Annotated in this window: 53 protein-coding genes and 1 pseudogene; 36 read left to right on the top strand and 18 right to left on the bottom strand. The window is 70.0% G+C overall.

Features of this window, described 5'->3' with window-relative positions; translation table 11 throughout:
- Positions 1–12 precede the first annotated feature (12 nt).
- The 5 genes from ACFXOM_RS03650 (at position 13) to ACFXOM_RS03630 (ending at position 4,469) form a co-directional block, all read left to right on the top strand.
- Positions 13–468, top strand: a complete 456-nt coding sequence (locus ACFXOM_RS03650; RefSeq protein WP_384940850.1) for an Lrp/AsnC family transcriptional regulator — start codon at positions 13–15, stop codon at positions 466–468.
- Positions 469–557: 89 nt separating this feature from the next.
- Entirely contained in the window at positions 558–1,721 is a 1,164-nt protein-coding gene (mqnE, locus tag ACFXOM_RS03645; protein WP_384940848.1) for an aminofutalosine synthase MqnE, read from the top strand.
- Between the two features lie 106 nt (positions 1,722–1,827).
- Complete coding sequence (locus ACFXOM_RS03640; RefSeq protein ID WP_384940846.1) at positions 1,828–2,352, top strand: GNAT family N-acetyltransferase; 525 nt, start codon at positions 1,828–1,830, stop codon at positions 2,350–2,352.
- A 57-nt stretch (positions 2,353–2,409) separates the two neighbouring features.
- A complete protein-coding gene (locus ACFXOM_RS03635) occupies positions 2,410–2,700 on the top strand; it encodes a DUF4229 domain-containing protein (protein WP_384940845.1) in 291 nt (96 codons plus the stop codon).
- A 431-nt stretch (positions 2,701–3,131) separates the two neighbouring features.
- Positions 3,132–4,469 carry a dicarboxylate/amino acid:cation symporter gene (locus ACFXOM_RS03630; RefSeq protein WP_385036853.1) on the top strand — a complete coding sequence of 446 codons (1,338 nt, stop codon included), beginning with the start codon at positions 3,132–3,134 and terminating at the stop codon, positions 4,467–4,469.
- 60 nt (positions 4,470–4,529) lie between these two features.
- Here ACFXOM_RS03630 and ACFXOM_RS03625 read toward each other — a convergent pair whose 3' ends face one another.
- The 4 genes from ACFXOM_RS03625 to ACFXOM_RS03610 all read right to left on the bottom strand — a co-directional run bounded on the left by ACFXOM_RS03625 (position 4,530) and on the right by ACFXOM_RS03610 (position 6,914).
- Positions 4,530–5,093 carry a transposase gene (locus tag ACFXOM_RS03625; protein WP_385036851.1) on the bottom strand — a complete coding sequence of 188 codons (564 nt, stop codon included), beginning with the start codon at positions 5,091–5,093 and terminating at the stop codon, positions 4,530–4,532.
- 91 nt (positions 5,094–5,184) lie between these two features.
- The gene (locus ACFXOM_RS03620) at positions 5,185–5,619 is read right to left on the bottom strand and encodes a hypothetical protein (protein ID WP_385036850.1); all 435 of its coding nucleotides are present in this window, start codon (positions 5,617–5,619) and stop codon (positions 5,185–5,187) included.
- Between the two features lie 206 nt (positions 5,620–5,825).
- Complete coding sequence (locus ACFXOM_RS03615; RefSeq protein ID WP_384940838.1) at positions 5,826–6,068, bottom strand: hypothetical protein; 243 nt, start codon at positions 6,066–6,068, stop codon at positions 5,826–5,828.
- A 108-nt stretch (positions 6,069–6,176) separates the two neighbouring features.
- Positions 6,177–6,914: a VOC family protein gene (locus ACFXOM_RS03610; protein ID WP_385036848.1), complete on the bottom strand. Its 738-nt coding sequence runs from the start codon at positions 6,912–6,914 to the stop codon at positions 6,177–6,179.
- A gap of 367 nt (positions 6,915–7,281) precedes the next feature.
- On the opposite strand from ACFXOM_RS03610, the gene ACFXOM_RS03605 reads away from it, so the two are divergent.
- Positions 7,282–7,722, top strand: a complete 441-nt coding sequence (locus ACFXOM_RS03605; protein WP_385036846.1) for a hypothetical protein — start codon at positions 7,282–7,284, stop codon at positions 7,720–7,722.
- On the opposite strand, the gene ACFXOM_RS03600 is transcribed toward ACFXOM_RS03605, so the two are convergent.
- A complete protein-coding gene (locus ACFXOM_RS03600) occupies positions 7,706–8,083 on the bottom strand; it encodes a 6-pyruvoyl tetrahydropterin synthase family protein (RefSeq protein ID WP_385036844.1) in 378 nt (125 codons plus the stop codon). The genes ACFXOM_RS03605 and ACFXOM_RS03600 overlap by 17 nt on opposite strands.
- 235 nt (positions 8,084–8,318) lie before the next feature.
- Positions 8,319–9,029: a GTP cyclohydrolase I FolE2 gene (locus tag ACFXOM_RS03595; RefSeq protein WP_385036883.1), complete on the bottom strand. Its 711-nt coding sequence runs from the start codon at positions 9,027–9,029 to the stop codon at positions 8,319–8,321.
- Between ACFXOM_RS03595 and ACFXOM_RS03590 the strand changes: the two genes are divergently transcribed.
- Positions 8,937–9,761: an isocitrate lyase/phosphoenolpyruvate mutase family protein gene (locus tag ACFXOM_RS03590; protein ID WP_385036842.1), complete on the top strand. Its 825-nt coding sequence runs from the start codon at positions 8,937–8,939 to the stop codon at positions 9,759–9,761. The genes ACFXOM_RS03595 and ACFXOM_RS03590 overlap by 93 nt on opposite strands.
- Here ACFXOM_RS03590 and ACFXOM_RS03585 read toward each other — a convergent pair.
- Together ACFXOM_RS03585 and ACFXOM_RS03580 are read right to left on the bottom strand one after the other, a co-directional pair.
- Complete coding sequence (locus ACFXOM_RS03585; protein WP_385036840.1) at positions 9,674–11,158, bottom strand: MFS transporter; 1,485 nt, start codon at positions 11,156–11,158, stop codon at positions 9,674–9,676. The two genes, ACFXOM_RS03590 and ACFXOM_RS03585, sit on opposite strands and share 88 nt — an antisense overlap.
- Complete coding sequence (locus tag ACFXOM_RS03580) at positions 11,155–11,760, bottom strand: TetR/AcrR family transcriptional regulator (RefSeq protein WP_384940829.1); 606 nt, start codon at positions 11,758–11,760, stop codon at positions 11,155–11,157. Before ACFXOM_RS03580 ends, ACFXOM_RS03585 begins: the two co-directional genes overlap by 4 nt.
- A gap of 107 nt (positions 11,761–11,867) precedes the next feature.
- Here ACFXOM_RS03580 and ACFXOM_RS03575 point away from each other — a divergent pair, with 107 nt between their 5' ends.
- Together ACFXOM_RS03575 and ACFXOM_RS03570 are read left to right on the top strand one after the other, a co-directional pair.
- A complete protein-coding gene (locus ACFXOM_RS03575) occupies positions 11,868–11,942 on the top strand; it encodes a 50S ribosomal protein bL37 (RefSeq protein ID WP_099048249.1) in 75 nt (24 codons plus the stop codon).
- 148 nt (positions 11,943–12,090) lie between these two features.
- Positions 12,091–12,717, top strand: coding sequence for a TetR/AcrR family transcriptional regulator (locus tag ACFXOM_RS03570; RefSeq protein WP_384940974.1), 627 nt, complete (start codon positions 12,091–12,093; stop codon positions 12,715–12,717).
- 12 nt (positions 12,718–12,729) lie between these two features.
- On the opposite strand, the gene ACFXOM_RS03565 is transcribed toward ACFXOM_RS03570, so the two are convergent.
- Together ACFXOM_RS03565 and ACFXOM_RS03560 are read right to left on the bottom strand one after the other, a co-directional pair.
- Positions 12,730–13,128, bottom strand: a complete 399-nt coding sequence (locus ACFXOM_RS03565) for a DUF1992 domain-containing protein (RefSeq protein ID WP_384940827.1) — start codon at positions 13,126–13,128, stop codon at positions 12,730–12,732.
- Positions 13,129–13,303: 175 nt separating this feature from the next.
- Complete coding sequence (locus ACFXOM_RS03560) at positions 13,304–13,507, bottom strand: cold-shock protein (protein WP_017948713.1); 204 nt, start codon at positions 13,505–13,507, stop codon at positions 13,304–13,306.
- 270 nt (positions 13,508–13,777) lie between these two features.
- Between ACFXOM_RS03560 and ACFXOM_RS03555 the strand changes: the two genes are divergently transcribed.
- Positions 13,778–14,671: a menaquinone biosynthetic enzyme MqnA/MqnD family protein gene (locus ACFXOM_RS03555; RefSeq protein ID WP_384948203.1), complete on the top strand. Its 894-nt coding sequence runs from the start codon at positions 13,778–13,780 to the stop codon at positions 14,669–14,671.
- 16 nt (positions 14,672–14,687) lie between these two features.
- Here the strand turns inward: ACFXOM_RS03555 and ACFXOM_RS03550 are convergent, their stop codons facing one another.
- Positions 14,688–15,722: an alpha/beta hydrolase gene (locus ACFXOM_RS03550; protein ID WP_385036838.1), complete on the bottom strand. Its 1,035-nt coding sequence runs from the start codon at positions 15,720–15,722 to the stop codon at positions 14,688–14,690.
- A gap of 178 nt (positions 15,723–15,900) precedes the next feature.
- Here ACFXOM_RS03550 and ACFXOM_RS03545 point away from each other — a divergent pair, with 178 nt between their 5' ends.
- The 6 genes from ACFXOM_RS03545 to ACFXOM_RS03520 all read left to right on the top strand — a co-directional run bounded on the left by ACFXOM_RS03545 (position 15,901) and on the right by ACFXOM_RS03520 (position 22,399).
- On the top strand, positions 15,901–17,562 hold the full coding sequence (locus tag ACFXOM_RS03545; protein WP_385036836.1) for a serine/threonine-protein kinase: 1,662 nt from the start codon (positions 15,901–15,903) through the stop codon (positions 17,560–17,562).
- A gap of 132 nt (positions 17,563–17,694) precedes the next feature.
- Positions 17,695–18,894: a cyclic dehypoxanthinyl futalosine synthase gene (gene mqnC, locus ACFXOM_RS03540; RefSeq protein ID WP_385036834.1), complete on the top strand. Its 1,200-nt coding sequence runs from the start codon at positions 17,695–17,697 to the stop codon at positions 18,892–18,894.
- Positions 18,895–18,901: 7 nt separating this feature from the next.
- Positions 18,902–19,555, top strand: a complete 654-nt coding sequence (locus ACFXOM_RS03535; protein WP_384935002.1) for a hypothetical protein — start codon at positions 18,902–18,904, stop codon at positions 19,553–19,555.
- Between the two features lie 157 nt (positions 19,556–19,712).
- Positions 19,713–20,414, top strand: coding sequence for a demethylmenaquinone methyltransferase (locus ACFXOM_RS03530; RefSeq protein ID WP_384935005.1), 702 nt, complete (start codon positions 19,713–19,715; stop codon positions 20,412–20,414).
- A gap of 13 nt (positions 20,415–20,427) precedes the next feature.
- Positions 20,428–21,339, top strand: coding sequence for a glutaminase (locus ACFXOM_RS03525; protein ID WP_384935008.1), 912 nt, complete (start codon positions 20,428–20,430; stop codon positions 21,337–21,339).
- Positions 21,340–21,613: 274 nt separating this feature from the next.
- Complete coding sequence (locus ACFXOM_RS03520) at positions 21,614–22,399, top strand: hypothetical protein (protein WP_384935010.1); 786 nt, start codon at positions 21,614–21,616, stop codon at positions 22,397–22,399.
- Here ACFXOM_RS03520 and ACFXOM_RS03515 read toward each other — a convergent pair.
- Positions 22,389–22,901 (bottom strand): GNAT family N-acetyltransferase, encoded by a 513-nt coding sequence (locus ACFXOM_RS03515; protein WP_384935013.1) that lies wholly within the window; start codon positions 22,899–22,901, stop codon positions 22,389–22,391. The two genes, ACFXOM_RS03520 and ACFXOM_RS03515, sit on opposite strands and share 11 nt — an antisense overlap.
- A 99-nt stretch (positions 22,902–23,000) precedes the next feature.
- Here ACFXOM_RS03515 and ACFXOM_RS03510 point away from each other — a divergent pair, with 99 nt between their 5' ends.
- A complete protein-coding gene (locus ACFXOM_RS03510) occupies positions 23,001–24,290 on the top strand; it encodes a geranylgeranyl reductase family protein (protein ID WP_384935016.1) in 1,290 nt (429 codons plus the stop codon).
- 396 nt (positions 24,291–24,686) lie between these two features.
- Here ACFXOM_RS03510 and ACFXOM_RS03505 read toward each other — a convergent pair whose 3' ends face one another.
- Positions 24,687–25,478, bottom strand: coding sequence for a C40 family peptidase (locus ACFXOM_RS03505; RefSeq protein ID WP_384935018.1), 792 nt, complete (start codon positions 25,476–25,478; stop codon positions 24,687–24,689).
- 691 nt (positions 25,479–26,169) lie between these two features.
- Between ACFXOM_RS03505 and ACFXOM_RS03500 the strand changes: the two genes are divergently transcribed.
- The 15 genes from ACFXOM_RS03500 to ACFXOM_RS03430 all read left to right on the top strand — a co-directional run bounded on the left by ACFXOM_RS03500 (position 26,170) and on the right by ACFXOM_RS03430 (position 43,255).
- Positions 26,170–26,529, top strand: coding sequence for an NADH-quinone oxidoreductase subunit A (locus tag ACFXOM_RS03500; RefSeq protein ID WP_384935021.1), 360 nt, complete (start codon positions 26,170–26,172; stop codon positions 26,527–26,529).
- Between the two features lie 19 nt (positions 26,530–26,548).
- Positions 26,549–27,103: an NADH-quinone oxidoreductase subunit B family protein gene (locus tag ACFXOM_RS03495; RefSeq protein WP_003998928.1), complete on the top strand. Its 555-nt coding sequence runs from the start codon at positions 26,549–26,551 to the stop codon at positions 27,101–27,103.
- 157 nt (positions 27,104–27,260) lie between these two features.
- A complete protein-coding gene (locus tag ACFXOM_RS03490; protein ID WP_384935023.1) occupies positions 27,261–27,989 on the top strand; it encodes an NADH-quinone oxidoreductase subunit C in 729 nt (242 codons plus the stop codon).
- A gap of 155 nt (positions 27,990–28,144) precedes the next feature.
- Positions 28,145–29,413 carry an NADH-quinone oxidoreductase subunit D gene (locus ACFXOM_RS03485; protein ID WP_384935026.1) on the top strand — a complete coding sequence of 423 codons (1,269 nt, stop codon included), beginning with the start codon at positions 28,145–28,147 and terminating at the stop codon, positions 29,411–29,413.
- A 17-nt stretch (positions 29,414–29,430) separates the two neighbouring features.
- Complete coding sequence (nuoE, locus tag ACFXOM_RS03480; RefSeq protein ID WP_385036881.1) at positions 29,431–30,237, top strand: NADH-quinone oxidoreductase subunit NuoE; 807 nt, start codon at positions 29,431–29,433, stop codon at positions 30,235–30,237.
- Positions 30,237–31,613 (top strand): NADH-quinone oxidoreductase subunit NuoF, encoded by a 1,377-nt coding sequence (nuoF, locus tag ACFXOM_RS03475; protein ID WP_384935028.1) that lies wholly within the window; start codon positions 30,237–30,239, stop codon positions 31,611–31,613. Before nuoE ends, nuoF begins: the two co-directional genes overlap by 1 nt.
- Positions 31,614–31,689: 76 nt before the next feature.
- Positions 31,690–34,239, top strand: coding sequence for an NADH-quinone oxidoreductase subunit G (locus tag ACFXOM_RS03470; RefSeq protein WP_385036832.1), 2,550 nt, complete (start codon positions 31,690–31,692; stop codon positions 34,237–34,239).
- Entirely contained in the window at positions 34,236–35,606 is a 1,371-nt protein-coding gene (gene nuoH, locus ACFXOM_RS03465) for an NADH-quinone oxidoreductase subunit NuoH (RefSeq protein ID WP_384935034.1), read from the top strand. Before ACFXOM_RS03470 ends, nuoH begins: the two co-directional genes overlap by 4 nt.
- On the top strand, positions 35,599–36,219 hold the full coding sequence (nuoI, locus tag ACFXOM_RS03460) for an NADH-quinone oxidoreductase subunit NuoI (protein ID WP_384935036.1): 621 nt from the start codon (positions 35,599–35,601) through the stop codon (positions 36,217–36,219). Before nuoH ends, nuoI begins: the two co-directional genes overlap by 8 nt.
- Complete coding sequence (locus ACFXOM_RS03455; RefSeq protein WP_384935039.1) at positions 36,216–37,067, top strand: NADH-quinone oxidoreductase subunit J; 852 nt, start codon at positions 36,216–36,218, stop codon at positions 37,065–37,067. The genes nuoI and ACFXOM_RS03455 overlap by 4 nt, the downstream gene beginning before the upstream one ends.
- Positions 37,064–37,363 carry an NADH-quinone oxidoreductase subunit NuoK gene (nuoK, locus tag ACFXOM_RS03450; protein ID WP_384935042.1) on the top strand — a complete coding sequence of 100 codons (300 nt, stop codon included), beginning with the start codon at positions 37,064–37,066 and terminating at the stop codon, positions 37,361–37,363. Before ACFXOM_RS03455 ends, nuoK begins: the two co-directional genes overlap by 4 nt.
- 14 nt (positions 37,364–37,377) lie before the next feature.
- Positions 37,378–39,327, top strand: a complete 1,950-nt coding sequence (nuoL, locus tag ACFXOM_RS03445) for an NADH-quinone oxidoreductase subunit L (RefSeq protein ID WP_384935045.1) — start codon at positions 37,378–37,380, stop codon at positions 39,325–39,327.
- A 4-nt stretch (positions 39,328–39,331) separates the two neighbouring features.
- Positions 39,332–40,930 carry an NADH-quinone oxidoreductase subunit M gene (locus tag ACFXOM_RS03440; protein ID WP_384935048.1) on the top strand — a complete coding sequence of 533 codons (1,599 nt, stop codon included), beginning with the start codon at positions 39,332–39,334 and terminating at the stop codon, positions 40,928–40,930.
- Entirely contained in the window at positions 40,927–42,576 is a 1,650-nt protein-coding gene (gene nuoN, locus ACFXOM_RS03435; RefSeq protein WP_384935051.1) for an NADH-quinone oxidoreductase subunit NuoN, read from the top strand. Before ACFXOM_RS03440 ends, nuoN begins: the two co-directional genes overlap by 4 nt.
- A gap of 382 nt (positions 42,577–42,958) precedes the next feature.
- Entirely contained in the window at positions 42,959–43,255 is a 297-nt protein-coding gene (locus ACFXOM_RS03430; protein ID WP_384935054.1) for a hypothetical protein, read from the top strand.
- A gap of 251 nt (positions 43,256–43,506) precedes the next feature.
- Here ACFXOM_RS03430 and fahA read toward each other — a convergent pair whose 3' ends face one another.
- Together fahA and ACFXOM_RS03420 are read right to left on the bottom strand one after the other, a co-directional pair.
- A complete protein-coding gene (fahA, locus tag ACFXOM_RS03425; protein WP_385036830.1) occupies positions 43,507–44,736 on the bottom strand; it encodes a fumarylacetoacetase in 1,230 nt (409 codons plus the stop codon).
- 318 nt (positions 44,737–45,054) lie between these two features.
- Entirely contained in the window at positions 45,055–47,094 is a 2,040-nt protein-coding gene (locus ACFXOM_RS03420; protein WP_384945890.1) for a CocE/NonD family hydrolase, read from the bottom strand.
- A gap of 341 nt (positions 47,095–47,435) precedes the next feature.
- Here ACFXOM_RS03420 and ACFXOM_RS03415 point away from each other — a divergent pair, with 341 nt between their 5' ends.
- From ACFXOM_RS03415 to ACFXOM_RS03400, 4 genes are all read left to right on the top strand, one after another.
- Positions 47,436–48,446, top strand: a complete 1,011-nt coding sequence (locus ACFXOM_RS03415) for a polyprenyl synthetase family protein (protein WP_384935063.1) — start codon at positions 47,436–47,438, stop codon at positions 48,444–48,446.
- A gap of 462 nt (positions 48,447–48,908) precedes the next feature.
- Positions 48,909–50,171, top strand: a complete 1,263-nt coding sequence (locus tag ACFXOM_RS03410) for an outer membrane lipoprotein carrier protein LolA (protein WP_384935065.1) — start codon at positions 48,909–48,911, stop codon at positions 50,169–50,171.
- A gap of 102 nt (positions 50,172–50,273) precedes the next feature.
- Entirely contained in the window at positions 50,274–51,209 is a 936-nt protein-coding gene (locus ACFXOM_RS03405; RefSeq protein ID WP_384935067.1) for an ABC transporter ATP-binding protein, read from the top strand.
- Entirely contained in the window at positions 51,196–52,125 is a 930-nt protein-coding gene (locus ACFXOM_RS03400; protein WP_385036828.1) for an ABC transporter permease, read from the top strand. Before ACFXOM_RS03405 ends, ACFXOM_RS03400 begins: the two co-directional genes overlap by 14 nt.
- A 350-nt stretch (positions 52,126–52,475) precedes the next feature.
- On the opposite strand, the gene ACFXOM_RS03395 is transcribed toward ACFXOM_RS03400, so the two are convergent.
- The 3 genes and pseudogenes from ACFXOM_RS03395 to ACFXOM_RS03385 all read right to left on the bottom strand — a co-directional run bounded on the left by ACFXOM_RS03395 (position 52,476) and on the right by ACFXOM_RS03385 (position 56,966).
- Positions 52,476–53,807, bottom strand: coding sequence for a M28 family metallopeptidase (locus ACFXOM_RS03395; protein WP_384935072.1), 1,332 nt, complete (start codon positions 53,805–53,807; stop codon positions 52,476–52,478).
- A 1,271-nt stretch (positions 53,808–55,078) separates the two neighbouring features.
- Entirely contained in the window at positions 55,079–56,053 is a 975-nt protein-coding gene (gene rarD / locus ACFXOM_RS03390) for an EamA family transporter RarD (RefSeq protein WP_384935401.1), read from the bottom strand.
- 96 nt (positions 56,054–56,149) lie between these two features.
- Positions 56,150–56,966: pseudogene (locus ACFXOM_RS03385) on the bottom strand (NAD(P)H-binding protein).
- Positions 56,967–57,135: the final 169 nt, after the last annotated feature.

Genomic DNA, 57,135 nt, shown 5'->3' with positions numbered 1-57,135 from the left:
AGGCTCAGGCATATGGACGCCGTGGATAGGCAGCTCATCCAGGCTCTGCGCGAGAACGGCAGGGCTTCGTACGCCGAACTCGGCCGGCTCGTGGGACTCTCCGGTCCCTCCGTCACGGACCGCATCAACCGCCTGGAGGCCGCCGGCGTCATCACCGGCTACCGGGCGACCGTGGACGCCCCTTCGCTCGGCCTCGGCGTCACCGCGCTGATCGGCATCTCGCTCTCCGACGCGGCCGACCACGAGGACGTGGCGCGCCGGCTGCGCGACCTCGCGGAGATCGAGGACTGCTGGTTCATCGCGGGCGACGACTCGTACATGCTCAAGGTGCGGGGGACCGACGTCGACGGCTTGGAGAAGACGATCCGCCGGCTCTCCGGGACGAAGGGCGTGTCGCGCACGCGGACCACCATCGTTCTCTCCACCAAGTGGGAGAACCGTGTGGGGGAGCTACCCGAGGAGGAGTAGGCGCACGGCGCCATGGGGGCTCGGTCCCGCCGGAGGGCGGGGGAGTACGGTGGGGGAGCTTGTTCACATGGAGATATGGAGGCGGCCGGATGGACGCGGGGCTCAAGCGCGAGCTGGAGGAGAAGGTCCGGGCCGGCGAGCGGCTGACCCGCGAGGACGGCATCGCGCTCTACGAGTCGGACGATCTGGCATGGCTCGGCGGGCTCGCCCACGAGGTGCGGACCCGCAAGAACGGTGACGTCGTCCACTTCAACGTCAACCGCCACCTCAACATGACGAACGTCTGCACGGCTTCGTGCGCGTACTGCTCGTTCCAGCGCAAGCCGGGCGAGAAGGACGCGTACACGATGCGCATCGAGGAAGCCGTCCGCCTCGCCAAGACGATGGAGAGCGAGAACCTCACCGAGCTGCACATCGTCAACGGGCTACACCCCAACCTTCCTTGGCGCTACTACCCGCGCTCGCTCAGCGAACTCAAGAAGGCCCTGCCGAACGTCTCGCTGAAGGCCTTCACGGCCACGGAGATCCACCACTTCGAGACGATCTCGGGGCTCAGTGCGAGCGAGATCCTCGACGAACTGATCGAGGCCGGCCTGGAGTCCCTCACCGGTGGCGGTGCGGAGATCTTCGACTGGGAGGTCCGGCAGCACATCGTCGACCACCGCACGCACTGGGAGGACTGGTCGCGCATCCACCGGCTCGCGCACGAGAAGGGCCTCAAGACCCCGTCCACGATGCTGTACGGGCACATCGAGGAGCCTCGTCACCGGGTGGACCACGTGCTCAGGCTGCGCGAACTCCAGGACGAGACCGGCGGATTCCAGGTCTTCATCCCGCTGCGCTACCAGCACGACTTCGTAGACATGCAGGACGGCAAGATCCGCAACCGCCTGCAGGCGCGCACGACGATGGCCACGGGCGCGGAGGCGCTGAAGACCTTCGCGGTGTCGCGGCTGCTGTTCGACAACGTCCCGCACGTCAAGGTCTTCTGGGTGATGCACGGGGTGCAGACCGCGCAGTTGGCGCTCCAGCACGGCGCGGACGACATGGACGGTTCGGTCGTCGAGTACAAGATCACCCACGACGCGGACAACTACGGAACCCCGAACAAGCTGACGCGCGATGATCTGCTGGAGCTGATCCGCGACGCCGGGTTCCGCCCCGTCGAGCGGAACACGCGGTACGAGGTGATCAGGGAGTACCCGGGGCCGGACGCCGACCGCCGCGAGTCTCCCCAGCCGATGCGCGTCTGACCCGTTCCGGACCGGTCGCGGTGCCCCGGAGGTGTGCCGGCGCGCGTGCGCCGGCACCGGAAGGCGCCTTTTCGGCGTCGCGCCGGCACGTTGTTAGTGTCGATCCATGGCGCTCGTCTTCACCCTGGACCCCGCTGTCGACCGCGATCTGCGCGACGGCGTGCTCGGGCTGTGGACGGACGTGTCCAACGCCGACGGAGCCGTCGGCTTCGTCCCACCCGTGAGCGCCGAGGAGATACGGCCCGAGCTGGTCCGGCATCTCGTGGCGATGGCCGAGGGGCGGACCCGGCTGCTCGTCGGCAGGGACACGGGCGGTGAGGTCGCCGCGGCCGCGTTCCTCACGCACAACACCCACCGGCTGATGCGGCACTGGATCTGGCTGTACACGGTGATGGTGCACCCGCGTCACCAGGGCGGAGGCCACGGCCGCGCCCTGCTCGCCGCAGCGGCCGAGGCCGCACGGGGCCTGGACGGCATCGACGCGATCCGCCTCACCTGCCGCGGTGGCACCGGACTCGAGCGGTTCTACGCGTCGTGCGGCTACCAGGAGGTCGGCCGGGTGCCCGGCGCGATACGGGTCGCCGACGGGGACGACCGCGACGACATCACGATGCTGCTCCCCCTGAACTGATCGTCTGGCCGCGTGCTTCACTGGACGGGCAACCCATTGAAGCGGAAAGGGGCCGTCGTGTCCGAGAGCAAGACGAGCGCCACGCTCCGGTACACCCTCATGCGTTTCGGCATTTTCGCCGGATGCTTCCTGGTCCTGTGGGGACTGGTGTACCTGCGTGTGCTGCCGAGGGGCCTCGGCGAATCCAACCTCCTGTGGGTCCTGGTCCTCTCGGTCCTCCTCTCGGCGCCGCTCAGCCTCGTGCTGCTGCGCAAGCAGCGCGACGCGATGTCGGAGCAGATCGTCGCCAAGGTCGACCGGGCGAAGTCCCGCCTGGACGCGAACCGCGCCAGCGAGGACGCCCGGTAGCACGACGGCGCCGACGGGGGCGCGGCTCCGCCCGGCGACCGGGCGGGGGCGCCGTTCCGAGGACGCGGGCGTCCGGTGCGCAACGCGTAACGTTCCTCACACGTCCGACGGCACCCCGGCACGGGAACACACTTTCCCGTGCCGGGGTGCCGCCGTTCCAGGCCCCGTTGGGGTCGCCACCCGGACCAAAGGTCTACTTTGAGGACCTCAAAGTCCAAGTGTTAACGTGTCCGGCATGACGACAGCAGCGTTCCACCGAACAGTCATGAGCGCCCCGCTCGTGGCGCGTCTGCACGTCGACCTGTGCCGCTGTATGTCCGCGGTCTGTTGCCGCTCCGTCTGACCCGGCATCATGCAGTGGCGCCCCCCGAGCGCACGGGCGCCGCACCCCCCTTCCCGTACCTCTCCCGACGCCTTACCGGAGCGTGCCCGTGTCCGCGAACTCCGCGACGCCCACCCCAGCCCGCCGCATACCCTCGATACCGTTCTGGGCGCAGATCGTCACCGGCCTCGCGCTCGGTGTCCTGCTCGGCTGGCTCGCCCGCAGCCAGGACATCGGCTGGCTCCACACGACCCTCGAACAGGTCGGCGACATCTTCGTCCAGCTGCTCAAGCTCGCCGTCGCCCCGCTCGTCTTCTTCGCGATCCTGGTGTCGATCACCAACCTCCGCAAGGTCAACAACGCAGCCCGGCTCGCCACCCGCACCTTGCTGTGGTTCATGATCACCTCGCTGATCGCGGTCGCCATCGGCCTGCTGATCGGCCTCCTGACCGACCCGGGCGCCGGTACCGGCCTCACGCCCAGGGACGGCCAGAAGCCGGACCACGCCGGTTCGTGGATCGACTTCCTCACCGGCATCGTGCCGACGGACGTCGTCACACCGTTCACCGAGTTGAACGTCCTCCAGATCGTCTTCATGGCCGCCGTCGCCGGTATCGCGGCCCTGCAACTGGGAGACCGCGCCAAGCCGGTCCTCGCTCTCAGCGAGTCCGTCCTCGAACTGCTCCAGAAGGCCCTGTGGTGGGTCATCCGACTCGCCCCGCTCGGCACGGTCGGCCTCATCGGCTACGCGATCGCCGACTACGGCTGGGACCTGATCGGCAAGTACGCGACGTTCACCGCCGACGTCTACATCGGCTGCGCGCTCGTGCTGTTCGGCGTGTACCCGCTGCTGCTGGCGACCGTCGCCAAGGTCAACCCGCTGCAGTTCTTCAAGGGCGCTTGGCCGGCCATCCAACTGGCCTTCGTCTCCCGCTCGTCGGTCGGCACGATGCCCGTCACGACCAAGGTCACCGAGCGCCTCGGCGTCCCCAAGGAGTACACGTCCTTCGCCGTGCCGTTCGGCGCCACGACGAAGATGGACGGCTGCGCCGCCATCTACCCGGCACTCGCGGCGATCTTCATCGCCCAGATCTTCGACGTGCAGCTGGGCGTCAAGGACTACCTGCTGATCGCCTTCGTGTCGGTCGTCGGCTCCGCGGCGACGGCGGGTCTCACGGGCGCGACGGTGATGCTGACCCTGACCCTTTCCACGCTGGGCCTGCCGCTGGAGGGCGTGGGCCTGCTGATGGCGATCGACCCGGTCCTGGACATGATGCGGACGGCGACGAACGTCGCCGGTCAGGCGTTGGTCCCCGTCGTGGTCGCTGCACGCGAGGGGATCCTCGACCACGACGCGTACAACGCGGCGAAGCTGTCGCCGATCGAGGATGGGGAGGCGGACGGCCGCGAGGCGGAGCAGCAGGCGGCAGTTCCCATAACTGCCTAGAAGGCTCATAAGGATCTTGGCGAGGGGCTGTCCGGCCGTAGGCCGGGCAGCCCCGTTTCGCTACGTGGTGGCTGGGGCGAGTTGCCGGGCGCCACCGATCCGGGTGAGTCCGAGGCTGACCAGTCGGCGGAGGTTGAGGGCGGCTGCTCGGGTGTGGAGCCAGATGTTGTTGGCGATGGTTCCGCGATGGCGCAGGCGGCGGTTGCCGTGCTGGACGAGCCAGGCGACGGCGCGTTCGACCGGTGGTCGCAAGCGCCGGTGGTCGGCTTGCCAGTCGGGATCGTTCGCGGTTTGGTGGCGGGCGGCGGCCTGGAGGGTGTGGTGAAGACCGATCCCGCAGGCGGCCTTCCACCGCAGGTCGCACCGCAGTTCCTGGACCGTCTCCAAGTCCGACAGCCCGTGCAGGGCCTGCAGCGTGATCGCCTCGGCCAGGGTCTGCGGCGGCATGCTGGGCCGTCCGTTCGCCCAGGGATACATGTCCGCGAACATCTCCGCCGGAAACAGCGCACCGCGATGCCCGGCCAGGAACGCGAACACACTCCCCGCCGGGATCAACTCCCGGCAGATCTCCCACACATCCGGACCGACCGTCTCCCCGGCCCATTCCCCATCACCACGAAACAAGTCCGGCCCCACCGCTCACGCGGCGGGGCCAGAACCCCAAGATCTCCATGAGCCTTCTAGAGCCAAAAGAGACTCAACAGCTGAGTGAGCCCTACCAGGCGGGGCACCAATCCTGGCGCTCTGTCGAGAAACCGATCGGGACACGCGTCTCCGTCCGCCACAGCAGGCCCGGGTCGGGCGGGAACTCATCGGATGTCGGAGCCGGAGGATGCAGGCGCCTGTGGCCCGGGAGCGGAATCTCAACGAGCGCGCCGTCCCGCATCATCCACAGTCCGAAGCAGTCGTCCTCCTCGTCATGCATCAGCACCTGCACGCTCGCCGGGTACGGCCACGCCAGGGACTCCAGGTGCCGAAGCAGCCCCGACCGCGGGGGCACCCGGTTGAACTCGATCACCCACCCACCAGCGAACAGCCTGAGCGGCTCGAACTGGCCCTGCCAGCCACGCGAGTCATCCGGCCGGGTCAGCGGTTCCATCACCTCGTCCGCGTACGGCGCCAATACGATGACCTGTGCGATTCTGCTCATGTCGAAGTTCAGCGCAGACCGTGGGCCAACGGCAATCGAATTCAGAGGCCGAGGGTAAGGCGAACACCCACCTGAATCAGGATGCGCAGGATTCCGTACAGCCGACATCACGAGTTCTGGTTGGTGAGAATCCCATGTCAGCGCACGCGTTCCCTTTCGCCGCAACTGCGCGCGGCCGAAAGCCGCGGACGACACCGACGAACTGTTCAGGAGGCCCTGCTCGCATGCGCCGAGCACCTCGCGAGCACCCGATCGGGTGACGGTTCGCCCATCACGGTCATCGCGGCGCAGATGGCGGCAGGCGTCTCGTTGCGCAGGGAGCCGCGGGCGGTCCTGCCGTCCACGTCGATCGAGTCCGAGCCGACGGGATTGGCGCCGGTCAGATCGGCCGGGCTGCCGGGCAGACCAGGCCGACGCCCTTCCCGAGGGTGGTGTTCCTGGCGTCCCACGACGCTGCACCGGATCACCGGGGGACCCGTCCCCGTCTACGGTGGCATGAGCTGACGCCACGCGGTCTCCGCCGCTGACCCGAAACCGGTCGGAGCCGTTGCTCGCGGTCAGAGCGGGGGGAGGAGACAGAACTCGTTGCCCTCCGGGTCGGCCAGAACCGTCCAGGAGATTGCGGACTGATCGATACCGGGGTCGGTGGCTCCCAGAGCGCGCAGTCGGGCTTCCTCTGCTGCCAGGTCGTCGCCGGGGAAGGGCCGGACGTCGAGGTGGACGCGGTTCCACCCGCTCTTGGTGTCGGGGGTGCGGAGGAACTCCAGGTAGGGGCCGACGCCTTTGGCGGAGCGCATGGTCGCGTGGTCGTCGGTGACCTCGTGCAACATCCAGTCCATCGCCTCGCCCCAGAACCGGGCCATCGCTCGTGGGTCGGTGCAGTCGACCACCACCGCGGCGACCGGCCCGGTGCCCTGGTAGATCTGACGGGGCTCCAGGACGCAGAACTCGTTGCCCTCCGGGTCGGCCATGACCGTCCAGGGGACGTCGCCCTGCCCCACGTCGGCGAACGTCGCGCCGAGATCCTTCAGGCGCGCGACCAACTCCGCCTGATGGGCGGTCGAGGTGGTGGCCATATCAAGGTGCACCCGGTTCTTCACCGTTTTGGGTTCCGGCCGGGCGACGATGTCGATGCAGACGGCCACGGGGTCGGGGTAGGCGAAGCCCACCGGTTCGAGGTTGGTCACACCGGGTCCCTCGCTGTCGACATCCCAGCCGAGTGCCTCCGCCCAAAACCGGCCGAGCACGGAGTCGTCCCGTGCCTTCATATTGATCTGCACCAGTCGTGTTGCCATGCCGCAGATCCTAGAAGCCGCCGGCCCTGCCCGCCGCGACCAGGCACGCACTCGACCAGGCACTGACCATGGGACCGTGATTGATCACGTAATCGGCAGGGTGGCCGTGCTCACTGGGTAGCAGTTGCGCACGTCGCCGAAATGATCTCCGGCTACGAAAATCACGCCAGTGCCGCGTTCGCGAGTACGCCGACACTCAACACACAAGTGGGCAGCCGGAAGACCGCACCGAGAACTCCCAAGAGCCGTATAATCGATAATGAGGGTCACGCGCTATCTGCAACTCAGGAAATTCCTATGCCAAGGGATGCCCGTAATCTTCGGCGTTTCAAGCCCGTGACCCGATGCGCGGTCGACCGCATGCATCGTGAAGGACGATTACATCCTGCCTGCAATGAGAGTGCGCGAACAAGGAGGGATTCTTTTCATGAGTGGGTCGCATTCGCAAGCTTCGGAGATATCCGTCATTTGGGTGGAGCAGAGCCTTCCCGGTTTCCATAACTGGCCCGATGCGCCGCCCGAGCGCGACTTTCTGGCACATCGTCACCGTCATGTCTTTCGGGTGCGAGCGGAGATACTCGTCAGGCATGATGAGCGAGACCTCGAGTTCTTCGATGTCGCGGACCGCATCCGGGCCTGGTGGGGGCCGGGCGAGCATGAATTTGGTTCTGCGTCATGCGAGGCGATGGCTCGCGAACTGGGACTGCACCTGATCCGAAGTGGTCTACCGGTGACGGAGACGTCTGTCGCGATAAGCGAGGAAGGGGGCTCGAGGGTGATCTGGCGTGGCATCAGCCCCTCGCCCTGATGGGACGGTACTCGGCCCAGGTCTTCGGGGTCTCCGAGACGCGGATGGCGACGAGCTCGGGAATTTGGGGAGACCACATTTCATAAACCCACATAGCAATATTCTCCGCACTTGGGTTGCGTTCAGGGATGCAGTCGTTCAGATGGCGATGGTCCAATGTGGTATCGATCCAGTTCTTGAACTCTGCCAGGTCCCTGTAATCGCGAACGAAGCCAGCTTCCGTGAGTTCGTCGGGAGTCGCCGTGAGCTCGATGACGAATATGTAGTTGTGTCCGTGCATTCGTCCGCATGGATGGTCCGGAGGGAGATGGTCGAGCACGTGACTCGCCGAGAAATGGAATTCCTTGGAAATGGACAGCATGGCTCGATATCTCCTTGTGGTGATCAGTGAGAATGTATTTGGAATATTTCTCGCCCGGTCGGGTTGACTGCTTTGTGTCCACCACACGCCATCTGACCAACGGACGGCAGGCAAAGGCGGCCATGAGAACGTGGGACACGACCCTGTCCAGCCAAAGCACGGTGAAGACCCCCTGGTTCCCGCGGCGGGGGCGGACCGGGTCTCGGCGCGGATGGGCCGTCGCGACGATGCGGGCCTAACCGTTCACCACGGCGATGGCGTCGTGGCTGTGGATGCTCTCAAGATTCTTCACCCGGACGCGGTGGGCGAGATCGCGCAGCTGGCAAGCCGCGGAGATTTCCCGGGCCATGTCCTCGACGAACACCGGGTTGTCGTAGGCCTGCATGGTCAGTACACGTTCGTCCGGGCGCTTGACCAGTGGAATGACCGGCGCCGAGGCGAAGGACGTGACCAGAGCGACCATCTCATTCACCCGGAGCGGATACGGCAGGTCGTCTTCGCCCGTCACCGTCAGCGTCACCTCACTGCGCTGATTGTGCGCGCCGTAGTCAGATATGTGCTTCGAGCAGGGGCACAGGCTGGTGACTTCGGAGGTGACCGAGGTGTCGAGCTTCACCCGCTCATCCTCCCCGTGCATCGCAAACCCGACGTGGTGCACCGTCCATGACGGGAGTCCGCTTGCGGGTGCAGTGACCTCGGTCGCCACGCTCATGGACAGGTGAACCGACAACCCCGGGGTATCGAGCGCTTCGATGCCGGACTTGAGGACGGAGCCGATGGCTCGGGGGTCGAAGTCCCGCAGCTCGTCGTGGACGAGTGCAACCATGCGGCTCATGTGTGTACCTCGCCGGTCATGCTGGAGCCGTGCGGTGACCGTGAAGTCAGCGATGCCCTCCTGACGGATGTCACCGTCATCGAGCCTCACGGGATAGCGCAGACCGCTGATGCCGACCTGATCGATTTCGATGCCTCGTGCATCGCGCTCGTTCTGGACATCGTGCAGTGTGGAAACCTCACGAGAGGTGAGAGCTCGGCGATTCGCCCCACCCGTAAGCGTCTGAAGCATTTCCTGTCCCTTTCTGATACTCAGGAGTCTTTCCCGATCGCGTTGCCGCTCGCCCTCCTGGGCCGGGGCTTCCCGACAGGCACTACTTCAGACTGGTCCTCGTCGCTGCCACCGGGTACCACTGATGGGCTGGTCCAACGGTGGAGGACCTTGCCCCCCAAAGAGGGGACGCCTCAGCCGGGCGCGGACGGCATCTTCGTTCCCGGCGTCACCGACACCGCCACCAGCGCGGCGTTGGCCAAGGGCATCTCCGTACCGCTGAACGTCATGGCCGTTCCCGGCGCCCCGACCGTTGCCGAACTCGGTGCCCTCTGGGTGGCCCGCGTCAGTCTCGGATCGGGCGTGGCGCAATCCGCCTACGCCGACGACCGGCATCGTGCCGTTCATGAACCTGGTCACCGGGGTCGCACGCACGGTCCCCGCACGACGGAGCAGTTGCGGAGCACGCTCAAGGGGGCGTCCGTGGTGTTGGACGACGCCGTTCTCGACCGGATCGACGAGATCGTGCCGCCGGGCACCGACGTCTACCCTCCGGACGGCGTCTGGTCTCCGCCGTCGCTCACCACGCCGGCCCTCCGGCGGCGGGCGGTCGGGTCCAGGTCCGCGGCTTGAGGTCGGTGCGTCGTTGCGTTCCGGAGCGTGCGCCCCGGCAGCCGCGTCGCCAGCAGTACGCCGAGCAGGGAGACCCCGGCGAGCACCGACAGCGCGGGCCCCATGGCCGAGGTGAAGGCGGCGGCTGCCGAGTGTGGTCCGGCGCCGGTGGCCGGTGCCGTCAGCGTCGCCGCCGCGGCGACCCCCAGGGCGGGGCCGACGTTCATCGACGTCTGCTGGAGTCCTCCGGCGACCCCCGCCGTGTCCGCGGACGCCTGCTGCACGATGACCGCCGTGGCGGTGACCATGACCGTGCCGAAACCCGCTCCCAGGAGGAGGCTGCACCAGCCGGTCGCCGCGGCCGTCGACGCCTCGTCCTGCCGGGACAGCAGCAGCAGGCCGAGGCAGAGGAGAACCATCCCCGTGACGGCCGTCCAGCGGGATCCGTGCCTGCGCATCAGGACGGCCGCGGCCGGCGCGCCGAGCACCATCGTCACGGCCAGGGGCAGCATGGTCAGGCCGGTCGCGAGTGGGTCGAGGGCGAGGACGTCCTGGAGGTGGTAGGTGGCCAGGAACAGCGCCCCGAAGAGTGCCGCCGACGCGGCCACCAAGACCCCGAGCGCCGGGCCGACGGCTCCTGCATGGAGGACGTCCGGCGGAACCAGTGGGTGGGGTGTGCGCCGTTCGTGCCGGACGAAGGCGGCTCCCGATGCCGCCGCGGCGACGAGCCCCAGTGCGGTGGACGTCGTCCAGCCGCCGGTGGGAACGCCGACGAGGGTGTGCACCAGGCAGACGAGTGCCGTCCCGAGCAGGCAGGCCCCGGGCAGGTCGAGCCCGGTGACCGGGGTGCTCGGGGGCGCCGGCACACGGACGGCGAGGGCCAGCAGTCCGGCGCCGAGCGCCGGTGCAACGCCCAGGAAGAAGACCGAGCGCCAGCCCAGGTGGGTGGTGAGGGCGCCGCCGACGATCGGACCGGACGCGGCGGCGATCCCGATGGCGCTGGTGCGCAGTGCGATGGGCATGCCGATCCGTTGCGGCGGATACGCCGCGTGCAGCATTCCTAGGGTGGCCGGCTGGAGCAGCGCTCCGAAGAACCCTTGGGTGACGCGCAGCCCGATCACCCAGCTGATCCCGTCCGCGAGGCCGATGGCCGCGGACGCGGCGGCGAACCCCAGGATGCCGACGGCGAAGACGCGCTGGTGGCCGTAGCGGTCGCCGAGCCGCCCGGCGAAGACGAGCAGGCTCGCCACAGCGATCAGGTAACCGGTGCTCGTCCACTGGATCTGGGCGAACGACGCGTGGAGTTCCCGCTGCATGGTGGGCTGGGCGAGGGTCAGTACGGTGCCGTCGAGGGCGACGATCACCGCGCCGGTGGTGCTGCCCGCGAGGGCGAGGAACTGCTGCTGCCGGGTGGTCACCGGGCTTCCGGCCCGAGGTGCGCTTCGAGCGTGGCGCGCAGCAGGGGTTCGACGTCGTCGGTTCCGGTGGCGAGCTGGAGGCTGCCCGCTCCCCAGAGCTGCGCGACGCCGTGCAGGTTTGCCCAGAGCGCGCCGGCGACGATCCGAGGCGGTGTGCCGGTCGCCGGCTGTGCGCGCGAGACCAGCTCGGTGAGGGTGGCGAACAGCGGCAGGCTGGTCTCCCTCAGGCCGAGGTGGTCGCTCTTCAGCAGGTCGTGGCGGAACATCAGCTCGAACATTCCGCGGTTGCCCAGCGCGAAGTCGAGGTAGCTGCGTCCCAGTGCCACGAGTTGGTCCCGGGGGTTGCCACCGAAGCTGTCGCCGATGTTTCCGGCGACCCGGTCGGCCAGGTCGTCGAAGCCCCGCCGAGCGATCGCGGACAGCAGTGCCACGTGGGTGGGGAAGTAGCGGCGGGGGGCTCCGTGCGAGACCCCCGCCCTCCGGGCGATCTCGCGGAGGGTGAGTGCATGGACCCCTCCTTCGGCGACCAGTGCCACTCCTGATTCCACGAGCCGGGACCGCAGGCCCGTCCCGTGTTCGGACGCTGTTCCGTTTTCGCGCATAGACAGTGTCTACCACTCTGTAGTAGACACTGTCTACTGCAGGGTGTGGCAGGTGGCACCTAGACTGCGAGGGCACGGATGGAGCCCTCGTCGAGGAGGTGCGGACCATGTCAAAGCGAGGAAACAAGCGGCGGGCGCGCAAGGGGAAGAAGGCCAACCACGGCAAGCGCCCCAACGCCTGAGCAGCGAGGTTGCGCCCAGGAGGTCGCTCTTCCCCGCGAGGGAAGGCGGCCTTCGGCCGTGTCTCGGGGGGCCGTACCCTTACCGAACAGTAGATCGAGTGGGTCGGGAGGGCGCGCAGACGTGGGTGGTGCGGGTGGGGGCAAGCGGATGCCGCGTGCCGTGCGCGAGAAGCAGATGCTGGACGCCGCGGTGCGGACGTTCGGGCAGCGGGGCTACCGCGCGGCGTCAATGGACGAGATCGCCGAGCTGGCAGGCGTGTCCAAGCCGCTGGTCTACCTCTATCTGAACTCGAAGGAGGACCTGTTCACGGCGTGCATCCGGCGCGAGTCGGCGTCGCTGGTATCCGCGGTCCGGGCAGCCGTGGACCCGGGGCTTCCCGCGGATCGGCAGCTGTGGGAGGGGCTGGAGGCGTTCTTCCGGCACACTGCGGACCATCCGGACGCCTGGGCGGTGCTGCACCGCCACGCCCGGACGCGCGGCGAGCCGTTCGCCGCGGAGGTGGCGGCGATGCGGAACGAGATCACGGCGTTCGTGACCGTGCTGATCGCCGCGGCGGCGCGGGACGCCCGGGGGGCGGGTGAGATACGCGACCAGGACGCAGCGGGTCTCGCGCAGGCGCTCGTGGGCGCGGCGGAGTCGCTGGCCGGCTGGGCGAACGAGACGCCCGGTGTCTCGGCCGGAGAAGCGGCGGCGACCCTGATGAACTTCGCGTGGCTGGGGCTGGACAAGGCCATGCAGGGAGAGCGCTGGTCCCCGCCCCCTGTCGTGGAGTGACGCCGGCACCCCTCAGTCGCGCCTGCTCCGCCAGTCCCGCACCAGCGCCTCGACGTCATACGGCGCCAAGCCCAGCAGCGGGCCGGGGGGCGGCCGGCGGACAGCGGCAGCGATCTTCTCGTTGATCTCCGTGATGATCTTTCGTACGGCCCGTTCGGATGGTGCCCGGGAGGCGGCCTCCAGGGCGTCCTCGGCCTCCTTGCGCAGTCGGAGTGCGGGCGGCAGGCAGGTCAGGTCCTCGCGGTGCATCTTGCCCTTGATCCACCACAGTTCGTCGTACGGCGCATCGCCGCCGGGCAGGGGGCGCCCCAGACCCGGCAGGTCCTTGAAGTCGCCGCGCTCGGTCGCTTCGCGGATCTGCTTGTCGACCCACGTCTCGAAGCTGACACCTGGAGGCTTGCGCTCGGTCATGCGTCCAGCTCGCTCATGCGTCCAAGGGTACGGAGGCGTGGGCCGCTGCGACGGTGCTGAGCGGTGGGACCGTCGAGGCCACAGCAAAGGCAGGAGCCCTGTTTCCGTACCGAACGTACGGAAACAGAGCTCCTTGGGTACTGCTAAGTCGTGCGCGATCGCCGACCCGGGCAACTTAGGCCGGGGTGACGTTCTCCGCCTGCGGGCCCTTCGGGCCCTGGGTGACGTCGAAGTTCACGACCTGGTTCTCCTCGAGGGAGCGGAAGCCGGTCGCGTTGATCGCGGAGTAGTGAACGAAGACATCCGGGCCGCCGCCGTCCTGGGCGATGAAGCCGAAGCCCTTTTCAGCGTTGAACCACTTGACGGTTCCGGTAGCCATAAAGCCCTCCTTGGGCCAAAGGGTTGCCCTGCTCCAGAACCTGCAAACAAGTCTGAAAACTACAAAAGCCTGCGGGTCACATGCTCCGCAGGCTCTGTACTGCAAGGGAAACCAAACTGCAACTTGCGTTGAGCCTAGCACGCACGGTGTTCGCAGCGGTAGAGGGAAAGATCACGTCACCCGTTAGCCTGATGTCTGCTTGACGGGCTGACGCGCCCGACGGGTGGCCCCGGGCATTCGGCCGGGTCGGTACGGGTCTAGCCTCGCGCTGTGGACAGTCATGCAGAACCCGCGCGACACGCGGAGAACGCCGGTGCCGACGACCGTCGCAGTCGGCCGCGCGTCGGTCACATCCAGTTCCTGAACTGCCTCCCCCTCTACTGGGGCCTGGCGCGCACCGGGACGCTCCTGGACCTGGAGCTCACGAAGGACACCCCGGAGAAGCTCTCGGAGCGGCTGGTACGCGGCGATCTCGATATCGGCCCGGTCACCCTCGTGGAATATCTGCGCAACGCCGGTGATCTCGTCGCGTTCCCCGATATCGCGGTCGGTTGCGACGGACCCGTCATGTCCTGTGTGATCGTGTCGCAGGTCCGTTTGGAGCGATTGGACGGTGCGCGTGTCGCGCTCGGTTCCACCTCCCGCACCTCGGTGCGGCTCGCGCAGCTGCTGCTGGCCGACCAGTACGGCGTGTCACCCGACTACTACGCCTGCCCCCCGGACCTCGGGCTGATGATGCAGGAGGCCGAGGCGGCCGTGCTGATCGGGGACGCCGCGCTGCGCGCCGCGCTGCACGACGCGCCGAGACTCGGCCTGCAGGTCCACGACCTGGGCACCATGTGGAAGGACTGGACCGGCCTGCCCTTCGTCTTCGCGGTGTGGGCGGCGCGCAAGGAGTACGTCGCACGCGAGCCCCGGCTCGTACGGAAGGTCCACGAGGCGTTCCTGGCCTCGCGGGACCTGTCCCTGCAGGAGGTCACGAAGGTCGCCGAGCAGGCGGCGCGCTGGGAGGTCTTCGACGCGGCGCTGCTGGAGCGGTACTTCACGACGCTGGACTTCCGTTTCGGGCCCGAGCAGCTCGCCGGGGTGCGCGAGTTCGCGCGCAGGACCGGCGCGAGCACCGGTTACCCGTCGGACGTGCGGATCGAGCTGCTCGGCCCGTGACCGGCGGCGGAGCGGGTCAGGACGTGGGGATCGGGGCCTGCATGTGCTCGCTGATCCACTCGATGGACCCGTCCCCCATGCCCTTCACGTAGGTCTTGGCGTTGTGCTCCCCGTCCTGGATGACCTGCAGCCGGGTGCGCACCGGGCCCTTGCCGTAGGCCCTGATGAAGGCCTTCACCCGCTTGAGCGCGGACTCCTTGGTGCCGGCCTGGAACGCGAGGTACACCTCGTTGTCCTTGGTGGGCGGCTGGGCGTCGAGCACCTTGGCGAGCTCCCGCGGGTCGTTCGCCCGCTGCTCGGCGGCGTGTCCCGCCCACAAGGGGGAGTCCGGTACGACGTCGGGTCCCGAGGCGATGACCGCCTTGAACTTCTCGGGGTGCTTCAGCACCGACTTGAGACCGACGAAGCCACCGGACGACGACCCCATGAATGCCCAGCCGTCCCGTGATCTGAAGGTGCGGAAATTGGCCTTCACGAAATCCGGAACGTCTTCCGTCATCCACGTCCCCATTTTCGGCTGCCCGGGGATATCACTGCCGTCGTAGTAGTACTTGTCGTCCGGGTTGAGAACGGGCATCACGACGATGAACGGAAGGCTCTTCCCTTCCCGGGACCACTCGCTGATGCTGCTCTGCAGCTTCAAGTCCGTGCCCATCCAGTAATTCTTCGGGTAGCCGTTGCCGCCGGGGAGTGCGATGAGCACCGGGAAACCGGTATTCGCGTACTTCGGGTCGAAGTACTGCTTGGGTGCCCAGACCCAGACCTTGCCCGTGAATCCGGACTTCTTGCCCGCCAGGGTGGTCACGCCGATCTTCGTACCGTCGTCGAGGGTGCTCTGGACCGTGAACTCCGCCTTCGGCCCGATCGGCATCAGGGACTTGGCCGTGGCCTCCTCCGCTGCCCTGTCCCCGGTGGCGACCGTCTTACGGGGCGCGGCGGAAGCCGACGGTCCGTCGAAGGTGACCGGGGCACCCTGGTCCGAGCAGCCCGTGACGAGCGCGACGGAGCCGAGAGCGACGGCGGCCATGAGGGCTTTGAGCGGGCGGTTCATGACGGGCTCCGTGGGATTGCGCCGGTTCCTGACGCACTGTTCGATTTACGCCCAGGGAGATGGCCGCCGGAGCGGATCGGTTGGTCCGGAGGCGGACCCAATCCCGCTGTGCCCCCCGTGGAGCGCTCTACGCTGTCCGGAAACGGGCGCATCGCGGACACGGGAGGCGGGGGAGCGCATGCAGCCGCTGGAAGAGGGGGATCCGCAGGCCGTCGGTGCGTACCGGCTCATCGGCCGGCTCGGCGCGGGCGGCATGGGGCGGGTGTACGTCGGGCGTTCCGCGGGCGGCAGGACCGTCGCGGTCAAGGTCGTCCACCCGCACTTCGCGCTCGACGAGCAGTTCAGGGCACGGTTCCGGCGCGAGGTGGACGCGGCGCGGCGGGTCGGCGGTGCCTGGACCGCTCCGGTGCTGGACGCGGATCCGGACGCGACCGTTCCGTGGGTGGCGACCGGATACGTCGCCGGGCCTCCGCTGGCCGGTGCCGTCGCCGACCACGGGCCGCTGCCGGAGCTCGCGGTACGGGTGCTGGGGGCGGGGCTGGCCGAGGCGCTCACGGCCGTGCACGCGCTCGGCCTGGTCCACCGGGACGTCAAACCCTCGAACGTGTTGCTCGCCCTCGACGGCCCGCGCCTCATCGACTTCGGCATCGCCCGCGCCACCGACGGCACGGCCTCGCTCACCGCGACCGGGGTGTCCGTCGGTTCGCCCGGCTACATGGCGCCCGAGCAGATCCTCGGCCGCGACGTCACGGGAGCCGCGGACGTCTTCTCCCTCGGCGCGGTGCTCGGGTACGCCGCGACCGGCGCCGCACCGTTCCCGGGCGACTCCTCGGCGGCCCTGCTCTACAAGGTCGTCCACGAGGAGCCCGAGCTGGGGGCGCTGACCGGCGAACTGCGCGACGTCGTCGCCGAGTGCCTGGCCAAGGACCCGGCGGCACGGCCCACCCCCGGCGCGCTCGCCCGCAGGCTTGCGCCGGGCGGCGCGGGGGCCCTCGTGACCGGGGGGTGGCTGCCCGGTCCCCTCGTGGAGGAGGTCAGCCACGCGGCCGTGCGCCTGCTCGACCTGGAACCGGCGCGACAGGACCCCGGGGGATCGGGCCCCGTGCCGTTCAGTAGCCATGCGGTCGGGGCGTTCGGCCCGCCCGTCGAGCCGTACGCGTCGCAGCGGGCGACTGGCCCGACTGGCCCGACCGGCCCGACCGGCCCCGCGCACGCCGGGGACGCGGTGCCGCCCCCCGCCCCCCGGGACGGTCGGCTCTCGGTCTCGATGCCCACCAACGGGGAACCGGCGGGCCCGAGCGACGGCCGCAGGGTGAGCCGTACGGTCGCCTACGCCGTGGCGGGTGCGTTGGTCGTGGCGGCGGTGGGCGCGGGCCTCCTCTTCGACCTCTTTCCGGGCAGCGGGGGCGAGCGGGACGGCACGGTGGCCCGGCCGCCGGCCGCGACGGCTCCCTCGTCCGGCACGGCGCCGGACGCGGAACGACCCGCCCGCGACGTCCCCGAGGCGTTCCTCGGGACGTGGGAGGGCCCGGTCACGGCCGCCGGACTGCCGGCAGGGACGATGAAGGTCACCATCGGGGCGGGCCGCACCGGGGCCCGGATCGGCACGGCTGAACAGACCGACATACTCGGCAACTTCATCTGCGAGGACCTGCTCACCGCGACGGCGGTCGACCGCAAGACCCTGGTCGTCGACGCCAGGCGCGGCCCGCGGAGCAAGGACATGTGCACGGACGGCACCACCGGGCTGAAGCTCGTGCTGGCCGGCGACACCTTGGAGTACGTCTCGGGCGACAGCCGCGCGGGGAGCCCGACCGGACGCCTGGCCAAGCAACGCTGACACGGCGCCGGCGCACACGACAGCCGGTCCGACCGGACACCGCACGGGGGGACCGCCAGGCGGCCGGCACGGCTGTCGTAGGCTGGACCGGCCGTGCACAGCCCTGCAAACACCGCCGAAAGGTGACTCCCGGTGACCCAGAAGGCCGACCTTCAGTCCGTCCTGGACCGTGCCGCCGAGGGCGGGCGGATCACCGCGGAGGAGGCGCTGGACCTCTACCGCCACGCTCCGCTGCACGCGCTGGGCACGGCGGCCGACGCGATCCGCCGCCGTCGCTACGCGGGCACCGAGCACATCGCCACGTACATCATCGAGCGCAACATCAATTACACCAACGTGTGCGTGACGGCGTGCAAGTTCTGTGCCTTCTACGCGCCGCCGAAGGACACCGCCAAGGGGTGGACCCGCGACCTCGACGACATCCTGCGGCGCTGCGCCGAGACCGTCGAGCTGGGCGGCACGCAGATCATGTTCCAGGGCGGGCACCACCCCGACTACGGCGTGGAGTACTACGAAGAGCACTTCGCCGCCATCAAGAAGGACTTCCCCCAACTGGTCATCCACTCCCTGGGCGCCTCCGAGGTGGAGCACATGGCCCGGATCTCCGGGGTTTGTGTCGAGGAGGCGATCCAGCGGATCCACTCCGCCGGACTCGACTCCTTCGCGGGTGCAGGCGCCGAACTGCTGCCGGCGCGGGCCCGCAAGGCCATCGCACCGCTGAAGGAGTCCGGCGAGCGCTGGCTGGAGATCATGGAAGTGGCGCACCGGCTGGGCGTCGAGTCCACCTCCACGATGCTCATGGGCACCGGCGAGACCAACGCGGAGCGCATCGAGCACATCCGGATGATCCGCGACGTCCAGGACCGCACGGGCGGCTTCCGGGCCTTCATCCCGTACACCTACCAGCCGGAGAACAACCACCTGAAGGGGCAGACCCAGGCGACGATCTTCGAGTACCTGCGGATGATCGCGATCGCCCGGATCTTCCTGGACAACGTGGCGCACATCCAGGGGTCGTGGCTCACCACCGGCAAGGAGATCGGCCAGCTGTCGCTGCACTACGGCGCCGACGACCTGGGCTCGATCATGCTGGAGGAGAACGTCGTCTCCTCGGCGGGCGCCAAGCACCGCTCCAACCGGCAGGAGATCATCGACCTGATCCGCAAGGCGGACCGGGTGCCGGCGCAGCGGACGACGACCTACGAGCACATCGTGGTGCACGAGGACCCGGCGAACGACCCGCTCGACGAGCGCGTCGCCTCGCACATCTCGTCGACGGCGATCGCGGGCGGCACGGCACACCCCGAGCTGAAGCTGCTGAACGCCAACTGACGTCGCTGTGCTGACGATCCACGTCGCGGACCGGTTGCTCGGCGCAGCCGTGCCGGGCGACCGCGGCGCCGATGCGGTCGCGGTGGACGGCGGTCTGCTCGTCGCGCTCGGCCGGTACGACGAGATCGCCGCCGCCCGTCCGCGGGCACGCGTGCGCCGCTGGCCGGGACTGATGGTTCCGGGGCTGGTGAACGGCGATGGCGCCGTCCTCCTGGAGGCGGCCTACCACCCGGACCCGCGCGAGGCGGACTTCCTCGGTACCGAGCCGCTGACCGGCGAGGCCCTCAAGACCGTGGCCCTGGACGACGTGCGCCGGGGCGCGAGTGCCCGGCGGGGGCTGCAGCGCATGCTGGCCCACGGCACGACGGCGGTCGTCGGTCCCTTCACCCGGCCCGAGGTGGTGACGGCGGTCGCCCGGTCCGGCCTGCGCGTACAGGATCGACCGCTCGGTCGCGCGGAAGGTGCCCCGTCGCTCGACCCGCTCGCCGCGCGCCCGCTGGGCGCGGTGCTCGGCGGCGAGCTGGAGCCCGGTGCCCCGGCCGACTTCGCCGTCTTCGACGTGCCCACGGACGACGTGCCCGCACGGGCGCTGCGCCGGCACGGCGCGTCAGCGTGCGTGGCGACCGTGCTCGGTGGCCGTCTGGTGTTCCGGCGGCAGTAGGGCGCCGGGCCCCCCGTCCGGCGGGAGGCGGGTTGCCCACTTCGGGTGACGGCGACGCCGTGTCCGGGGCGGGCCCCCGCACGCGCGCCGCTCCCGCCCCGATCGACCCGTGGGCCCTGCCCCGCCTCCCCTTCCGCCCGACCGGCACAATGGAGCCGTGACCCGCGCATCCATGGACAAGCAGCCGCACGAAGTCGCTTCGATGTTCGACGACGTCGCGGCGAACTACGACCTCACCAACGACGTGCTCTCCCTGGGCCAGGACCGGCGTTGGCGAAAGGAGGTCGCCCGTGCGGTCGACGCCAGGCCGGGCGAGAGGGTCCTCGACCTGGCCGCCGGCACCGGCACGTCCTCGCTGCCCTTCACCCGCACCGGTGCGTACGTGGTGCCGTGCGACTTCTCCCTGGGCATGCTGCGCGAGGGCAAGAAGCGCCATCCGTGGCTCCCGCTGACCGCCGGCGACGCCACGAGACTGCCCTTCAAGGACGACGCCTTCGACGCCGTGACGATCAGCTTCGGACTGCGCAACGTCCAGGAGACCGAAGCCGCACTGCGCGAGCTGCACCGGGTGACGAAGCCCGGCGGGCGGATCGTCATCTGCGAGTTCTCCCACCCCACCTGGGCACCGTTCCGGACGGTCTACGAGGAGTACCTGATGCGGGCGCTGCCGCCGGTGGCGCGTGCGGTCTCGTCGAACCCCGCCGCGTACGTCTACCTCGCCGAGTCGATCCAGTCGTGGCCCGAGCAGGCCGAACTCGCCGGGCTCCTGCAGAGGGCCGGCTGGTCGAGGGTCGCGTGGCGGAACCTGAGCGGCGGGATCGTGGCGCTGCACCGCGGCACCAAGTCCCCCACCCGATAGGCCCCGCAGCACCATGGACTACCAGGGGATCCTGGAGCAGATCGCACACGACGTGGCACCCCTCGTCGGCGCCGGCACGCCGGCCGAGTACATCCCTGCCCTGGCCAGCGTCGACCCGCACCAGTTCGGCATGGCCATCGCCGACGTCGACGGCACGGTCCACGGAGTGGGGGACTGGCAGCGGACCTTCTCCGCCCAGTCTGTCACCAAGGTCTTCGCCCTGGCCCTCGCGCTCTCGCTGGGCGGCGACAGCCTCTGGGAGCGCGTGGGCCGGGAGCCCTCCGGCAACCCCTTCAACTCGCTGGTGCAGCTGGAGTACGAGAACGGGATCCCGCGGAACCCGTTCATCAACGCCGGCGCCCTGGTGGTCACCGACCGGCTGCAGACCCTGACCGGCGACGCGAGCAGCGAGCTCCTCGAGTTCCTGCGGCAGGAGAGCGGCAATCCCGATCTCGCCTTCGACGCGGAGGTCGCAGGTTCGGAGTCCGCGACCGGCGACCGGAACGCTGCACTCGCCCACTTCATGGCGTCGTACGGCAACATCGCCAACCCCGTTCCGATACTGCTCGACCACTACTTCTGGCAGTGCTCGATCGAGACGAGCTGCGCCGACCTGGCCCGTGCGGCACGGTTCCTGGCCCGTCACGGGCTGCGCGCGGACGGCACCCGGCTGCTCACCCGCAGCGAGGCGAAGCAGATCAACGCGGTGATGCTCACGTGCGGCACGTACGACGCAGCGGGCGAGTTCGCCTACCGCGTCGGGTTGCCCGGCAAGAGCGGGGTGGGCGGTGGGATCGTCGCGGTCGTCCCGGGGCGCTGCACGCTGTGCGTCTGGAGCCCCGGGCTGGATGCGCGAGGGAACTCCGTGGCAGGAGTGGCGGCCCTGGACAGGTTCACCACGTTGACCGGCCTCTCGGTGTTCTGATCACTTCCGGTTGCTGCGAAACGCCTTCCTGGAAAGCGAGTCGACGGGCGGCGGCCAGCGGGGAAGATGGGTCGGTTGACGCCGTCACCGCCCACTTCCGCTGGAGTTCCCCTTGGCGCCGAACTGCCCGTACTGCGGGAATCCGTCCCCGGACGAGGCTCGCTTCTGCATGCAGTGCGGGCGTGAGCGGCAACCGGCCGACCCGGCGGACGGCTCTCCCGCCCCGGCGTGGGCGCAGCGTGCGGCGTCCCCGTCGGCGCCGACCCCGCCTCCGGTGCCGTACAGCCCCACCTGGGTGCCCGTGGCTACGGCGGAGCCGTTCGCGGCAGCCGCCGGTGCACGGCGGAAACGAGTCCGGCTCTGGGCCGGGACGCTCGCCGCCGCACTGCTCGTCGGCGGCGGCGCGACGGCGGGCGTGATGCTCCTGAAGGACGGAGCGCCAGCCTCCGAGTCGGGCGACCGGAAACCGACCCCGGCCGCCTCCGGGGCGAGCCCCGGCACGCCGTCGCAGGTGACGCCCGCCGTGCCCACGGCGCAGGCGGAGCACCCCGCGACCCGGCCGCCCTCCGGGGAGCAGCCCCCCGCCACCTTGCCCGCGGGGACTCCCACCCCGGACGCTCCTCCCGGCTTCAGGCGCGTCGACGATCCGGCCGGGTTCTCCTTCGCCATCCCCTCGGTGTGGGGAAGGGAGAAGGAGGTGAACGGCCAGATCACCTATGCAGGCTCCACCGGGATGTCGCACATCCTCGTCGGCGTCGTCCGCAACGCCCCGTACACCTCACTCGGCAACCTCACCACCATCGAAGCCAAGTCCCGCGCGAAGAACGCCGACTACCGCCGGCTGCAACTGGCGGAGAACACCTTCCACGGCCGTCCCGGCGCCATCTGGGAGTACACCTACACGGACGCCCAGTCCGGCGAGACGATCCACGGCATCGACCAGTCGTACGTCGCCGAGGACGGCACCGAGTACGCGATCTACTTCACCGAGCGGGACCTGTACTGGCCCGACGCGAAGGAGGTCTTCGAGACCGCCTTGTCCACCTGGACTACAAGGTGAGCCGGAAGCAACAGGCCGTGCGGTCCGAGTCCGGCACCGGGAAATTCCCGGCCGGTGCCATGCCCAGCCGCCGGGCGACGGCGATCGAGCGCGCGTTGCGGGCGTCCACCATCGCCACCACGGACGGCACGCCCGCCGCCCGCACCCGTTCGAGGGTGATTCCGGCGGCGGCCGTCGCATAGCCGCGGCCCCAGTGGGCGCGCCCGAGCCGCCAGCCGATCTCGATCTCGCCAACCGGTCCGAACGACTCGTGCGGCCACGGTTGGGCACCGGTGAAACCGAGCACCCGGCCCGCCTCGTCGAGCATCGTCCACAGGCAGAAGCCGAGTTCCGCGTCGTGTCGGCGCTGTCGCGCGGTGAGCTCCTCGTACTCGGACACCTCGGCGGACCGGCCTCCGTGGAACTCCATGACGTCCGGGTGGTCGAAAGCGCGGTGCCAGGCGAAGGTGTCCTCTTCGGTGGGCACGCGGAGCTGAACGACGGGGAGAGACGCTGTGGTCATCGTGAGGGAGCCCTTCGGTCGCCGATCGGTGCGCACCCATAGACTGCACATGACCTGTGCCGCCTGGCACGCGAATTCGAGTCTTCGGGAGAACCGGCCGTGACCGAGACGACGCCCTCCGAGCACACCGCAGATGTGATCGTCGTCGGGGCAGGACCGGCGGGTTCGACCACCGCCTACCACCTCGCCAAGTCCGGTCTCGACGTGCTTCTGCTGGAGAAGACGGCCTTCCCGCGGGAGAAGGTCTGCGGTGACGGCCTCACCCCCCGTGCCACCAAGCAGCTCGTGGCGATGGGGATCGACATCTCCGAAGAGGCCGGATGGCTGCGGAACAAGGGGTTGCGGATCATCGGCGGAGGGGTGCGCCTCCAGCTCGACTGGCCGGAGCTCGCCAGCTACCCCGACTACGGACTCGTCCGCAGGCGGGACGACTTCGACGAGCAGCTGGCCCGGCAGGCACAGAAGGCGGGCGCACGGCTGTACGAGCGCTGCAACGTGGGCACGCCCGTCATCGACGACAGGACCGGCCGGATCACCGGCGTCCACGCCAAGCTGGGCGAGGACAAGCGCGAGGTGACCTTCCACGCCCCGCTGGTCGTCGCCGCCGACGGAAACTCCTCCCGGATCTCGCTCGCCATGGGCCTGCACCGTCGCGAGGACCGACCGATGGGCGTCGCGGTACGGACGTACTTCACGTCTCCCCGGCACGACGACGACTATCTCGAGTCCTGGCTGGAGTTGTGGGACCGGCGCGGCCCGGGTGAGGACCGGCTGCTGCCCGGCTACGGCTGGATCTTCGGCATGGGCGACGGGACGTCGAACGTGGGTCTCGGCGTCCTCAACACCTCCGCATCGTTCAAGGAGCTCGACTGGCGCGAGGTCCTGAAGGCGTGGTGCGCCTCGATGCCGGAGGACTGGGGGTACGTACCCGAGAACATGACGGGACCGATCCGAGGTGCCGCGCTCCCGATGGCCTTCAACCGGCAGCCGCACTACACGAAGGGGCTGTTGCTGGTCGGTGACGCGGGCGGTCTGGTCAACCCGTTCAACGGCGAGGGCATCGCCTACGCCATGGAGTCGGGCAGGATCGCCGCCGACGTGATCGTCCAGGCGCACGCCCGGGCCACCCCAGCCCAGCGCGAACTGGCCCTGCGCAACTACCCGAAGGTCCTCAAGGACACCTACGGCGGCTACTACTCGCTCGGCCGCGCCTTCGTGAAGCTCATCGGCAACCCGAAGGTCATGAAGATCGCGACGCAGCGGGGTCTGACCCACCCGGTGCTGATGAAGTTCACGCTGAAGATGCTCGCCAACCTCACCGATCCGACCGGTGGCGACGCGATGGACAGGATCATCAACGGACTCTCGAAGGTCGCCCCGAAGGCCTGAGTGGGGGGGGGAGGCGTCCGGGCCTCCTCGGCCGCCCGCTCCCTGGTGCCGTTCCGCTCGCCGCACCCGAGGCGGTCCCACCGGCGCGTTCTCACCAGCCGATGGGGGCGCGGACTTGTTGGATCGTGCGCACGTCAATAGTGCGCGGCGAGGCGGCGGCGTTCGCATCGCGGTCGAGGGTGACCACGCCGACCTCTGCACCGCCGCCGCGGTCGATGTGGCCCCGACATCCTGCGGAGCCCCCGTGCCGCCCGAAGGCGGGCGCAGGAGCCGTCGTCCGAGGTCCCCGGCCCGTACGAGGCCCCGGCCGTCAGCAGTCCGGGCGGTCGGGCGACGACCGAGGGCCGTCGTTCCCGAAGGGGAGCGACGGCCCTCGTCGTGGGTACCGGGTGGGCGTCAGAGCACGCGCACCGCGCCCGAGGCCGGATAGCCGGACAGGTCCTGGATGACGACGCCCTTGCTGGGGTTGGCGGCGTCGAGGTACTTGCCGTCGCCGATGTAGACGCCGACGTGGTAGGCCGAGCCGGCGCCTCCCCAGTAGAGGATGTCGCCGACCTGGACGTTGTCCAGGGAGACCTGGGTACCCGCCACGGACTGGTCCTGGGAGACGCGGGGCAGGTCGACGCCGACCTGGCGGAAGGCGGCCTGCACGAGGCTGGAGCAGTCCCACGAGTTGGGGCCGGTGGCGCCCATGACGTACGCATCACCGAGCTGCGCCTTCAGGAAGGCGACGACGGTCGCGGCGGAGCCCGACGCGTGGGCGCTGCTGGGTGCGGAGAGGGTGGTCCGCTCGGAGGAGCGGGAGGCGCGCGTCTCGGCGCGGGCGGCCTCCTCGGCCTTCTTCTCTGCCTCGGCCTTGCGGTCGGCCTCTGCCTTGGCTTTCTTGGCCGCCTTGGCGGCCTTCGCCGCGGCGGCATTCTCCTGGGTCTGCAGATCGAGATCCAGGGCGGCCTGCTGCGTCGACTCCACGGAACGCTCGACCGCGCTCGCGAGGGCCGGGCTGTCGAACGTGAGCGCGGGCATCTCGATGGTCTCGGTCACCGGCTCGGCGTATGCCGCCCCGGTGCTGCCGGCCACCGCGATGGTGCTGAGGACGCCACCGGCAACTCCGGCGCGGAGCGCGAGCTTGGAGGCGCCGGCGCTTCTCCGGGGCTTCCGGTGGCTTCGTATGTGAGCGGTGTGGGACATGGGTACAACCGCTATCAGGGCTCGGCGGTTCCCTTCAAGAAACGTGTGTTGCGCCACAGTTGCGCCCGGAGGCGCCCAATCCGCTTGCTTGCAGCCTTTATTGACGCCGTAACGGGCAAAATGGACACGTGTGATCAAGGCCGTGATCATGGGCTTTCGTAAAAAGGTCCGGATTGCCCGCCGCTTACCACCGCTTCATACGGATGGCCAAGCCCTGATTTTTCGGCCCAGGGTGGGAGTGGTGCAGGTCACAGAATGGTCACTACTGGTGGCGGTGTCGGGCGCTTGTGAACGCGTGAACGCGTCCACTCCCGTCCGCATCTTCCCTCTCGCGTGTGACGGCGGTCTTTATCACCCGGTCCGGTCCATCGCGAATTTGCTTCGGCGAGTGTCGGCCTGCTAGTGCGAGAACTCCCTGACCAGCGGTAACACTCAAAATCATCACTTCTTGTAGTTGATCGTGTGCTTCACGTATGAAGATCACCGCTCATCCGACTTCATGATCCTTCGTCAGGTGGTGGAGATCACAAAGTCGTTGCGTACCCCGTGTCGCAGATCACAGACCAGCGGGCATAGGATGCGGAGCAGTCGGGCTTGTGAACTGCCTCACATGTACGTGATCTTCGCGAGGCGGCGAGGTGGAAGCCCGGTGCGGTCCAACGGTCAAGGACGACTGGAAGGAGCGAGGAGCGTGAATGCCTACGCGCCCATCCTCGTGCTCGGCGCCCTAGCGGCAGGCTTTGCGATCTTCTCCGTGGTCATGGCCACGCTCATCGGCCCGAAGCGCTACAACCGCGCGAAGCTCGAAGCGTACGAGTGCGGGATCGAGCCGACGCCGACGCCGGCCGGAGGGGGCCGCTTCCCCATCAAGTACTACCTGACGGCGATGCTCTTCATCATCTTCGATATCGAGATCGTCTTCCTCTATCCCTGGGCCGTCAGCTTCGACGCTCTGGGGATCTTCGGGCTCGTGGAGATGCTGCTCTTCGTGCTCACCGTCTTCGTCGCGTACGCGTACGTCTGGCGGCGCGGCGGCCTGGAATGGGACTGAGGGGCTGAGGGGCACACCAATGGGACTCGAAGAGAAGCTGCCGAGTGGTTTCCTGCTGACCACCGTCGAACAGGCCGCGGGCTGGGTGCGCAAGGCGTCGGTCTTCCCCGCCACCTTCGGCCTGGCCTGCTGTGCCATCGAAATGATGACGACCGGCGCCGGCCGGTACGACCTGGCCCGCTTCGGTATGGAGGTCTTCCGCGGCTCGCCGCGGCAGGCGGACCTGATGATCGTCGCCGGGCGGGTGAGCCAGAAGATGGCGCCCGTCCTTCGGCAGGTCTACGACCAGATGCCCAACCCCAAGTGGGTGATCTCCATGGGGGTTTGCGCATCCTCGGGCGGAATGTTCAACAATTACGCGATTGTGCAAGGTGTTGACCACATTGTTCCCGTTGACATCTATCTGCCGGGCTGTCCCCCGCGCCCGGAGATGCTGATGGACGCGATCCTCAAGCTCCACCAGAAGATCCAGACCTCCAAGCTCGGCGTGAACGCGGAGGAAGCGGCGCGCGAGGCGGAGGAGGCGGCCCTCAAGGCGCTCCCGACGATCGAGATGAAGGGGCTGCTGCGGTGAGCGACGACCGTGACATCAGCCGCTGCCGCGGAGCGGCCACCACGCTGCGGACTTCGGAGTCCGCCCGTGCACGGCACGGCGGCGGGACCGGGAGCACTCTCCCCACTCCGTACGGGTGCGGCGGAACCACCGCCCCGGTGACCCGGGAGGTGCTGCGGTGACGGACCAGCCGAACCCGGAAAAGGAACTCAGCGAGCAGAACCTGCCCGGTCAGCGCGGTGAACACGGCGAGGAGATCCGCGTCCAGCGCGGCATGTTCGGCGCCGACGGCGGCGGCGACACCTCGGGTTACGGGGGCCTCGTCCGCTCCGTGCGGCTGCCCGGCCCGTCGACCCGTCCGTACGGCGGCTGGTTCGACGACGTCGCCGACGAACTGGAGGGCGCCCTGGAAGAACAGGACCTGCTGCCCGCCAACGCGATCGAGAAGACCGTCGTCGACCGCGGCGAACTCACCTTCCACATCGCCCGTGAGCACCTCGTCCGCGTCGCCAGGACCCTTCGCGACGACCCGGCCCTCCGCTTCGAGCTCTGTACCGGGGTGAGCGGTGTCCACTACCCCGGCGACAAGGGCCGCGAGCTGCGCGCCGTCTACCACCTGCGGTCGATCACCCACGGCCGGTTGATCCGCCTGGAGGTCAGTGCCCCCGAGACGGACCCGCGGGTCCCGTCCCTGGTCGGGGTCTACCCGACGAACGACTGGCACGAGCGCGAGACCTACGACTTCTTCGGCCTGGTCTTCGACGGCCACCCGGCCCTGACCCGGATCATGATGCCGGACGACTGGCAGGGCCATCCCCAGCGCAAGGACTACCCGCTCGGCGGCATCGCCGTCGAGTACAAGGGTGCCCAGATCCCGGCTCCGGACCAGCGGAGGTCGTACTCGTGAGCTCATCAGCCCACCCGTCTCCCGGCCACCACCCCTCATCGGGTCCCTCCGGGACGCAGGCCAGTTCTCAGTCGTCTCCCGGCCACCACCCCTCATCGGGTCCCTCCGGGACGCAGGCCAGTTCCCGCGAGACCACCGAAGGAACCGTCTACACGGTGACCGGTGGAGACTGGGACGAGGTCGTGCAGACCGCGGCCAAGGCCGACGACGAGCGCATCGTCGTCAACATGGGTCCGCAGCACCCCTCCACCCATGGAGTGCTCCGCCTGATCCTGGAGATCGAGGGGGAGACCGTCACCGAAGCCCGTTGCGGCATCGGCTACCTGCACACCGGGATCGAGAAGAACCTCGAGTACCGCACGTGGACGCAGGGCACGACCTTCGTCACGCGCATGGACTACCTGACGCCGTTCTTCAACGAGACGGCGTACTGCCTCGCGGTCGAGAAGCTGCTCGGCATCGAGGACCAGGTCCCGGACCGAGCGAGCGTCATCCGCGTCCTGCTGATGGAGCTCAACCGGCTCTCCTCGCACCTGGTGTGCATCGCCACCGGCGGCATGGAGCTCGGCGCCACCACCGTCATGATCTACGGCTTCCGTGACCGCGAGCTGATCCTCGACATCTACGAACTGATCACCGGTCTGCGGATGAACCACGCGTACATCCGTCCCGGCGGTCTCGCCCAGGACCTCCCGCCGGGCGCCGTGGACCAGATCCGCGAGTTCGTGAAGAAGATGACGAAGAACCTCCCGGAGTACGACAAGCTCGCCACCGGTAATCCGATCTTCAAAGCCCGGATGCAGGACATCGGCTACCTCGACCTCGCCGGGTGCATGGCGCTCGGCGCGACCGGCCCGATCCTGCGCGCCACCGGCCTGCCCCACGACCTGCGCAAGACGGATCCCTACTGCGGCTACGAGGACTACGAGTTCGACGTCCCCACCGCCGACACCTGTGACGCGTACGGCCGATTCCTGATCCGCCTGGAAGAGATGCGCCAGTCGCTGCGGATCATCGAACAGTGCCTGGACCGGCTGGAGCCCGGTCCGGTGATGGTCGCCGACAAGAAGATCGCCTGGCCCGCGCAGCTCGCGCTCGGGCCGGACGGCCTCGGCAACTCGCTCGACCACATCAAGAAGATCATGGGCACGTCCATGGAAGCCCTGATCCACCACTTCAAGCTGGTGACCGAGGGATTCCGGGTCCCCGCAGGACAGGCGTACACCGCCGTCGAATCGCCCAAGGGCGAGCTCGGCGTCCACGTCGTCTCCGACGGTGGCACCCGCCCCTACCGGGTCCACTTCCGCGACCCGTCGTTCACCAACCTGCAGGCCATGGCGGCGATGTGCGAGGGCGGCCAGGTCGCCGACGTCATCGTCGCCGTCGCGTCCATCGACCCCGTGATGGGAGGCGTCGACCGGTGACAGACGTCAGCTTGGGGATGCCCCAGCTCCCCGCCCCCGATTTTCCGGCCGATGTACGCGCCCGGCTCGAAGCCGACGCCCAGGAGGTCATCGGCCGCTACCCCGACAGCCGGTCCGCGCTGCTCCCGCTGCTGCACCTGGTGCAGGCGGAGGAAGGCTTCGTCTCCCGTACCGGCATGCGGTTCTGCGCCGAGGTGCTGGGCCTGACGACGGCCGAGGTCACGGCGGTCGCCACCTTCTACACCATGTACCGGCGGAAGCCCTCGGGCGACTACCAGGTCGGTGTCTGCACCAACACGCTCTGCGCAGTGATGGGCGGCGACGCGATCTTCGCGGAACTCCAGGAGCACCTCGGGGTCGGCAACGACGGGACCACCGACGACGGCGCGATCACCCTCGAGCACATCGAGTGCAACGCGGCCTGCGACTTCGCGCCGGTCGTGATGGTCAACTGGGAGTTCTTCGACAACCAGACGCCAGAGTCGGCCCGCCGGCTCGTCGACGACCTGCGGGCCGGCCGGACCGTCAAGCCCACCCGCGGCGCCCCCCTGTGCACCTTCAAGGAGACCGCACGCGTCCTCGCGGGCTTCCCCGACGAGCGCCCGGGTGCCGTCGAAGCAACCGGCGGAGCGGGTCCGGCCTCCCTGATCGGCCTGCGCCTGGCCAAGGGCGAGGCGGCCCATCCGCGCGTGGTCCACCCGCGGGGCAAGGTCCCCAAGGGCGAGCCACCGGCCGGGCACCCGAGTTCCCACGACGCACCGCAAGCGACGTCCGCATCGGACCCCTCGCACCCCGCGGGGCCGGTATCGGAGGAGGGGGAGTGATGGCCGTGTCGACCGAGTACGGCGGCACCACCCGGCCGGAGGCCGGGGGAGAGACGAGCGCCGAGAAGCTCCTCGTTCCCGTGCTGTCCTCCTTCTGGGACCAGCCCGAGTCCTGGACGCTGGAGACCTACCGCAGCCACGACGGCTACGAAGGACTCCGCAAGGCCCTTGCGATGGCCCCGGACGACCTGATCGCCTACGTCAAGGACTCCGGTCTGCGCGGCCGCGGCGGCGCGGGCTTCCCCACCGGCATGAAGTGGCAGTTCATCCCGCAGGGCGACGGCAAGCCCCACTACCTGGTGGTCAACGCCGACGAGTCGGAACCCGGTACCTGCAAGGACATCCCCCTCCTCTTCGCCAACCCGCACTCCCTCATCGAGGGCATCGTGATCGCCTGCTACGCGATCCGGTCGTCACACGCCTTCATCTACCTGCGCGGCGAGGTCGTCCCGGTCCTGCGCAGGCTGCACCAGGCGGTGCGCGAGGCCTACGAGGCCGGCTACCTGGGCAAGGACATCCTGGGCAGCGGACTCGATCTGGAGCTCACCGTTCACGCGGGCGCGGGCGCGTACATCTGCGGTGAGGAGACGGCACTGCTCGACTCCCTGGAAGGCAGGCGCGGCCAGCCCCGGCTGCGCCCCCCCTTCCCCGCGGTCGCCGGTCTGTACGCGTGCCCCACCGTGGTGAACAACGTCGAGTCCATCGCGTCGGTTCCCGCGATCCTCAACCGTGGCAAGGACTGGTTCCGTTCGATGGGGAGCGAGAAGTCACCGGGCTTCACGCTCTACTCGCTGAGCGGCCACGTCGCGAACCCCGGCCAGTACGAAGCCCCCCTCGGTGTGACGCTGCGCCAACTGCTGGACATCAGTGGCGGCATGCGGCCGGGCCATCGGCTGAAGTTCTGGACGCCGGGCGGCTCCTCCACTCCGATGTTCACCGACGAGCACCTCGACGTCCCGCTCGACTACGAAGCCGTCGGAGCCGCCGGGTCGATGCTCGGCACCAAGGCCCTCCAGTGCTTCGACGAGACGACCTGCGTCGTACGGGCCGTCACCCGCTGGACCGAGTTCTACGCCCACGAGTCGTGCGGCAAGTGCACCCCCTGCCGCGAAGGCACGTACTGGCTCGTCCAGTTGCTGCGCGACATCGAAGCCGGCAAGGGAGTCATGGACGACCTCGACAAGCTCAACGACATCGCCGACAACATCAACGGCAAGTCGTTCTGCGCCCTCGGGGACGGCGCCGCCTCGCCGATCTTCTCGTCGCTGAAGTACTTCCGCGACGAGTACGAGCAGCACATCAGGGGCAAGGGCTGCCCCTTCGACCCCGCGATGTCCACGGCCTGGGCCGACAAGGACCTGGAGGTGTCCGCATGACTGTGGCGCACGCGCCGAGCTCCGGCCGCGGCCTCGCCGCCGCAGGCCGCCCCGCACCGCGGACGGAGGTGGAGGCATGACCGTCACCGAGTCCACCGCCGCGGGCGGCGGCACCGCTGTACCGCCGGAGGACCTCGTCAGCCTCACCATCGACGGCATCGAGATCTCCGTGCCCAAGGGCACGCTGGTCATCCGCGCCGCCGAACAGCTGGGCATCGAGATCCCCAGGTTCTGCGACCACCCCCTCCTCGACCCGGCCGGTGCCTGTAGGCAGTGCATCGTCGAGGTGGAGGGCCAGCGCAAGCCGATGGCCTCCTGCACCATCACCTGCACCGACGGCATGGTCGTCAGGTCGCAGCTCACCTCGCCCGTCGCCGAGAAGGCGCAGAAGGGCGTGATGGAACTGCTGCTCATCAACCACCCGCTGGACTGCCCGGTCTGTGACAAGGGCGGTGAGTGCCCCCTGCAGAACCAGGCGCTCTCCCACGGTCAGGCCGAGTCCCGCTTCGACGGCAGGAAGCGCACCTACCAGAAGCCGGTCAACATCTCGACGCAGGTGCTGCTCGACCGGGAGCGCTGCGTGCTGTGCGCCCGCTGCACCCGCTTCTCCCAGCAGATCGCCGGGGACCCGATGATCGAACTGCTGGAACGCGGGGCCCTCCAGCAGGTCGGCACCGGCGAGGGCGACCCCTTCGAGTCGTACTTCTCCGGGAACACCATCCAGATCTGCCCCGTGGGCGCGCTGACCTCGGCGGCGTACCGCTTCCGCTCCCGGCCCTTCGACCTCGTGTCCTCCCCCTCGGTGTGCGAGCACTGCGCGGGCGGCTGCGCGACCCGCACCGACCACCGGCGCGGCAAGGTCATGCGGCGGCTCGCTGCCGAGGACCCCGAGGTCAACGAGGAGTGGATCTGCGACAAGGGGCGGTTCGCCTTCCGCTACGCCCAGCAGCGCGACCGTCTCACCACCCCGCTGGTGCGGAACGGGGAGACGGGCGAGTTGGAACCGGCGAGCTGGCCGGAGGCCCTCCAGGCCGCGGCCTCCGGGCTGGCCGCGGCACACGGCCGGGCGGCGGTGCTGACCGGCGGACGACTCACCGTCGAGGACGCCTACGCGTACGCCAAGTTCGCCCGTATCGCCCTCGGTACCAACGACATCGACTTCCGGGCGCGCGCGCATTCCGCCGAGGAGACCGACTTCCTGGCGTCCGTGGTGGCGGGCCGCGGCCGGGACCTCGGGAGCTCCCCGGACGAGGCCGTCCCAGGGAGCAGGGGCGTCACCTATGCCTCCTTGGAGAAGGCTCCCACGGTGCTGCTCGTGGGCTTCGAGTCGGAGGAAGAGGCACCCGGCGTCTTCCTGCGGTTGCGCAAGGCAGCCCGGAAGCACGGCCAGCAGACGTTCGCGCTCGCCACGCACGCCACGCGGGGACTCGCCAAGGTCCGGGGGGTGCTGCTGCCCGCAGCTCCCGGCACGGAGACCGAGTGGTTGAACGCGCTCGCCGCGGACACCGGACTCGACGGCGAGGGCGCCGCCGCCGCCCGCGCGTTGCGTGCGCAGGGAGCCGTGATCGTCGTCGGGGAGCGGACGGCCGGAGTGCCCGGCGCCCTGACGGCGGCGGTGCGGGCCGCCGCGGCGACGGGAGCCGCACTGGTGTGGATCCCGCGCCGGGCCGGCGAGCGGGGAGCGGTCGAGGCGGGCGCTCTGCCGTCCCTGCTGCCCGGGGGGCGCCCCGCCACCGACCCGCGGGCCCGCGAGGAGACCGCCGCGGCCTGGGGCGTGCGCGAACTGCCGCACCGCTACGGCCGCGACACAGGACAGATCGTCGAGGCCGCGGCGGGCGGTGAGCTCGCAGCCCTGGTCGTCGCGGGCGTCGAAGTGGCCGACCTGCCCCATCCCGCCCGGGCGCGCGAGGCGCTCGACTCCGTCGGATTCCTCGTCTCGCTGGAGCTGCGGCCCACCGAGGTCACCGCTCGGGCCGACGTCGTCTTCCCCGTGGCGGCCGTACCGGAGAAGCCGGGCACCTTCCTCAACTGGGAAGGACGGGCACGGTTCTTCGAGGCGGCGCTGAAGCCGGACCAGATGACCCGCACCCTGCCGCCCTCGGACGCCCGGGTGCTGCACATGCTCGCCGACGCCCTCGACGTGCACCTGGCGCTCCCGGACCTGCGGTCCGTGCGGCGCGAGATGGACCGGCTCGGTGGATGGAACGGTACCCGGGCGTCCGCGCCCGAGGAGTCCGCCCGTCCGCTGCCCCGCCCGGGCAACGGCGAGGCGGTGCTCGCGGGACACCGGCTCCTGCTCGACCAGGGGCTGCTGCAGGAGGGCGACGAAGCACTGGCCGGCACCCGGCACGCGGCGGTCGCCCGGGTCTCCTCCGCCACCGCGGTCGAGGCGGGAGTCAAGGACGGCGGCCTGCTCGCCGTCACCGGGCCGGCCGGCCGGGTGGAACTCCCGCTACAGGTGACGGAGATGCCCGACCGCGTGGTCTGGCTGCCGCTCAATTCGACGGGCGGCGGGGTGTTGAGCGACACCGGCGCGGTGCCCGGCCACCTGGTCCGCATCGGCCCGGCCGCCGTCGGCGGTCCGACCACCGACGCAGGCGACGACGTACCGGAGGTGCGCGCGTGAACCCGACCCTCCTCGCAGCCGAGGACCTCTCGCTGTTCGGCCGGGACCCCTGGTGGCTGGTCGTCGTCAAGGCGGTCTTCTGCTTCGCGTTCCTGATGCTGACCGTGCTCTTCTCCATCGTCTGGGAGCGCAAGGTCGTCGCGTGGATGCAGCTGCGGATCGGCCCCAACCGGCACGGCCCCTGGGGCCTCCTCCAGTCCCTCGCGGACGGCGTCAAGCTGATGCTCAAGGAGGACGTGATCGTCAAGCGCGCGGACAAGGTCGTCTATGTCCTCGCGCCGATCGTCGCCGCGATCCCCGCGTTCATGGCCATCGCCGTCATCCCGTTCGGCCCGGCCGGCAACGAGGTCTCGATCTTCGGCCAGCGCACCACGATGCAGCTGACCGACCTGCCGATCGCGATGCTCTACATCCTGGCCGTGGCCTCGGTCGGCATCTACGGCATCGTGCTCGCCGGATGGTCCTCCGGCTCGACGTACCCGCTGCTCGGGGGACTGCGCTCGTGCGCGCAGATGATCTCGTACGAGATCGCCATGGGCGCGGCGTTCGCCTCCGTCTTCCTCTACTCCGGGTCGATGTCGACCTCGGCGATCGTCGAGGCGCAGGCGGACCGCTGGTACGTACTGCTGCTGCCGGTCTCATTCCTGATCTACATCGTGACGATGGTGGGCGAGACCAACCGCGCGCCGTTCGACATGCCGGAGTCCGAGGGCGACCTGGTCGGCGGCTTCAACACCGAGTACTCGTCGATCAAGTTCGCCCTCTTCATGCTCGCCGAGTACGTCAACATGGTCACCGTCTCCGCCGTGACCGTCACCCTCTTCCTCGGCGGGTGGCGCGCCCCGTACCCGATCAGCACCTTCTGGGAGGGCGCGAACCACGGCTGGTGGCCCATGCTCTGGTTCGTCATCAAGGTCCAGTTGTTGCTGTTCTTCTTCATCTGGCTGCGAGGCACGCTCCCGCGCGTCCGCTACGACCAGCTGATGAAGCTCGGGTGGAAGGTCCTCATCCCGGTCTCGGTCGTGTGGCTGATGCTCGTCGCGACCGTACGGGCGCTGCGCAACGAGGGCCGGGACTTCAGCCAGATCGTGCTGTACGTCGGCGGGGCCGTCCTGGTGGTCCTGCTGCTCTCCATCCTGGTCGACGTCTTCCGAGGCAAGAAGGAACCCGCGGCGGCCCCGCAGCAACCGCCTGCCGCGGCGTTCGACCCGATGGCGGGTGGGTACCCCGTGCCGCCGCTGCCCGGCCAGGAGTTGCCGCCGGTGCCGCGCAGGCGTCCGCGGCGTGACCACGAACTGATGGTGAGCGGCGGGCCCAGTACTGACAGTGACGGTCCTCGGGACGGAAAGGAGGCTGACGGTGTCTGAGGAATCCGGGAGCTCGTTCCAGAATCCGGTGGCCGGCTTCGGCGTGACCTTCAAGGCCATGTTCAAGAAGCGGCTGACGGAGCAGTATCCGGAGCAGCAGAAGACGACGGCGCCGCGCTTCCACGGCAGGCACCAGCTCAACCGGCACCCGGACGGGCTGGAGAAGTGCGTCGGCTGCGAGCTGTGCGCATGGGCCTGCCCTGCCGACGCCATCTACGTGGAGGGTGCCGACAACACGGACGAGGAGCGTTACTCGCCCGGAGAGCGCTACGGCCGCGTCTACCAGATCAACTACGCCCGCTGCATCTTGTGCGGATTGTGCATCGAGGCCTGCCCGACCCGGGCGCTCACGATGACCAACGAGTTCGAACTGGCCGACAGCTCGCGCGAGAACCTGATCTACACCAAGGAACAGCTCCTCGCGGGCCTCGAACCGGGCATGGTCGACACCCCGCACGCGATCTACCCCGGCACGGACGAACAGGACTACTACCGGGGCCGGATCACCGGGGCGGCGCCCGGCACGGAGCGCCAGGTCGCGGTCTCCCAAGGCGAGCAGCAGCCGTCCGAGGACTCCTCCGGCGCGGTCGTGGGCGGGGAGGTCGACGCATGAGCACCTCACTCGCCGCCGCGGCCTCGACTGGCGAGGCCGTCCAGTTCTGGGTGCTCGGCACCGTCGCCGTCATCGGCGCGCTGAGCACGATCCTGATGAAGAAGGCGGTGCACAGCGCACTGTCGCTTGCCGGGACGATGATCATCCTGGCGGTGTTCTACCTGGCCAACGGCGCGTACTTCCTGGGCGTCGTCCAGATCGTCGTCTACACCGGCGCGATCATGATGCTGTTCCTCTTCGTCGTCATGCTCGTCGGCGTGACGGCGGCGGACTCCCTCAAGGAGACGTTGAAGGGCCAGCGTTGGTGGGCGGCCCTCTGCGGGCTCGGCTTCGGTGTCCTGCTGATCGCCGGCATCGGCCACGCGGCGTTGACCCCCGACTCGTTCGTCGGCCTGGGTCGGGCCAATGCGAGCGGAAACGTCGAAGGCCTCGCCGCGCTGATCTTCACCAAGTACGTCTTCGCCTTCGAGCTCACCGGCGCGCTGCTGATCTCGGCCGCCGTGGGCGCGATGGTCCTCACCCACCGTGAGCGCACCGAGCGTGCCAGGACCCAGCGCGAGCTGGCCGAGCAGCGGGTGCGCGAGGGCAAGCACCTCCCGCCGCTGCCCGCGCCCGGGGTCTACGCCCGGCACAACGCGGTGGACATCGCCGGCCTCCTCCCGGACGGCACCCCGTCCCAGCTCACCGTGAGCAAGACGCTGCAGGAACGCGGTCAGCTCCGCGACGTGTCCGGGGAGGCGCTGAACGACCTGAAGGTGCTGGAGCGGCGTTCCGAGGAGCGCCTCGGCCGAGACGAGCGGAACGGACTGCTCGGCGGTCAGCGCGACGGACAGGAGGTCACACGGTGAATCCGGTCAACTACCTCTATCTCGCAGCTCTGTTGTTCACCATCGGCGCCGCCGGTGTGCTGATCCGGCGCAACGCGATCGTGGTCTTCATGTGCATCGAGCTGATGCTCAACGCGTGCAACCTGGCGTTCGTCACGTTCTCCCGGATGCACGGCAACCTCGACGGGCAGATCTTCGCCTTCTTCACGATGGTCGTCGCCGCGGCGGAGGTCGTGGTCGGGCTCGCGATCATCGTGTTGCTGTTCCGCTCCCGCCACTCGGCCTCGGTCGACGACGCCAGTCTGATGAAGCTGTAAGGGGTCGCAGACTCGTGGACAACGCAGAGAACCTGATTGCGCTGCTGATCGCGGCGCCCCTGGTCGGAGCGGCCCTGCTGCTGTGCGGCGGGCGCCGCCTCGACCGCACCGGCCACTGGGTCGGCACGGTGCTGGCGGCCGTCTCCTTCGTCATCGGCGTCGTACTGTTCGTCGACATGCTGGGCAGGCCGGGAGAAGACCGGACCCTGACGCAGCACCTGTACACCTGGATCCCGGTCGAGGGCTTCCAGGCCGACGTCGCCTTCCAGCTCGACCAACTGTCGATGACCTTCGTCCTGCTGATCACCGGAGTCGGCTCGCTCATCCATCTGTACTCGGTCGGGTACATGGAGCACGACGAGCGCCGCAGGCGCTTCTTCGGTTACCTCAACCTGTTCCTCGCGGCGATGCTGCTGCTGGTCCTCGCCGACAACTACCTGTTGCTGTACGTCGGCTGGGAGGGCGTGGGCCTCGCCTCGTACCTGCTCATCGGCTTCTGGCAGCACAAGCCCAGCGCGGCGACGGCGGCGAAGAAGGCCTTCCTGGTCAACCGGGTCGGCGACATGGGCCTGTCGATCGCCATCATGCTGATGTTCACCACCTTCGGGACCTTCGCCTTCACCCCGGTCCTCACCTCGACGGGCAGGACGTCCGAGGGTGTGCTGACGGCCCTCGGGTTGCTGCTCCTGCTCGCCGCCTGCGGCAAGTCCGCCCAGGTGCCGCTGCAGTCCTGGCTCGGCGACGCGATGGAGGGCCCGACCCCGGTCTCCGCCCTGATCCACGCGGCGACGATGGTGACCGCCGGCGTGTACCTGATCACCCGTTCCGGGGCGATCTACAACGACGCACCGGACGCCCAGCTCGTGGTCGTTGCGGTCGGCGCGGTCACGCTCCTCTTCGGTGCGATCGTCGGTTGCGCGAAGGACGACATCAAGAAGGCCCTGGCCGGTTCGACGATGTCGCAGATCGGCTACATGATCCTGGCGGCGGGCCTGGGCCCGATCGGCTACGCCTTCGCGATCATGCACCTGGTGACGCACGGCTTCTTCAAGGCAGGGCTCTTCCTGGGTGCCGGTTCGGTCATGCACGGCATGAACGACGAGGTCGACATGCGGAAGTACGGGGCTTTGAGGACCTACATGCCGATCACCTTCGTCACCTTCGGGCTCGGCTACCTCGCGATCATCGGCTTCCCCGGCCTGTCCGGCTTCTTCTCCAAGGACAAGATCATCGAGGCTGCATTCGCCAAGGGCGGTACGGAAGGCTGGATCCTCGGCGGAGCGGCACTGCTGGGCGCGGCCATCACCGCGTACTACATGACCCGCGTGATGATCATGACGTTCTTCGGGGAGAAGCGCTGGCAGCCCGCCCCGGACCCGGCCGTGACGCCCGGGGTGGAGCTCGCCCCCGGCGTGCGGCCCGGCGAACTGCCCCACCCGCACGAGTCGCCGAGGACCATGACGGCGCCGATGATCGTCCTCGCCTTCGGATCGGTCTTCGCCGGCGGTCTGTTCTCCTTCCACGAGTCGTTCGTGAAGTGGCTGGAGCCGATCACCGGCTTCTCGCACGGACATTCGCCGGTCAGCGCGGCAACGGTGACGACCGCGACCGTCGTGGTGATGGTCCTCGGCGTCGGGCTCGCCTACCTCCAGTACGGACGGCGCCCGGTGCCGGTCGTCGCGCCGCGCGGCTCGCTCCTCACCCGCGCCGCGCGCCGCGACCTCCTCCAGGACGACTTCAACCACGTCGTCCTGGTCCGCGGAGGCGAACACCTCACCCGCTCCTTGGTGTACGTGGACCACACCCTGGTCGACGGGGTGGTCAACGGTACGGCGGCCTCCGTGGGCGGCCTTTCGGGCCGGCTCCGCAAGCTGCAGAACGGCTACGCCCGCTCCTACGCGGTCTCGATGTTCGGAGGTGCGGCGGTGCTGATTGCCGTGACCCTGCTGATGAGGGCGGTGTGACCCGATGTCCTTCCCCCTGCTGACGGCGACGGCGGCGCTCCCGGCGATCGGTGCGATCGCCACCGCCGCGGTCCCGGCCGCCCGCCGGACCGCCGCCAAGTGGCTCGCGCTGCTGGTGTCGCTGGGCACCCTCGCACTGGCGGCGGTCATCGCCGTACGGTTCGTGCCCGGCGACGCCCGCTACCAACTCACGGAGTCCCACGCGTGGATCGCGGACTTCGGGGTGCGCTACGAGCTCGGCGTGGACGGGATCGGGGTGGCGCTGATCGCGCTCACCGCCGTGCTCATCCCGTTCGTGATCCTGGCCGGCTGGCACGACGCCGACCCTTCCCCCGGCTCCGACGGGGAGGTCCCCGCGGAGACCAAGACCTACCGGTGGCGGCCGACCCAGGGTTTCTTCGCCCTGATCCTCTCCGTCGAGGCGATGGTGATCCTCTCGTTCGAGGCCACCGACGTCTTCCTCTTCTACATCCTCTTCGAAGCCATGCTGATCCCGATGTACTTCCTCATCGGCGGTTTCGGGGACCGTGCCCACGCGGGTTCCGAGGAGAACGCGGCAGCCCAACGCAGCTACGCCGCGGTGAAGTTCCTCCTCTACAACCTGGTCGGCGGGCTGATCATGCTGGCCGCGGTCATCGGCCTGTACGTCGTGGCCGGGAACTTCTCCCTGACGGAGATCATCCAGGCCCGGGCCGCGGGGACGCTGGAGATGTCGTCCACCACCGAGCGGCTGCTCTTCCTCGGTTTCTTCTTCGCCTTCGCGGTGAAGGCGCCGCTGTGGCCCCTGCACACCTGGCTGCCCAACGCCATGGGTGAGGCGACCGCTCCGGTCGCCGTGCTGATCACCGCTGTGGTCGACAAGGTCGGTACGTTCGCGATGCTGCGCTTCTGCCTCGGACTGTTCCCCGAGGCGTCGGAGTGGGCGACGCCGGTCATCCTCGTCCTCGCGCTGGTCAGTATCGTGTACGGCGCGCTGCTCGCAGTCGGCCAGCGCGACATCAAACGCCTGGTCGCCTACGCGTCGATCTCCCACTTCGGCTTCATCATCATGGGCATCTTCGCGATGACCAGTCAGGGCCAGTCGGGTGCGACGCTCTACATGGTCAACCACGGGATCTCGACGGCCGCGCTGATGCTGGTTGCCGGATTCCTGATCTCGCGGCGCGGATCCCGACTGATCGCCGACTACGGTGGCGTGCAGAAGGTCGCCCCCGTCCTCGCCGGTACCTTTCTCATCGGCGCTCTGGCGACCCTGTCGCTACCGGGGCTCGCACCGTTCGTGAGTGAATTCCTGGTCCTGGTCGGCACCTTCGCCCGTTACCCGGTCGTCGGGATCATTGCGACCTTCGGCATCGTGCTCGCCGCGCTCTACACCCTCGTCCTCTACCAGCGGACGATGACCGGCCCGGTGAAGGAGCCGGTGCGGACCCTGCCGGACCTGCGACTGCGTGAGCTGGTGGTGGTCACCCCGCTGATCGCGCTGCTGATCTTCCTCGGGGTCTACCCCAAGCCGCTGACGGACGTCGTCAACCCGGCCGTGGAGCACACCATGTCCGACGTACAGCAGAAGGACCCCCAGCCCGAGGTGGAGGCGGCCAAGTGAGCACACCAGCTGTCCACAGCCTGTGGACGACGGCGGCCGAACCGCTCGCCAGGATCCCGGCCCCGCACATCGAGTACGCACAACTCGCTCCCTCGCTGATCGTGCTCGGCGCGGCACTCGTGGGTGTCCTCGTCGAGGCCTTCGTCCCGCGCAGCAGTCGCTACTACGCGCAGGTCTTCACTTCGGTGGTCGCGCTGGCCGCCTCGTTCGCCGCGGTGGTCGCCCTCGCCGCCGGCGGCTACGGCACGACCAAGGCCCACATCGCGGCGATGGGAGCCGTCGCCGTCGACGGTCCGGCGCTCTTCCTCCAGGGCACCGTCCTGTTGGCCTCGCTGGTCGCCGTCTTCACCTTCGCGGAGCGGCGGCTCGACCCGGTGGCGCACGGGAACCGCGTCGACTCGTTCGCCGCACAGGCGGCGTCCGTGCCGGGGAGCGACGGCGAAAAGGCAGCAGTCAAGGCGGGGTTCACCACCACCGAGGTGTTCCCCCTGGCCCTCTTCGCCATCTCCGGGATGCTCCTCTTCCCCGCCGCCAACGACCTGTTGACCCTGTTCATCGCCCTCGAAGTCCTCTCCCTGCCCCTCTACCTCCTGTGCGCCCTGGCCCGCCGCAAGCGGCTCATGTCCCAGGAAGCCGCGGTGAAGTACTTCCTGCTCGGCGCGTTCTCGTCCGCGTTCCTGCTCTTCGGGATCGCCCTGCTGTACGGGTACGCGGGTTCCCTGTCCTACGCGAGGATCGCCGGCGTCGTCGACGGGTCCGTCCAGACCATCGACCCGGCGCTGGCGGGCACGATGGGCAACGACGCGCTGCTGCTGGTCGGCGCGGCCTTGATCCTGGTCGGTCTGTTGTTCAAGGTCGGCGCCGTGCCGTTCCACATGTGGACGCCGGATGTCTACCAGGGCGCACCGACCCCGGTCACCGGTTTCATGGCGGCGGCCACGAAGGTCGCGGCCTTCGGCGCGTTGCTCCGGCTGCTGTACGTGGTGCTTCCGGGGCTCCGCTGGGACTGGCGACCGGTGATGTGGGCCGTCGCGATCATCACCATGCTGGGCGGCGCGATCGTCGCGATCACCCAGACCGACATCAAGCGCCTGCTGGCGTACTCGTCGATCGCGCACGCGGGGTTCATCCTCGCCGGTGTCATCGCGGTCACCCCCGACGGCGTCTCCTCCGTGCTCTTCTACCTGGGCGCGTACTCCTTCGTCACGATCGGTGCGTTCGCGGTGGTGACCCTGGTCCGGGACGCGGGCGGAGAGGCCACGCACCTGTCCAAGTGGGCCGGGCTGGGCCGGCGTTCGCCCTTGGTCGCCGCGGTCTTCGCCGTCTTCCTGCTGGCCTTCGCCGGAATCCCGCTGACGTCCGGCTTCTCCGGGAAGTTCGCCGTCTTCAAGGCGGCGGCGGAGAGCGGCGCCGGCGCGTTGGTCGTGATCGGTGTGATCTCCTCGGCGATCGCCGCGTTCTTCTACATCCGGGTCATCGTGCTGATGTTCTTCAGCGAGCCGAAGCCCGAGGGGCCGACGGTCGCCGTGCCGTCCGCGTTCACGATGACGACGATCGCCGTCGGCGTCGCGGTCACCGTGGTGCTCGGTGTCGCCCCCCAGTACTTCCTGGATCTGGCGGGACAGGCGAGCACGTTCGTCCGGTGATCGGCAGACCTCGTCGACCGGAAGGGCCCGGTACCCCGCAGGGGGTACCGGGCCCTTCCGGCTGCATGCCCGCAGCGTGACCCGCGGACGGGAAGGGGACCGCCGTGATCGACCCGTACCGGTGACCCGTGCGCACGATCTCCACGGGCCCCGGCGATGGCGCGGATACGGCCGAGGAACAGCCCGGCCGTACGGCGCACGACTCCGTTCCCTGGCGAGGACGAGCGGGCGGCGGACGAGGCGTTCAGAGCCCGGCGGGCGCCCGGGGCAACCCATGATCAAGGTCCAACGTCTACCAGGACGCCGGGCCCCACGTCGACGGACCGTGACGTCGACCGGGCCTCGGCGCCGACCCGACCTGGACGTTGATACGGGGGACAGCGTGAACGCACCGGTGGCACCGCACGAGCCACGCACGTCGAGCACCGCCGACACCTGGCCGGCGGTCCTGATCCTGCCGGCCCTGCTGCTCCTGCGCTTCCTGGGAGAACAGTCGTGGGCCTACTGGGCGGCGGCGGCCATCGGCACCCTGGGGCTGATCGGTGCCGCAGTTGAGATCACCGGAGCGGTCCGGCACCTGGTGAACAGGCGACGCCGCCCGTGGGTGGCGGTATGGGTCCTGTTCGTCACCGTGTGCGCAGCGCTCGCCCTGGTGCTCAGGCTGATCGAGCTGGGGTGACACTCCGGGCCGCACGGGTCCGCACGCCGACGTTCGACACGTCCGCGGCGGGCGTGGCCCGGCCCACCGGATCGGAGTCGGTCGCGTACGGCCGGAGCCCTTTCGCGACCGAGCCGGCATTCGGCGGGCACGCACCGGACCAGCCGACGCGTGCCCGCCCCTGCGGTGCCGCAGCGGTGTCGCGCAGCTTCCCGTCCCGGACCGTGCGCCTTCGACCTGCGCTCCTGCCGGGGGAACGGGAAGGTCCGCCACTACGGGGCGGCCGGGACCACCCGCCCCGTGACCTCGCCCAGACCGACCCGCACGCCGTCCGGTCCGGGGGCCCAGGCCGTCATCGTGACCTCGTCGCCGTCCTCCAGGAACGTCCTCTTGCCGTAGGACAGCTCCAACGGGTCCCGGCCGTTCCAGGTCAGCTCCAGGAGCGAGCCGCGCTGGGGGACCTCCGGGCCGCTGACGGTGCCCGAGCCGAAGAGATCGCCGGTGCGCAGGGACGCACCGTTGACGGTCATGTGCGCGAGCTGCTGCGCGGCCGTCCAGTACATCGTCGCGAACGGGGGTTCGCTGACGACGTGTCCGTTGATCGCGACCGAGATGCGTACGTCGAGGCCGCCGGGCTCGTCCTCGTCCGCGTCGTCCAGGTAGGGGAGCAGCGGCAGGTCCCGGGCGGGTGGGGCGACGCGGGCCGCGTCGAGGGCCTCCAACGGGGTGACCCAGGCCGAGACGGACGTGGCGAACGACTTGCCGAGGAACGGGCCGAGCGGCACGTACTCCCAGGCCTGGATGTCGCGCGCGGACCAGTCGTTGAGGAGCTGCAGTCCGAAGACGTGGTCGCGGAACGCGGTCAGCGGCACGGACTGGCCCAGCCGGGAGGGGGTGCCGACGACGAAGCCGACCTCGGCTTCGATGTCGAGCTTGACGGAGGGCCCGAAGACCGGCGCTGGGTCGGAGGGCGTCTTGCGCTGGCCCGAGGGCCGCACGACGTCGGTGCCGGAGACGACGACCGTGCCGGAGCGCCCGTGGTAACCGATCGGCAGGTGCTTCCAGTTGGGGGTCAGCGGGTCGCCGTCGGGCCGGAAGATGTGCCCGACGTTGGTGGCGTGGTGCTCGCTCGCGTAGAAGTCGACGTAGTCGGCGACGTCGTACGGCAGGTGCAGGGTGACGGAGCCGAGCCCGTGGAGCAGCGGCTCGATGTCCCGGCGGTGGGCGGGGACGGTCACCCAGGCGGTGAGGGCGCGGCGCACGTCCCGCCAGGCGGTGCGGCCGGCTGCCAGCAGCGGGTTGAGGCTCGGCTGTGCGAGCAGCGCGGCGTACGGGGACCCGAGGGTGTGGGCTGCTGCTCCGGCGTCGAGCACGTACTCACCGATCCGGACGCCGAGCCGCCGCCGGTCGGGGTCGTCCGCGGTGCTGAAGACGCCGTACGGGAGGTTGTGCGGGCCGAAGGGGTCCCCCTCGGCGAGATCGAGCGGGCTCTGCTCGGGCATCGGTGCTTGCCTCGCTTTCCACGTGTGTGGGGGACACGTTACGTGGGGCGGGGGCGGGTAGGGCAGTGCCTCCCTGGCGAGGACTCTCCTCGCCCCGGCGACGGACGGCGCCGGGGCGGTGGGGTGCGGGACGCGCCGGGTTCGGCGCGGGTGCCCTCGACCCCTTGGGCAGCTGTTCCGCTGCCCCGCGGTGGACGGCGTGCCGCTGGGCGGTGCAGGCCTTGCTCCGAGCGGACGGGCCCTTCGTTCTCGACCCGGTGCGCTCGGTGTGCTCGGCGTGCGCGCTCCGTCGACGGACTCGGGGACGCGAACGGACGTTCATCCCGCTGGACGTTCGATCCGCTGCTCCCAGGTGCGGTGGAACACCACCTCGGCACCGTCGCGGCACACCAGTTCGTCCGAGGTGAGGAAGTGGCCCGCGTCGCAGGTGACGTCGGATCGGGCGTCGATCGTCACGTCCCAGGCCACTTCAGGACGGTGGAGACGGATCGACCGGTCCGAGCGGGCGCACGCGGACAGCGGGTGCCCGTCCCGGATCGTGTACGTCTCCAGAGCCGCCTCGGTGACTTCGAGGCCGTCGGGGTGGACGTGGACGGTGCCCTCGCGGTGGCCGGTCTCCAGCCGTCGTTCGCCCTTGGCGACGTCCCGGACGACCAGCCGTCCGGGGCTCGGCGGGTCCAGGGGCACGGGGGTGACCACGTCGAGGGGCTCCGCGTGCTCCGCCTCCTCGAAGGCGACCGCGTCGGTGGTCGGGGCGCGGGCGGGGAGTTCGAGGGAGGAGCCCTCGGGATCGAGCGTGAAGTCCGCGGGAGTCGCGTCCGGCCAGGTCCACGGCCAGTAGGCCGAGGAGACGGCCAGCCGGACCCGGTGGCCCGGCGGGAAGGCGTGGCCGATGGCGCTCATGTCGAAGGCGACGTCCTGGAAGGCACCGCGGGGCCGTTCGTCCGTGCGGCCGTTTTCCCGTCCTGTGCCGAGGTGCAGTGCGCCCCGGGTGACGAGGGTCGACGAGCCGTCGGGGGCCACGTCGCACAGGCGCGCGAACGCCTGGCCGCCGGCCGTGTCCCGGCGCACCCGCAGCCTCACGCGGGGGCGGCCGAGGATTTCCAGCCGCTGAGTGAGGACGAAGTCGAAGCTCGCCGAACCCGCGTCCTCATCGCGCTGGTCGGGAGGCAGGTCGCCGTCCTCCCCGCGCGGCACGAAACGGCCCGCGTCGAGCCCGGTGTGCGCGGGGGAGGCGACGACCAGCGGTGCGCCCTGCAGGGCGTACACCACGGGGGTGACGTGCGAGGAGGGCCAGGAGTCGTCGGCGACCCAGCGCCCGGGCAGTGTGTCGTAGCTCGTCGCCGGCGGGTGGGACTCGCTGATCCAGGAACGGAGCAGGGGCTCGGCCGGCACGCCCGTTCCGCCGCGGCCGGGGGCGGTGCCGCGCGCCCCGTCCGGGCTGGGGTCGTCCTCCTTCAGCCAGTGGTCCCACCAGCGCAGCGTCTCCTGCAAGAAGCCGATCGCCGGGCCGGGCGGCAGGCCGGAGTCCGGGTACTGGTGCGACCAGGGACCGATGATCCCCCGCACCCGCGCGGGGTCGAGGTGCTCGACCAGACGCAGGACCGTGTCCCGGTACGGGTCGTGCCAGCCGCCGACGGCGAGGACGGCCGCGCGGATCGCGCCGTACCCTTCCTCGGGCGGGCCGCCGCGTCCCCCGCCGGTTCCGGTCGGGTGCCCCAGCCGGGCGTGCTGGAGGGGCCGGAGGGCCTCCAGTCGCTCCAGCCACATGGCTCGCCAGTCGCTGCCGGCGAAGCGCGGGTCGGGCGGCTGTGCGGTGCGGGCGAGCAGGGCTGCCGCCAGGGAGTGGGCGGGGCCGCTCGGGAAGGCGTTGCCACGGGTCCCCTCGTCGGCGCAGACGGCCACGACGGCCTTCAGTGGCTCCGGGGCGCGCGCGGCGACCCTCAGGGCGTTGCAGCCGCCCCAGCCGATCCCGAACATCCCGACGGAACCACTGCACCACGGCTGCGCGGCGAGCCAGGCGACCACCTCACTCCCGTCGGTGATCTCGCTGATCCCGACCGTCCCGGTGGTTCCGGAGTCCGCGAACGGGTCACCCGGCAGCCCCTCGCTGTTGCCGTGGCCCCGGGCGTCCACCCGTACGGAGGCGTAGCCGTGCCCCGCGTACCACGGGTGGCGCTGCCGGTCACGGGCGGCGGTGCCGTCGGTGAGCCGGTGCGGGAGGTATTCGAGCAGGGCCGGCACGGGGGCGTCGGTGATGGGCCGCCAGAGGCGGGCGTGCAGCCGCGTCCCGTCGGCCAGGGGGATCCTGAGGTCCTCGTGGCGGATCTCGTACGGGTACGCGGTGCGAATCCTCACGGCGGGTCCCCTGGCACACGGCGGGGGGAGGACGCCTCCTGGCGCGCTCGCCCGGACGGCTCCGCGCCGCTCCCGTGGGTCGTGCCGTACGCGGAGGGGCCGCACGCCCCGCTGGGCGAGCCGCGGTCCTCGCCGACCGGGGGCAGGGCTCCCCGTTCTCCGAGCTCGATCGTAGGTACCGGCAAATGCCTCACTCCCGGTGCTTTTATCTGATCACGAACATACCGGTGGTGGCGGGAAGGCGCCCATGGTGATCGAAAGGCGACCGGATACGCTGACTTGAGTGAAGGCAGCGACACATCGACAATCCGTGTGATCGTCAGCAGACAGGAGTACCCCTCGTGACCGTCGTCGGGCCGTTCGGGCTGAGCGTGCGGGACCAGGCTCTTGAGGCCGATGTCCAGACCGGATTGGCGGCTGTCGAGGCGGGACTGCTCGATGCCACCAAGAGCGAGGTGCCCTTCATCACGGAGGCCGCGCAGCATCTCGTGCGGGCCGGGGGAAAGCGCTTCCGGCCGCTGCTGGTGATGCTGGCGGCGCAGTTCGGTGACCCCTATGCGCCCGGTATCGTGCCGTCGGCCGTCGTCGTCGAGCTGACGCACCTGGCCACGCTGTACCACGACGACGTGATGGACGAGGCGGACGTGCGCCGCGGGGTGGCCAGCGCCAATGCCCGCTGGGGCAACTCCCTAGCGGTACTGACCGGCGACTTCCTCTTCGCCCGCGCCTCCCACATCCTCGCCGACCTGGGCCCCGAAGCGGTGCGGATCCAGGCCCAGGCGTTCGAGCGCCTGGTGACCGGCCAGATCCTGGAGACGGCGGGCCCCCGTGACGGGCGCGACCCGGTCGAGCACTACCTCGACGTCCTCGGCGGGAAGACGGGCTCCCTGGTCGCCGTCTCCTGCCGCTTCGGCGCGATGATGTCCGGAGCCGACGAGAACGTCACCGACATCCTCACCCAGTACGGGGAGCGGCTCGGCGTGGCGTTCCAGCTCGCCGACGACGTCCTCGACATCGCCTCCGACTCGCACGAGTCGGGCAAGACCCCGGGCACGGACCTGCGCGAGGGCATTCCCACCATGCCGGTGCTCCGCCTGCGTGAGCAGGCCGCGGCGCACGGCGAGCCGGAGGACCTGGAGCTCGTGGAGTTGCTGTCCGGCGACCTGACGGACGACGCCCGGCACGCCGAGGCGCTGTCAAGACTGCGGGTCCACCCCGCCCTCGAGCGTGCCAGGCGGGACACGGTGCGGTACGCGGAGGAGGCGCGGACGCTGCTGTCCCCGCTGCCCGGGTGCTTCGCGAAGTCCGCGCTGGAGGAGCTGTGCGACGCGGTGGTGCACCGGGCGGGCTGACCGTCCCAGCTCCCTGACGGTCGCCCCGACGACGGGCGTCCCGCGGGCACCGTGCCGGTGCACCGCGTCACCCCGCACGGCGACGCGACGCGGCGCGACGTACACGGCCGTCCGCCGGGGCGGCGGCCGGGACGACCACCTGGAAGCCGCGGATGGTGCCCGGGGGAACGGGGGAACGGGGGTGCGGACGTGCCCCGGTCAGCCGGCTGATGCCCCGCCAGGTGAAGCCGGATCACCTCCGCGGTGGCCGACCCCTACTGGTCGGCCGAGAAGCGCGGGCCTCACGTCATACCGCAGCAGTAGGCGGAGTTGATCCCGCGGGCTGACGTTTCCACCGCGCCGATTTGGTCAGATGGAGGCAACCACTCCTCACCGGCGTTACCGATGCGGGTGAGAATGGCGGCGCGGGGTGGACTCGTGACTGGACGGACGACGCCGCCGACCACGGAGGTAGGGCACACCATGGCACCGAACGACGACGCACGCACCACCGACGAGGCCGGCGCCCCCGGCCGCCGCAAGGCGGCGCGCTATGCCGTCCCGGTAGCAGTGGCGGGAGTTGCGGCGGCGACGATCGGGCTCGTCCCGGCGCTCGCCGCGTCCGGCGACCCCGATCTGCCGCAGATCACGGCACAGGAACTCGTCGAGAAGATCGCCAAGTCGGACGCGCAGCAGCTGTCCGGCTCGGTGAAGATCAGCACGGACCTGGGGATCCCGTCGGTCGGCGGCCTGGCGGGCGGCCTGGCGGGCGGCCTCGCCCCGGAGGGCGGGAAGGACGGCGGCCCGTCCGCGTCTCCCGACGCCAGGCTGCTGGAGCTGGCGTCCGGCACGCACACCCTGCGGGTTGCCGCCGACGGCCCGGACAAGCAGCGACTGTCGATCCTGGAGGACGCGGCGGAATACAGCCTCATCCACAACGGGGACGACGTCTGGGCGTACGACAGCGCGGCGAACGAGGTCGTGCACAGCAAGGACGAGAGCCGCGGCGGCGAGCACCGGAAATCGCCGGAGGACCTGCCCAGCACGCCCAAGGACCTCGCCGACGAGGCGTTGAAGGCCGTGGACGACACCACGTCGGTGACCGTCGACGGCACGGCCCGCATCGCCGGCCGTGACGCGTACCAACTGCTCATCAAGCCCAAGCAGAGCGGTTCGACCATCGGTTCCATCAGGATCGCGGTGGACGCGGAGAACGGTGTGCCACTGAAGTTCACGCTCCTCCCGAGCAGCGGGGGCAAGGCGGCCGTCGACGCGGGCTTCACGAAGGTCGACTTCACCAAGCCGGCCGCGTCGACGTTCGACTTCAGCCCGCCGAAGGGCGCGAAGGTCACCGAGTCCGACGAGTTGAACAGCCGGGAGAAGGGCGTCCCGAAGCCGCTGAAGGGCCTGGAGCGCCCCAACGGTCCTCAGGGGCAGAAGGGTTCCGGTGGCCCGCTGGGCGCGGAGGCCTTCAAGGGGCTGGACGTCATCGGCAAGGGCTGGACCACCATCGCCCGACTCGACGTCCCGGGCGGCAAGGCCCCGGCCGCCGGATCCTCCGGTGACGTGCCGCCCGACGCCCAGAAGTTCCTGGACGCGCTCGGCGACCGGGTCAAGGGGGACTTCGGCGGCGGAACAGTCTTCAAGACCCGGTTGGTCAACGCCCTGATGACGGACGACGGCAGGGTGTATGTCGGTGCGGTCACCCCGGACGCCCTGGTCAAGGCGGCGAACGCGGCGAAGTGACCCCTGCGGGGCGGTCGTCGGGTGCGGGACGCTCCGCAGGGGCGCCCCGCACCCCGCGGTGCGTGGCCGTCCGGCAGGATGGAGCGGACGACAGGGGGAACCATGACCGGATCCGTCATCGAGACGCGCGGGCTCACCAAGCGGTACCGCGGCGGACACCTGGCCGTCGACCGACTCGATCTGGAAGTACCCGCCGGGAGCGTCTTCGGCTTCCTCGGGCCCAACGGGTCGGGGAAGACCACCACGATCCGGATGCTGATGGGGCTCATCGAGCCCACCTCGGGCACCGCGACCGTCCTCGGTGGTGCCATGCCGCGTGCGGCCCGCGCCGTCCTGCCGCGGGTGGGTGCGCTCATCGAGGGGCCGGCCCCCTACGGCCACTTGAGCGGCCGGGACAATCTCCTGCGGTACGACTCCGCCGATCCCGCCGCGGACCCGCGTACCCGCCGCGCGCGGGTCACCGCCGCGCTCGACCGCGTCGGGCTGGCCGCTGCCGCCTCCCGCAAGACGAAGGCGTACTCCCTGGGCATGAAGCAGCGGCTCGGGCTGGCGGTGGCACTGCTCCAGCCGCGCAGCCTGCTCGTGCTGGACGAGCCGACGAACGGCCTCGACCCGCAAGGCATGCGCGAGATCCGCGCGTTGATCAGGGAGCTCGCGGCGGACGGCACCACCGTCTTCCTCTCGTCGCACCTCCTCGACGAGATCGAGCAGGTCTGCACCCATGCCGCCGTGATGAACCGCGGCGCCCTCATCGCCCAGGGGCCGGTGGCCGAACTGGCCGCCCGCTCCCGTGGGCGTCTCGCCGTCACCACCCCCGATACGGCCGAAGCCGTCCGCGTGCTCGAGGAGCGCGGGGCCGTCGACGTCTGTGCCACGGGCGACCTGGTGACCGCGGAACCACTCGCCACCGACCCGGCGGACGTCAACGCCGCCCTCGTGCGTGCCGGAGTCCGGGTGCGAGCCTTCGGGTTGGAACGTGCGTCCCTGGAGGACGCGTTCGTCGCGCTGACCGGGGAGGGCTTCGATGTCGCAGGCTGACACGGGGGAGTCGGCCCCGCCACGCGGGCAGGTCGTTCAGCCCGCGTCCGACGGGCAGTCACCGGCCCGCACGCGGGCGCCCCGCCTCGTGTGGTCCCTCGGGCTCTTCCGTTCCGAGCTGCTGACGACCTTCCGCCGCTGGCGCACCCTCGCCCTGCTCGCCGTGCTCGCGGCCGTGCCCGTCCTCATCGGTGTCGCCGTCAGGATCGAGACGGGGGACGGCGATCCGGCCGGCGACGGCAGGGGTCCCGCCTTCTTCACCCAGATCACCAACAACGGACTCTTCCTGGTCTTCGCCGCCCTGGCCGCAACCCTCCCGGTATTCCTCCCGATGGCGGTCGGGGTCGTTGCGGGCGACGCAGTCGCCGGGGAGGCGAGCAGCGGCACCCTGCGCTACCTGCTCGTCGCACCGGCCGGCAGGACCCGTCTGCTGCTTGCCAAGTACGTTGCGACGCTGGCCTTCTGCCTGGCCGCGACTCTCGCCGTGGCCGTTTCGGCGCTGGTCGCCGGTGCCCTGTTGTTCCCGCTCGGTGACGTCACCACGATCTCCGGGACCCGGATCACCTTCACGGAGGGGCTGCTGCGCGCGCTACTGGTCGCGCTGCTCGTCGCCCTGTCGCTCGCCGGGGTCGCGGCGCTCGGCCTGTTCGTCTCGGTACTCACCAACAGCGGGATCGCGGCGATGGCGACGACCATGGGACTGGTGGTCACCGCCCAGATCCTGGGCGCGATCCCACAGCTCGCCGGCCTCCACCCGTATCTCTTCCCGCACTACTGGCTGTCGTTCGCGGACGTCCTGCGGGAGCCCGCGTACCTCGACGACGTGCTGCGGAACCTCGGCCTGCAAGGCGTGTACGTGGCGGTCTTCGGCTCGGCCGCCTGGGCGCGGTTCACGTCGAAGGACATCACGGCCTGAGTGCTGCCCGGGCCCACCGGACGCGTCGCCACACCCTCACCAGCCGCCTGCGGAGAGGGTGGACCGCGACGTCGCCCCGGCAGGACGGCACCCCACCGAGCCGCGAACAAGGTCTCCGCCGCGACGGAGTCCTGGCGGGTGTCGCCCGGGTGCCGCCAGCGTTGGAGTGCCCGCGGGAAGCCGCTCGGCGGCGAGCCCGGCCGGCGCCGTCGTGTTGCGTCCGGGTGGCTGCTGCCCCACAGGAAGAGGAACCACCCGGACGTGTCGGCGTACCCTCCGGAACGAACTACATGCGCATGCATACATTGCATGCGCATGTAGTCTGTGTGGGAGGTGGGGTGGTGCGGGGATCAGAAGGTGAGGCGCCAGCTGTCGATGTAACCGGTGTCCCAGGCAGCCACGTCCTGGACCTTCAGCTTCCAGGCGCCGTTCGCGACCTCGCTCGACGCGTTCACGGTGTACGTCTCGATCACGTTGTCCGCCGAGTCGCTGCCGCTGGCGTTCTTCAGGCGGTACGCCGTGCCGTCCGGTGCGATCAGATCGATGACCAGGTCGCCCCGCCACGTGTGCTTGATGTCCACGCCCACCTTGAGGGTCGCCGGCGCGTTGCCCGTGCGGCCGGAGACCGTCACCGAGGACGTCACCGCTGCGCCGTTGTCCGGGATGGAGACGTCCGCGGTGTTCTCGTAGACGTCGCCGGGAGGCACGGTCGTCCCGGCGGACAGGGTCCAGATCGCGTGGGCGACCGCGTCGCTGTTGCGATCGAGGGCGGTGTCGTTGATGTTCGCCGTCGTGTCGCAGGACGAGTGGTAGCAGTGGTCGAAGGCCTGCCCGGCCGTGCCGCCCCACTTCTGTGCCTGCGCGGACGTCTTGGTGTAGTCGGCGCCCGTGAACAGGCCGCCCACCGGGACACCGGCGTTCTTGAACGGGGCGTGGTCCGAGCGGCCGTCCCCCTCGGTCTCGATCTCCGTCGGGATGCCCAGCCCGGCGAAGTAGTCCTTGAAGGTCTTCTCGATCGTGGGGTCGTCGTCGTAGACGAAGTAGCCCGGGTTCGGAGATCCGATCATGTCGAAGTTCAGATAGCCGGAGATCTTCGAACGCTCGGCCGACGGGAGGTTGTTGACGTAGTAGCGTGAGCCGACGAGCCCCAGCTCCTCGGCGCCCCACCAGGCGAACCGCAGGTGCTTGTCGGGCTTGAACTGGGCGCGGGACACCGCGAGGGCGGTCTCCAGCACGGCTGCCGAGCCCGACCCGTTGTCGTTGATCCCCGGCCCCCGGGAGACCGAGTCGAGGTGCGAACCGGCCATCAGCACCTGGCCGGCGTCACCACCCGGCCAGTCGGCTATCAGGTTGTAGCCGGTGGCGCCCGACGAGGTGAACTGCTGGACGCTGGTGGTGAACCCCGCCGCGTCGAGCTTGGCCTTGACGTAGTCGAGCGATGCCTTGTAACCGGTGCGTCCGTGAGCCCGGTTGCCGCCGTTGGCGGTGGCGATGGACTGGAGCTCGGAGAGGTGCGCCTTGACGTTCGCCAGGGGGATGTCCGGCGCGGCCAACGCCGTGGCGCGGGCCACGGTGTGCGCAGCGGTGCTGGGTGCGGCGGCGGCAGGGACGGCCGCAGCGAGTAAGCCGGCGACGGCGAGGGCGGCAGCCGCGGCGGTGCGTCTGTGAACGGAGTCGTTCATGTGGGGGCTCCGGATTCCGTACGGGGATGGGACGGAACGTGCGGGACCCTCCGCGACGGCGGAGTCACGGAGGCTGGAGCTGTGCGGGTGCGGTGCGTGTGCTGAATGGTCAGCGAGAGGCTGACTGACCGTCAAGGGCGGGAACCGGTCAGTCGGGTTCGCTCAGCGGACGGCGTGCCGCGACGGGCGTCGCGCGACGTCCACGCCGCGTGTCGTGCCCCCCTGCAGGTCGCGTGCGTACCGGTGGAGGTGGCTCCGCCGGGCCGTCGACCGGTAGGGGGAGAAGAAGGTGGCCAACTCCGGCAGTGTTTGCCGCAGACCGATGCCCTGGTGTGCTGCTGCACCCAGAACGCGCTGCTTCCGGGACCTGTGTCACGCACCACCGGCCTGAGGGCTCGTCCACCCGGCGGACCACGGTCGCGCCCTACGTTCCAGCCGTGCGACCTCCGCGTCGCGCCTGCCCCTGCGGTGTGCAGGTCCATGTGGATACGGGTCTTGGCCGGCTTCGCCTCGGTCACCTGCTGGAACGGCACACGCCTCCCGAGCCCCTTGCCCGTCTCCTCCTCGTGCGGGTCGTCCGGATGGCGGACGGCGGCCAGATCCCGCCACACCCGGCGGGCCGTGCCGCTCGGTGGGCGCTTCGCGCGGTGTCGCGCCGCGTCCAGCGGGCGCTCGATGAAGCACCGTTGTCCCCGGGCGGACAGCCGAGTGCCTCCGCCAAGAAGTCGGCCCGGGTCAGCGGGCCGGTCCCCGGGCGTCGCCGCCGGTGCGCCGTGGAGCGCTGCGGCAACCGGCACAAGGTCCTGACGCACCGCCCGCGGCAGGAAGAGGGGTGCGGATGGCGCCCACGGGACCGTCGGGGACCCGATGCCGGATCAGCATGACCAGGCACGACGCCCGCGCTGTCCCTCGGCCGATCGGGACGTCCGTTCGAGTGACGGGAGCCTCGCCCCGAGTCCCGGTGCCAGCAGCGGTGCAAGCTGCGCAGGACCGATCCCGAGGGGTGGCGTCCCCCGGCGCGGGAGGGACCCGCACGCGTCGGTCCGGCGACCCGCCCCGGACCCCCGCGGCCGTACGAGCGGGGGCGGCGGTGCCCGGCTCCGGGAGAAGGTACTCGAACGGTGCGCCGCCTCCGCCGGGAGCACCCCGCCAGAGGCGGTGAGCACGAACGGCGGCGCGCTCACCGTCGTCGGTGCCAGCCGTCGCCACAACCGTCGGCACGGGACCGGGCGTCCTACGAACGTCGCGGGGGTGGAGCGCGGACGCCGTCGTCAGACGTGTTCCGCAGTCTCCTTGCGCGGCGCGACCTCCTGGAGGCCGGCTGCCCGGGCTTCGCGGACCAGGCGCCGGGCCTCCGCCTTGTTGCGCCGGGCCGTGCGCAGGGCATCCCAGGTCAGGATGATCAGGGCGAGCCAGACCAGAGCGAAACCGGCCCATCGTTCCGCGGGCATGGCCTCGTGGAAGTAGACGACGCCCAGCAGGAACTGGAACACGGGAGCCAGGTACTGCAGGAGGCCCAGCGTCGACAGTGGCACCCGGATCGCCGCCGCGCCGAAGCAGACCAGGGGCACGGCGGTGACGACGCCGGTGGCGGCCAGCAGGGTGGCGTGCCCCGCCCCGTGGGCACCGAAGTCGGCCGCCCCCCGCGACCCCAGCCACAACAGGTAGGCGAGCGCGGGCAGGAACTGCACCGCGGTCTCCGCCGCCAGTGATTCGAGTCCGCCGATGTTGCTCTTCTTCTTGATCAGCCCGTAGGACGCGAACGAGAACGCGAGTACCAGCGAGATCCACGGCGGCCGGCCGTATCCGATCGCCAGCACCACCACCGCGGTGAGGCCCACGCCGACCGCAGTCCATTGCGCCGGTCGCAACCGCTCCTTCAGCAGCAGCACACCCATCGCGATGGTGACGAGCGGATTGATGAAGTAGCCGAGGGACGCCTCCACCACGTGGTCCGCGTTGACGGCCCAGATGTAGAGGCCCCAGTTGACGGTGATGACCCCCGCGGCGACCGACAGCAGGCCGAGCTTGCGCGGCTCGCGCAGCAACTCCCGTACCCATCCCCAACGCCTGAGCGCCAGGAGTGCGAGCGCGACCACGGCCAGTGACCACACCATGCGGTGGGCGAGGATCTCGAGTGCTCCGGCAGGCTTCAACAGCGGCCAGAAGAGGGGGACGAGGCCCCACATCCCGTAGGCACCGATTCCGTACAGCAGGCCCGCCCGCTGTTCGTTGTCCGCCTTCACTGGCCCCTCCCACCTTCGCCGCACCGTTCTGGACGAAGGTAACGCCGAGCGGGCCGGATGTCATGCCCGTTCCGCCATACGGTCATGACGCTGTGGTCAATGGCGGGCCAGGGCCCCCGCGACAGAGCCGGCGAGCGGTGTCGTCGGCCGTCTGATGAGCCGGGCCAGGGCACCGCCGGTGTGGGCGAGCAGCCCGCGCTCGACGGCGCGGTCCACGTCGACCAGGAGCGCGGCGCGGTCCTCCGGCACCCCCAACGCCGGTCAGGACCCGTCGGTGCGTCTCGCCGGGCACGTCGGAGTAGGTGACGTCCCGGCCGGACCGGCGGGCGATCTCGGCGGCGTACTCCGCGAACGACCAGGCGGTGTCGCCGCTGAGCTCGTACGCCCTGCCGAGGTGGCTCGCGCCTGTCAGCACCGCGGTCGCCGCGGCCGCGTAGTCGGTGCGGGCGGCCGAGGCCACCCGTCCGTCACCGGCGTTGGCGACCACCGCGCCGTGCTCCAGGACCGCGGCAAGACGGTCCGTGTGGTTCTCGGTGTACCAGCCGTTGCGGAGAAAGGTGTACGGCAGGCCGGAGTCGAGGATCGCCTGCTCGGTCGCCGTGTGCTCCTCGGCGAGCGCGAAGTCGGCCTTGGGGCCGCCCAGGATGCCGGTGTAGGCGAGCTGCGCGACGTCCGCCGCCTTCGCCGCCGTGATGACCGCCGTGTGCTGGGGCACCCCTCGGCCGATCTCGCTGCCGGACACCAGGAGGACCCGCTCACCCGCGCGGAACGCATCGCCGAGGGTTTCGGGTGCGTCGTAGTCGGCGACCCGCAGTGCGACGCCGCGCGCGGCGAGGCCGCCGGCCAGGTGTGGGCGCCGGCGCGGTGGACGGAACGGCGCGTCGGGGACGTGACACAGACGAGCGCAGCACATAACAGAGCACGGGCACCTTAAGGGGGAGCAGAACCAGAACGGGAGGGGGGGGAGGGAGGGGGAGGGGGGAGGGGGTTGGGGGGGTGAGGGGGGAGATCGCCGAGGGCGGCGGGGACGACCCGCGCGGGTGGGGAAAGGACAGGAGGAAGGCCATCTCCGCCCGCATTTC

The sequence above is a fragment of the Streptomyces sp. NPDC059169 genome (assembly GCF_042755225.1).
Classification (GTDB): Bacteria; Actinomycetota; Actinomycetes; order Streptomycetales; family Streptomycetaceae; genus Streptomyces.
This window is presented reverse-complemented; position numbering and strand designations above follow the sequence as displayed.

Excerpts from the sequence above, each read along its gene's own strand:
- ACFXOM_RS03650 (WP_384940850.1), top strand. The coding sequence starts at position 13 with ATGGACGCCGTGGATAGGCAGCTCATCCAGGCTCTGCGCGAGAACGGC.
- mqnE (WP_384940848.1), top strand. The coding sequence starts at position 558 with ATGGACGCGGGGCTCAAGCGCGAGCTGGAGGAGAAGGTCCGGGCCGGC.
- ACFXOM_RS03640 (WP_384940846.1), top strand. The coding sequence starts at position 1,828 with ATGGCGCTCGTCTTCACCCTGGACCCCGCTGTCGACCGCGATCTGCGC.
- ACFXOM_RS03620 (WP_385036850.1), bottom strand. The coding sequence starts at position 5,619 with ATGAGCAGAATCGCACAGGTCATCGTATTGGCGCCGTACGCGGACGAG.
- ACFXOM_RS03610 (WP_385036848.1), bottom strand. The coding sequence starts at position 6,914 with ATGGCAACACGACTGGTGCAGATCAATATGAAGGCACGGGACGACTCC.
- ACFXOM_RS03600 (WP_385036844.1), bottom strand. The coding sequence starts at position 8,083 with ATGCTGTCCATTTCCAAGGAATTCCATTTCTCGGCGAGTCACGTGCTC.
- ACFXOM_RS03590 (WP_385036842.1), top strand. The coding sequence starts at position 8,937 with ATGCTGGAGCCGTGCGGTGACCGTGAAGTCAGCGATGCCCTCCTGACG.
- ACFXOM_RS03580 (WP_384940829.1), bottom strand. The coding sequence starts at position 11,760 with ATGCGCGAAAACGGAACAGCGTCCGAACACGGGACGGGCCTGCGGTCC.
- ACFXOM_RS03570 (WP_384940974.1), top strand. The coding sequence starts at position 12,091 with ATGCCGCGTGCCGTGCGCGAGAAGCAGATGCTGGACGCCGCGGTGCGG.
- ACFXOM_RS03565 (WP_384940827.1), bottom strand. The coding sequence starts at position 13,128 with ATGACCGAGCGCAAGCCTCCAGGTGTCAGCTTCGAGACGTGGGTCGAC.
- ACFXOM_RS03560 (WP_017948713.1), bottom strand. The coding sequence starts at position 13,507 with ATGGCTACCGGAACCGTCAAGTGGTTCAACGCTGAAAAGGGCTTCGGC.
- ACFXOM_RS03550 (WP_385036838.1), bottom strand. The coding sequence starts at position 15,722 with ATGAACCGCCCGCTCAAAGCCCTCATGGCCGCCGTCGCTCTCGGCTCC.
- ACFXOM_RS03545 (WP_385036836.1), top strand. The coding sequence starts at position 15,901 with ATGCAGCCGCTGGAAGAGGGGGATCCGCAGGCCGTCGGTGCGTACCGG.
- ACFXOM_RS03525 (WP_384935008.1), top strand. The coding sequence starts at position 20,428 with ATGGACTACCAGGGGATCCTGGAGCAGATCGCACACGACGTGGCACCC.
- ACFXOM_RS03515 (WP_384935013.1), bottom strand. The coding sequence starts at position 22,901 with ATGACCACAGCGTCTCTCCCCGTCGTTCAGCTCCGCGTGCCCACCGAA.
- ACFXOM_RS03505 (WP_384935018.1), bottom strand. The coding sequence starts at position 25,478 with ATGTCCCACACCGCTCACATACGAAGCCACCGGAAGCCCCGGAGAAGC.
- ACFXOM_RS03495 (WP_003998928.1), top strand. The coding sequence starts at position 26,549 with ATGGGACTCGAAGAGAAGCTGCCGAGTGGTTTCCTGCTGACCACCGTC.
- nuoE (WP_385036881.1), top strand. The coding sequence starts at position 29,431 with ATGCCCCAGCTCCCCGCCCCCGATTTTCCGGCCGATGTACGCGCCCGG.
- nuoF (WP_384935028.1), top strand. The coding sequence starts at position 30,237 with ATGGCCGTGTCGACCGAGTACGGCGGCACCACCCGGCCGGAGGCCGGG.
- ACFXOM_RS03470 (WP_385036832.1), top strand. The coding sequence starts at position 31,690 with ATGACCGTCACCGAGTCCACCGCCGCGGGCGGCGGCACCGCTGTACCG.
- ACFXOM_RS03455 (WP_384935039.1), top strand. The coding sequence starts at position 36,216 with ATGAGCACCTCACTCGCCGCCGCGGCCTCGACTGGCGAGGCCGTCCAG.
- ACFXOM_RS03440 (WP_384935048.1), top strand. The coding sequence starts at position 39,332 with ATGTCCTTCCCCCTGCTGACGGCGACGGCGGCGCTCCCGGCGATCGGT.
- fahA (WP_385036830.1), bottom strand. The coding sequence starts at position 44,736 with ATGCCCGAGCAGAGCCCGCTCGATCTCGCCGAGGGGGACCCCTTCGGC.
- ACFXOM_RS03410 (WP_384935065.1), top strand. The coding sequence starts at position 48,909 with ATGGCACCGAACGACGACGCACGCACCACCGACGAGGCCGGCGCCCCC.
- ACFXOM_RS03405 (WP_384935067.1), top strand. The coding sequence starts at position 50,274 with ATGACCGGATCCGTCATCGAGACGCGCGGGCTCACCAAGCGGTACCGC.
- ACFXOM_RS03400 (WP_385036828.1), top strand. The coding sequence starts at position 51,196 with ATGTCGCAGGCTGACACGGGGGAGTCGGCCCCGCCACGCGGGCAGGTC.
- ACFXOM_RS03395 (WP_384935072.1), bottom strand. The coding sequence starts at position 53,807 with ATGAACGACTCCGTTCACAGACGCACCGCCGCGGCTGCCGCCCTCGCC.